57 protein-coding genes (1 of these 57 running past the window's edge) are annotated in these 57,671 nt (G+C 50.6%); 3 read left to right on the top strand and 54 right to left on the bottom strand.

Annotated elements, in window-relative coordinates; genetic code table 11:
- The 17 genes from hisC to surE all read right to left on the bottom strand — a co-directional run.
- Positions 1-819: the 5' portion of a histidinol-phosphate transaminase gene (gene hisC / locus G598_RS0109170; protein WP_026766720.1), read on the bottom strand. It extends 252 nt beyond the left edge of the window; the window shows 819 of its 1,071 coding nt (coding positions 1-819); the start codon lies at positions 817-819; its stop codon lies beyond the left edge, outside the window.
- The gene (gene hisD / locus G598_RS0109165; protein WP_026766719.1) at positions 819-2,159 is read right to left on the bottom strand and encodes a histidinol dehydrogenase; all 1,341 of its coding nucleotides are present in this window, start codon (positions 2,157-2,159) and stop codon (positions 819-821) included. Before hisD ends, hisC begins: the two co-directional genes overlap by 1 nt.
- On the bottom strand, positions 2,156-2,818 hold the full coding sequence (gene hisG / locus G598_RS0109160; RefSeq protein WP_026766718.1) for an ATP phosphoribosyltransferase: 663 nt from the start codon (positions 2,816-2,818) through the stop codon (positions 2,156-2,158). Before hisG ends, hisD begins: the two co-directional genes overlap by 4 nt.
- Before the next feature lie 76 nt (positions 2,819-2,894).
- Positions 2,895-3,407 (bottom strand): HD domain-containing protein, encoded by a 513-nt coding sequence (locus G598_RS0109155; RefSeq protein WP_026766717.1) that lies wholly within the window; start codon positions 3,405-3,407, stop codon positions 2,895-2,897.
- Complete coding sequence (hisZ, locus tag G598_RS0109150) at positions 3,404-4,588, bottom strand: ATP phosphoribosyltransferase regulatory subunit (RefSeq protein ID WP_026766716.1); 1,185 nt, start codon at positions 4,586-4,588, stop codon at positions 3,404-3,406. Before hisZ ends, G598_RS0109155 begins: the two co-directional genes overlap by 4 nt.
- Before the next feature lie 28 nt (positions 4,589-4,616).
- Positions 4,617-4,919 (bottom strand): YerC/YecD family TrpR-related protein, encoded by a 303-nt coding sequence (locus G598_RS0109145; protein ID WP_026766715.1) that lies wholly within the window; start codon positions 4,917-4,919, stop codon positions 4,617-4,619.
- Positions 4,920-5,062: 143 nt separating this feature from the next.
- On the bottom strand, positions 5,063-6,052 hold the full coding sequence (locus G598_RS17550; RefSeq protein ID WP_051180133.1) for a phosphatase domain-containing putative toxin: 990 nt from the start codon (positions 6,050-6,052) through the stop codon (positions 5,063-5,065).
- 99 nt (positions 6,053-6,151) lie between these two features.
- Complete coding sequence (locus tag G598_RS0109135) at positions 6,152-7,153, bottom strand: HlyD family secretion protein (RefSeq protein ID WP_026766714.1); 1,002 nt, start codon at positions 7,151-7,153, stop codon at positions 6,152-6,154.
- Positions 7,154-7,256: 103 nt separating this feature from the next.
- Positions 7,257-9,875 carry an alanine--tRNA ligase gene (alaS, locus tag G598_RS0109130; protein ID WP_211221542.1) on the bottom strand — a complete coding sequence of 873 codons (2,619 nt, stop codon included), beginning with the start codon at positions 9,873-9,875 and terminating at the stop codon, positions 7,257-7,259.
- Between the two features lie 154 nt (positions 9,876-10,029).
- A complete protein-coding gene (locus G598_RS17545) occupies positions 10,030-11,331 on the bottom strand; it encodes a sensor domain-containing diguanylate cyclase (RefSeq protein WP_037363759.1) in 1,302 nt (433 codons plus the stop codon).
- Between the two features lie 151 nt (positions 11,332-11,482).
- On the bottom strand, positions 11,483-13,096 hold the full coding sequence (locus G598_RS0109120) for an MBL fold metallo-hydrolase RNA specificity domain-containing protein (protein WP_026766712.1): 1,614 nt from the start codon (positions 13,094-13,096) through the stop codon (positions 11,483-11,485).
- Positions 13,097-13,162: 66 nt separating this feature from the next.
- Entirely contained in the window at positions 13,163-14,077 is a 915-nt protein-coding gene (murB, locus tag G598_RS0109115) for a UDP-N-acetylmuramate dehydrogenase (RefSeq protein ID WP_026766711.1), read from the bottom strand.
- A gap of 24 nt (positions 14,078-14,101) precedes the next feature.
- Positions 14,102-14,593, bottom strand: a complete 492-nt coding sequence (trmL, locus tag G598_RS0109110) for a tRNA (uridine(34)/cytosine(34)/5-carboxymethylaminomethyluridine(34)-2'-O)-methyltransferase TrmL (RefSeq protein ID WP_026766710.1) — start codon at positions 14,591-14,593, stop codon at positions 14,102-14,104.
- Between the two features lie 14 nt (positions 14,594-14,607).
- A complete protein-coding gene (locus G598_RS0109105; RefSeq protein ID WP_026766709.1) occupies positions 14,608-17,163 on the bottom strand; it encodes an FtsK/SpoIIIE family DNA translocase in 2,556 nt (851 codons plus the stop codon).
- 18 nt (positions 17,164-17,181) lie between these two features.
- Positions 17,182-18,462: an amidohydrolase gene (locus tag G598_RS0109100; RefSeq protein WP_026766708.1), complete on the bottom strand. Its 1,281-nt coding sequence runs from the start codon at positions 18,460-18,462 to the stop codon at positions 17,182-17,184.
- Between the two features lie 20 nt (positions 18,463-18,482).
- Positions 18,483-19,724 carry an adenosylhomocysteinase gene (locus G598_RS0109095; RefSeq protein ID WP_026766707.1) on the bottom strand — a complete coding sequence of 414 codons (1,242 nt, stop codon included), beginning with the start codon at positions 19,722-19,724 and terminating at the stop codon, positions 18,483-18,485.
- An 83-nt stretch (positions 19,725-19,807) separates the two neighbouring features.
- Positions 19,808-20,563 carry a 5'/3'-nucleotidase SurE gene (surE, locus tag G598_RS0109090; RefSeq protein WP_026766706.1) on the bottom strand — a complete coding sequence of 252 codons (756 nt, stop codon included), beginning with the start codon at positions 20,561-20,563 and terminating at the stop codon, positions 19,808-19,810.
- A 152-nt stretch (positions 20,564-20,715) separates the two neighbouring features.
- Between surE and G598_RS0109085 the strand changes: the two genes are divergently transcribed.
- Complete coding sequence (locus tag G598_RS0109085; protein WP_026766705.1) at positions 20,716-21,267, top strand: phosphoribosyltransferase family protein; 552 nt, start codon at positions 20,716-20,718, stop codon at positions 21,265-21,267.
- Between the two features lie 126 nt (positions 21,268-21,393).
- On the opposite strand, the gene G598_RS0109080 is transcribed toward G598_RS0109085, so the two are convergent.
- The 6 genes from G598_RS0109080 to G598_RS0109055 are packed head-to-tail and all read right to left on the bottom strand — an operon-like array spanning position 21,394 to position 28,666.
- Positions 21,394-22,119 (bottom strand): NADH-quinone oxidoreductase subunit NuoB, encoded by a 726-nt coding sequence (locus G598_RS0109080; protein ID WP_026766704.1) that lies wholly within the window; start codon positions 22,117-22,119, stop codon positions 21,394-21,396.
- Positions 22,120-22,134: 15 nt separating this feature from the next.
- The gene (locus tag G598_RS0109075; RefSeq protein ID WP_026766703.1) at positions 22,135-23,667 is read right to left on the bottom strand and encodes a hydrogenase large subunit; all 1,533 of its coding nucleotides are present in this window, start codon (positions 23,665-23,667) and stop codon (positions 22,135-22,137) included.
- A complete protein-coding gene (locus G598_RS0109070) occupies positions 23,667-25,157 on the bottom strand; it encodes a proton-conducting transporter transmembrane domain-containing protein (protein WP_026766702.1) in 1,491 nt (496 codons plus the stop codon). The genes G598_RS0109075 and G598_RS0109070 overlap by 1 nt, the downstream gene beginning before the upstream one ends.
- A gap of 8 nt (positions 25,158-25,165) precedes the next feature.
- On the bottom strand, positions 25,166-25,792 hold the full coding sequence (locus G598_RS0109065; RefSeq protein ID WP_026766701.1) for a hydrogenase: 627 nt from the start codon (positions 25,790-25,792) through the stop codon (positions 25,166-25,168).
- A 14-nt stretch (positions 25,793-25,806) separates the two neighbouring features.
- A complete protein-coding gene (locus G598_RS0109060; protein WP_026766700.1) occupies positions 25,807-26,682 on the bottom strand; it encodes a respiratory chain complex I subunit 1 family protein in 876 nt (291 codons plus the stop codon).
- A gap of 1 nt (position 26,683) precedes the next feature.
- Positions 26,684-28,666 (bottom strand): proton-conducting transporter transmembrane domain-containing protein, encoded by a 1,983-nt coding sequence (locus tag G598_RS0109055; RefSeq protein WP_026766699.1) that lies wholly within the window; start codon positions 28,664-28,666, stop codon positions 26,684-26,686.
- 191 nt (positions 28,667-28,857) lie between these two features.
- On the opposite strand from G598_RS0109055, the gene G598_RS0109050 reads away from it, so the two are divergent.
- Positions 28,858-30,618 carry an Rqc2 family fibronectin-binding protein gene (locus tag G598_RS0109050; RefSeq protein ID WP_026766698.1) on the top strand — a complete coding sequence of 587 codons (1,761 nt, stop codon included), beginning with the start codon at positions 28,858-28,860 and terminating at the stop codon, positions 30,616-30,618.
- Between the two features lie 159 nt (positions 30,619-30,777).
- On the opposite strand, the gene G598_RS0109045 is transcribed toward G598_RS0109050, so the two are convergent.
- From G598_RS0109045 to mnmA, 23 genes are all read right to left on the bottom strand, one after another.
- Complete coding sequence (locus tag G598_RS0109045; RefSeq protein ID WP_026766697.1) at positions 30,778-31,071, bottom strand: DUF2442 domain-containing protein; 294 nt, start codon at positions 31,069-31,071, stop codon at positions 30,778-30,780.
- A gap of 9 nt (positions 31,072-31,080) precedes the next feature.
- Entirely contained in the window at positions 31,081-31,347 is a 267-nt protein-coding gene (locus G598_RS0109040) for a DUF4160 domain-containing protein (protein WP_026766696.1), read from the bottom strand.
- 221 nt (positions 31,348-31,568) lie between these two features.
- The gene (gene recN / locus G598_RS0109035) at positions 31,569-33,284 is read right to left on the bottom strand and encodes a DNA repair protein RecN (protein ID WP_026766695.1); all 1,716 of its coding nucleotides are present in this window, start codon (positions 33,282-33,284) and stop codon (positions 31,569-31,571) included.
- Between the two features lie 15 nt (positions 33,285-33,299).
- Positions 33,300-33,752: an arginine repressor gene (gene argR / locus G598_RS0109030; RefSeq protein ID WP_026766694.1), complete on the bottom strand. Its 453-nt coding sequence runs from the start codon at positions 33,750-33,752 to the stop codon at positions 33,300-33,302.
- 35 nt (positions 33,753-33,787) lie between these two features.
- A complete protein-coding gene (locus tag G598_RS0109025) occupies positions 33,788-34,657 on the bottom strand; it encodes an NAD(+)/NADH kinase (protein WP_245582785.1) in 870 nt (289 codons plus the stop codon).
- A 30-nt stretch (positions 34,658-34,687) separates the two neighbouring features.
- Entirely contained in the window at positions 34,688-35,497 is an 810-nt protein-coding gene (locus G598_RS0109020) for a TlyA family RNA methyltransferase (RefSeq protein WP_026766692.1), read from the bottom strand.
- Positions 35,497-37,374 carry a 1-deoxy-D-xylulose-5-phosphate synthase gene (dxs, locus tag G598_RS0109015; RefSeq protein ID WP_419185355.1) on the bottom strand — a complete coding sequence of 626 codons (1,878 nt, stop codon included), beginning with the start codon at positions 37,372-37,374 and terminating at the stop codon, positions 35,497-35,499. The genes G598_RS0109020 and dxs overlap by 1 nt, the downstream gene beginning before the upstream one ends.
- A 13-nt stretch (positions 37,375-37,387) precedes the next feature.
- Entirely contained in the window at positions 37,388-38,275 is an 888-nt protein-coding gene (locus G598_RS0109010; protein ID WP_026766690.1) for a polyprenyl synthetase family protein, read from the bottom strand.
- Positions 38,272-38,514 (bottom strand): exodeoxyribonuclease VII small subunit, encoded by a 243-nt coding sequence (gene xseB / locus G598_RS0109005; protein WP_026766689.1) that lies wholly within the window; start codon positions 38,512-38,514, stop codon positions 38,272-38,274. Before xseB ends, G598_RS0109010 begins: the two co-directional genes overlap by 4 nt.
- Positions 38,514-39,719, bottom strand: coding sequence for an exodeoxyribonuclease VII large subunit (xseA, locus tag G598_RS0109000; protein ID WP_026766688.1), 1,206 nt, complete (start codon positions 39,717-39,719; stop codon positions 38,514-38,516). The genes xseB and xseA overlap by 1 nt, the downstream gene beginning before the upstream one ends.
- A gap of 60 nt (positions 39,720-39,779) precedes the next feature.
- On the bottom strand, positions 39,780-40,205 hold the full coding sequence (gene nusB / locus G598_RS0108995; protein ID WP_026766687.1) for a transcription antitermination factor NusB: 426 nt from the start codon (positions 40,203-40,205) through the stop codon (positions 39,780-39,782).
- A 32-nt stretch (positions 40,206-40,237) separates the two neighbouring features.
- Positions 40,238-40,483, bottom strand: a complete 246-nt coding sequence (locus G598_RS0108990; protein ID WP_037363753.1) for a DUF2273 domain-containing protein — start codon at positions 40,481-40,483, stop codon at positions 40,238-40,240.
- A gap of 15 nt (positions 40,484-40,498) precedes the next feature.
- Positions 40,499-41,074 (bottom strand): alkaline shock response membrane anchor protein AmaP, encoded by a 576-nt coding sequence (amaP, locus tag G598_RS0108985; RefSeq protein ID WP_026766685.1) that lies wholly within the window; start codon positions 41,072-41,074, stop codon positions 40,499-40,501.
- Positions 41,075-41,103: 29 nt separating this feature from the next.
- A complete protein-coding gene (locus tag G598_RS0108980; protein ID WP_419185354.1) occupies positions 41,104-41,505 on the bottom strand; it encodes an Asp23/Gls24 family envelope stress response protein in 402 nt (133 codons plus the stop codon).
- A gap of 234 nt (positions 41,506-41,739) precedes the next feature.
- Positions 41,740-42,297 (bottom strand): elongation factor P, encoded by a 558-nt coding sequence (efp, locus tag G598_RS0108975; protein ID WP_026766683.1) that lies wholly within the window; start codon positions 42,295-42,297, stop codon positions 41,740-41,742.
- Between the two features lie 136 nt (positions 42,298-42,433).
- On the bottom strand, positions 42,434-44,053 hold the full coding sequence (locus tag G598_RS0108970; RefSeq protein WP_026766682.1) for a hypothetical protein: 1,620 nt from the start codon (positions 44,051-44,053) through the stop codon (positions 42,434-42,436).
- Positions 44,054-44,060: 7 nt separating this feature from the next.
- Positions 44,061-44,813 (bottom strand): ABC transporter permease, encoded by a 753-nt coding sequence (locus G598_RS0108965; RefSeq protein WP_026766681.1) that lies wholly within the window; start codon positions 44,811-44,813, stop codon positions 44,061-44,063.
- On the bottom strand, positions 44,810-45,574 hold the full coding sequence (locus G598_RS0108960) for an ABC transporter ATP-binding protein (RefSeq protein WP_026766680.1): 765 nt from the start codon (positions 45,572-45,574) through the stop codon (positions 44,810-44,812). The genes G598_RS0108965 and G598_RS0108960 overlap by 4 nt, the downstream gene beginning before the upstream one ends.
- A 1-nt stretch (position 45,575) precedes the next feature.
- Positions 45,576-46,529, bottom strand: coding sequence for an ABC transporter substrate-binding protein (locus G598_RS0108955; RefSeq protein ID WP_051180131.1), 954 nt, complete (start codon positions 46,527-46,529; stop codon positions 45,576-45,578).
- A gap of 6 nt (positions 46,530-46,535) precedes the next feature.
- Positions 46,536-47,360, bottom strand: coding sequence for an HlyD family secretion protein (locus G598_RS0108950; protein ID WP_026766678.1), 825 nt, complete (start codon positions 47,358-47,360; stop codon positions 46,536-46,538).
- A gap of 440 nt (positions 47,361-47,800) precedes the next feature.
- Positions 47,801-48,193, bottom strand: coding sequence for a DUF3783 domain-containing protein (locus G598_RS0108945; RefSeq protein ID WP_026766677.1), 393 nt, complete (start codon positions 48,191-48,193; stop codon positions 47,801-47,803).
- 4 nt (positions 48,194-48,197) lie between these two features.
- Positions 48,198-48,989, bottom strand: coding sequence for an NYN domain-containing protein (locus G598_RS0108940; protein WP_026766676.1), 792 nt, complete (start codon positions 48,987-48,989; stop codon positions 48,198-48,200).
- 79 nt (positions 48,990-49,068) lie between these two features.
- Positions 49,069-50,157, bottom strand: coding sequence for a tRNA 2-thiouridine(34) synthase MnmA (gene mnmA / locus G598_RS0108935; RefSeq protein ID WP_026766675.1), 1,089 nt, complete (start codon positions 50,155-50,157; stop codon positions 49,069-49,071).
- A 141-nt stretch (positions 50,158-50,298) separates the two neighbouring features.
- Between mnmA and G598_RS0108930 the strand changes: the two genes are divergently transcribed.
- Entirely contained in the window at positions 50,299-51,525 is a 1,227-nt protein-coding gene (locus G598_RS0108930; RefSeq protein WP_026766674.1) for a nucleotidyltransferase, read from the top strand.
- Positions 51,526-51,543: 18 nt separating this feature from the next.
- Here G598_RS0108930 and G598_RS0108925 read toward each other — a convergent pair whose 3' ends face one another.
- From G598_RS0108925 to G598_RS0108890, 8 genes are all read right to left on the bottom strand, one after another.
- Complete coding sequence (locus G598_RS0108925) at positions 51,544-52,116, bottom strand: hypothetical protein (protein WP_026766673.1); 573 nt, start codon at positions 52,114-52,116, stop codon at positions 51,544-51,546.
- Positions 52,113-52,331 (bottom strand): 4Fe-4S binding protein, encoded by a 219-nt coding sequence (locus G598_RS0108920; protein WP_245582784.1) that lies wholly within the window; start codon positions 52,329-52,331, stop codon positions 52,113-52,115. The genes G598_RS0108925 and G598_RS0108920 overlap by 4 nt, the downstream gene beginning before the upstream one ends.
- A 98-nt stretch (positions 52,332-52,429) precedes the next feature.
- The gene (locus G598_RS19745; protein ID WP_169534981.1) at positions 52,430-52,645 is read right to left on the bottom strand and encodes a hypothetical protein; all 216 of its coding nucleotides are present in this window, start codon (positions 52,643-52,645) and stop codon (positions 52,430-52,432) included.
- Positions 52,646-53,002: 357 nt separating this feature from the next.
- Positions 53,003-53,161 carry a FeoB-associated Cys-rich membrane protein gene (locus tag G598_RS19505; RefSeq protein WP_102012091.1) on the bottom strand — a complete coding sequence of 53 codons (159 nt, stop codon included), beginning with the start codon at positions 53,159-53,161 and terminating at the stop codon, positions 53,003-53,005.
- A 14-nt stretch (positions 53,162-53,175) separates the two neighbouring features.
- Positions 53,176-55,071, bottom strand: coding sequence for a ferrous iron transport protein B (feoB, locus tag G598_RS0108905; RefSeq protein WP_026766671.1), 1,896 nt, complete (start codon positions 55,069-55,071; stop codon positions 53,176-53,178).
- 46 nt (positions 55,072-55,117) lie between these two features.
- On the bottom strand, positions 55,118-55,342 hold the full coding sequence (locus tag G598_RS0108900) for a FeoA family protein (protein WP_026761104.1): 225 nt from the start codon (positions 55,340-55,342) through the stop codon (positions 55,118-55,120).
- Positions 55,343-55,643: 301 nt separating this feature from the next.
- Complete coding sequence (locus G598_RS0108895) at positions 55,644-56,195, bottom strand: hypothetical protein (RefSeq protein ID WP_026766670.1); 552 nt, start codon at positions 56,193-56,195, stop codon at positions 55,644-55,646.
- Positions 56,196-56,314: 119 nt separating this feature from the next.
- A complete protein-coding gene (locus tag G598_RS0108890; RefSeq protein WP_245582783.1) occupies positions 56,315-57,196 on the bottom strand; it encodes an ROK family protein in 882 nt (293 codons plus the stop codon).
- Positions 57,197-57,671: the final 475 nt, after the last annotated feature.

The raw sequence follows: 57,671 nt of genomic DNA, 5'->3' as shown, positions 1-57,671 counted from the left end.
TTCGGCAATCATCATCTGAATGCGGGGCACATATTCATGGCGCATCTGATAGACAATATCGGCCGTAACCAAGGACAATACATTCATATGATAAGGCATATAGGACTTACCAATCATTTCCACAATTTCCTTGGCAGCCAACATATACCCCACGCGGGCAGATGCCAGGCCATATGCTTTGGAGAATGTCCTTGCCACAATCAGATTCGGGTATTTTGCCAGCAGCCCCACTGCCGTCTGACCGTAAAATTCTATATAGGCTTCATCAATCAGCAGGGCGCAATTGCTATGGATGTTGGCCGCAATATATTCGATATCTGCCAAAGCATAAGCTGTCCCCGTGGGGTTATTCGGATTGCAGATAACCGCTAATCCGGCCTTTTCTTCGTTGACCGTCTGAACAAACTTTTCCTTATCCAGCGTATAATCTTCATTTAACTCTACCGCAATTCCCTGTGCCTGTGCAGCCTTGGCGTAAATGCCATACATAGAAAAAGACGGTACAGGATAAATGATTTTCTTTGCTTTGGTACCGCCAAAGCAGAAAAAGAGTTTTTCAATGATTTCGCTGGAACCATTGCCGAGCAAAACATTTTTCTTCTGTAAATTGTGATTATCGGCAATCTGTTCACAGAGATAATCGTATTCCTCGTTGGGATAACGATTAAAGGCCACACGGGAAAGACGGCCCATCACGCGGTCTTCAACCATGGGCGGCAGATTCATATTGCATTCATTGGCATTTACTTTTATCTGCCAATCCCGTTCCACCACATCATAGGACGGCATATCTTTCAAACCAGTACGGTATTTTAACATCAAGAGTTCCTCCTCAAACGAATGGCATTAGCATGAGCCTGCAGGCCTTCTGTTTCTGCCAGACGGATAATATCCTCACTGACTGCTTCCAAAGCAGGCTGCGTATAGGAAATCAGGCTCGTGCGCTTCATAAACGTTTCCACGTTCAGCACGCTGTAGTAACGAGCAGTGCCACCGGTAGGCAGTACATGGTTCGGCCCCGCAAAATAATCACCCAACGGTTCCGGCGAGTATGCGCCCAAGAACACGGCGCCTGCATGGTGCACATAGGGCAGCAGCTGGAAGGGCTCACGGGTCAAAAGTTCCAGATGCTCCGGCGCTGAAGTGTTGGCAAATCTTAGCGCTTGCATCATATCGTCTGCAATGACAATCAGGCCATTGCGCTCGATGGATGCGCGGGCAATTTCCTGACGCGGCAGTTTTTGCAGCTGATTTTCCGCTTCAATAGCCACCTGCCGAGCCAGCTTTTCACTATCGGTAATCACGATACTTGAAGCCAAGGGGTCATGTTCAGCCTGACTCAGCATATCGGCTGCCGTATAAACAGGGTCAGCGCTGTCGTCCGCCACAATCAGGATTTCGCTGGGGCCGGCCAGCATATCAATGTCCACATGACCATAGACTTCTTTTTTCGCCAGGGTCACAAAGATATTGCCTGGGCCGGTAATCTTATCCACGCGCGGAATGGTTTCCGTGCCAAAGGCCAACGCAGCTATCGCCTGCGCACCGCCGATTTTATAGATTTTCTTTACGCCTGCGAGTCTTGCCGCAATCAGCACATAGGGATTGATGGCGCCATTTTTCGGCGGCACCATCATGACGATTTCGCCCACGCCAGCGACAACTGCCGGCATAGCGTTCATAATAACGGAGGACGGATAAGCTGCCGTGCCACCGGGCACATAAATACCTACTCTATCTAACGGAATCAATGATTGGCCCAAAAGAGAACCATGTTCCCGATAAGTCATCCAGGAATTGGGCTTCTGTTCCTCATGGTAACGACGCACATTTTCCGCCGCTTTCTTCAAGGATGCAACCACCTGCGGGTCAGCCTGTTTTTCGGCTGCGGCAAATTCTTCCTCCGTCACCAGCAAATCCTCGATAGCACAGTCCACTTTATCAATGAGTTTCGTATAGCGCAGAACAGCCTTATCGCCTTCAAAGCGCACATCGCGCACAATCTGTGCCACGAGTTCTGCCGCCGTCATATCCTTGCCAAAGGTTGCCTTGTTGGCTTCCCGGATTTTCGGGCTCAGTTCCACCTCATCAAAAGCAGGTTTCTGTAACAATTTATTGATGGCTGCTTCGCCTAATTCACTTGCCTTGACTATCTTCATTGTGCCGCCTCCGCTTCTAAGACCTTCCGCAAATCTTCCACCAGACTATGAATCCGGTCAAACTTCAACTTAAAGCTCACCCGATTGGCAATTAACCGTGCCGTGGCTTCCTGAATCGAGACGATTTCCTCCAAATCATTTTCCCGCAAGGTCGTGCCGGTTTCGACAATATCCACAATGCTCTCGGAAAGCCCCACAATCGGCCCCAATTCAATAGAACCATTGAGCTTGATGTACTCCATCTGCATGCCCTGCTGGCGGAAGAATTTCTCGGCAATATGCGGGAATTTCGTCGCCACCCGGGTATGGTTGTAATCCATAAGTTTAGCCCGTTTCTCGGCCTTGGGCACGGCCATCATCAAGTGGCATTTGCCAAAGCCCATGTCGAGAAGTTCATAGACGTCTTTTTCGGTTTCGAGCAGTACATCCTTGCCAATCACGCCGATATCTGCCGCCCCATATTCCACATAGGTGGGCACATCAGCGGTCTTAGATACGATAAAGCGAATTTTCTTTTCTTCATTGCTGATAATCAGCTTGCGGGATTTATCCGATAAGCCTTCGGCGGTATAACCGATTTTTTCCAGCAACCTGGCCGACAGGCCAAAGAGCTTGCCCTTGGGCAGCGCTATGGTAAGATATTCCATTTCAGACTTCATGCACAGGCCTCCAATTCGATTCATATAATTGACATATCAGCTTGACCGGTCAATTTGACATGTCAAAAGTCAATTGTCAGTTCAGTTCATCCGCCACCTGCAAAAGAGCCAGTTCCGGCGGGTCATTCTCCATTTTTTTTCGATGATGACAGCGAATAATCGCCGCTTCAGCAGTCATGCCGATTTTTTCCAGTTTTGCCGCACCGATTACAGGATGCTGATAACTTATATACATAATATGACTCAGCCAGCCATTATCCACTTTGCCCAGCTCTTGTGCCTTGACAGGGAAAAAATGTTTCAGAAGAACGGCCCAAACCTTCCCCATGATGTCCATATCTCCCCGCTTCTTGCCAATATCATGCAGAAGCGCCGCCCGCAATAGTAAGTCTCTATCGCCTGTCTGCTGTTTTTCCCACAGTTCCATAGCCGTCCTGGCTACATTTAACGCATGGTACTGGTCAGCCGGATGCATAGCATAAAAAAGTTCTTGCGCGGCAGGCGGCAGGCTTTCTGCCACCCACTGTCTGTCCGCGGGCGTAATTTGGGCGGTCACCGCTAGGCAAAATTGTTTAACACGCTGAATCATGATATATACACGAAAGCCGCATAATTTTTCTGCTGCTGACTTTCCTTAGCGGCGGTTTCCGTCTGGCTATTGACTGCCAGTTCCACGGACTTACCCTGCTCACGCAGCTGCGCCGCCTTCTCAATCGCTTCTGTTTCTTTACCGGCAGCATAGCCCACATACACATCTCTGGGCAGGCTGTGCATGGGCAGTTTCTGCCGCTCAATGGCGAGCAAGATACGCTCAATGCCTAACGCAAAGCCCGTTGCTGGGCAGGCTGTACCAAAGTCCGCGAGCAGATGGTCATAACGGCCGCCGCCGCAAAGCGGATACCCCAACCCTGGCGCATAAACCTCAAAGACCATGCCGGTATAATAGCTGAAATCACGGATGATGCCCAAATCAAAGCGCACATACTGTTCTACCTTATAGGCTTTCAGCAAACGATAAATTTCCGCCAGATTATCCAGCGCCCGGCGGCTCTGTTCATTAAGGGCGATATCATATGCGCTCTTTAGAAGTTCTTCTCCGCCATTCAAGAGCGGCAGTTTCTTTAATACCTGCTTGGCATTTTCCGGCAAGCTCAGCTGTTCCACCAGCTGATTTAATTCCACCAGATTGCGGCGTTCCATAGCCGCTTTCAAATCGGCCTGTTCCTGCTCACTCAGGCGGTACTGATTGAGAATGCCGTTTAAGAATTCCACCTGTCCCAAGCAAACCGTAAATTCCGTCAGCCCGGAACGCAAAAGCCCTGATACAGCCAAGGCTACTACCTCAGCATCCGTAGCCGGACTGCCGGGTCCCATGAGTTCCACACCAGCCTGGTAGAATTCACACTGCCGGCCAGCCTGTGCCTGTTCATAGCGAAAAACACTGCTGATATAGGAAAGTTTCAACGGCAGGGGACTATCCTGCAGTCTGGTGCTTACCAGACGGGCAATGGGAGTCGTCATTTCATGACGCAGCGCCACGGTTTTATTTTCCTTGTCAAAGAGCTTAAACAGATGGTTGCCAATGCCGCGATTACCGCCCAAACTCAATGTGTCCAGATATTCAAGCGAAGGCGTGACCACTTCCTCATACCCCCATTGGGCAAATAGCTCAGCCAGGCGTGTTTCTACCACCCGCTTGCCAGCTGCTTCTGCCGGCAGAAAATCCCGGGTTCCATAGGGAATCTTTAACAAGCTTCTATCTTTTTCCATGAACACTGCTCCCCTCATTATTCATCAATCAGTCTGCCTTGTCAGCAGGTATCCTGTCCAGAACAATCTTATAACCATCCGCACCATAGTTCAAACAACGTTTTACCCGGCTGATGGTAGCCGTGCTGGCACCGGTGCGGGCCACAATATCATCGTAGATATGCCCCCCCTGCAGCATACGGGCTACCGCCAAGCGCTGGGATAATGCCTTGAGTTCACTGATGGTACAGATATCCTCGAAGAACTGATAGCACTCCTCCACCGACTTCAGCGACAGGATGGCTTGAAACAACATATCATTCTGCTCATCCCGCAGTTTTGGATTAACCAATTCCCTCTCCTCCTCTTATGCTTTTTATCTTTAATCCTTTAGTTTGTGAAATTATGTCATTCATTATAACATAAGCGTAAACAAAAAAAAAGCCTTGGAATGATTTTTTTACTTTCCAAAGCTTTTTGTTTCACAATATCATCTTATTGAATACATTTATCCTCAACAGGTGCATTTTTCTTTACCCATTGGGAAAACGTTTGCACGTATTGCGTTTTGCGATTGGCCTGTACATAGGCATAAAATCTGCGTATTTGCTGAGCGCGTTTCCGCATTTCCCTGCCCTTCCAATTGTCCTTTTTGGCCGGAGCAAAGAGATTCGCTCCTCCCAGAGCATATTGCCGTGCCACAATATCTTCCAAGGCCACATCCGGATTGCTTAAAATATCATAGAACACCGCAAAGGTTGTCGTGCGGCCATGTCCGGCATGGCAATGAAAATGCAGCCAGGCATTTGACGGCAGACTCTTATAAAATGCCACAAAATCATCAATATTTTCATCGGCAGGTGCAGACCGGTCGGTAAGGGGTATGCGTTTATAGCGCATGCCGAGCCGGGCAGCAAGTTCTCCTTCGGTTTCCACCTGTTCTACTTTAGACTTACAAGCAGGAAACAGCTTTGTATCTGTTTTGCCCAACGGAACAAACATCATTTCCTTTCCTACGAGAGACTGTAACTTCTTTTTCTCAGCTTTGATTACAGCAGCAGAATTAAGCCGGTAGTTGTCTAAATTCTTTTTCGTGTAACGGCTTACGGGAATATCTCCGTTAACAAAGCCATGCGATTCCTTGCGTAAATCCACCACATAGATAACCGCATTGCTGCCTGCCACTGTACGAATTTTATCCTGCATCAAGGAAAGACCTGAACCGGAAAACGCAGCACTGGCAGAACAGCGCAAATGATCAAGCCCCTGACGGCTAGGTGCCGAAGGCAAAGACTGCGTAAATTCATCGGTCATAAAGCGCAAACTGCGGGGAAATACTGACCCAGGCCTAGCATCGAGCCGCCAAACGACTTCATCCTGCTTTTCGGCAGCCTGTGCTGCTGTCATCAGCATAACCAGCAAACAGCAAATTACAGCTAATATTCTGCAGCTTGATTTTTCCCATAGATGACTTTTTTTCATCATATTGATACAACCTCCTATAAAAATTGACGTCTGAACGGACAAAACCGCAACGAAAAACTGCCCTTCCCGCAATGGAAAAAGAGCAGTTTTGACAGCTTTTTATTCTTTGAATTCGATTCTTCCGCTCATCCCCGATTTAATGGTAAAGGACGGATCAGCGGGCAGGGATATTTTGACAATGGTCAAGGATTTTGACTGGTCAGATTCTGACTCGTCATTTTCCGGAGCTGCGATATCCTTCACTGTACCCTGAAGCTTATGACCATCAATCTCGTAATTGACAAACTCACCCAAACGTACTTTTGCTGCCTGATTTTCCGTGAGCTTAGCTTCCAGCCAGGCATCATTGCTGGCCTGAATGCGGGCCACTTCCTGTTCATTCTTGAGTTCACTATCAGCAGCCAGGCCCTCGGCTAAACTGATAACACCGCTCGCCGTTGCCACAATTTCTGTGGCCTGCTGGTCGTTTTTAGCATTGGCCAGCGCAATCTCTGCCTGTTTCACCTGTAATTCTGCCTGCTTCAGCACCTCAGGACTCGTTGGAATCACTGTGGTCTGCGGCGCAGCAGCTGGGGCAGGAGCAGCATTAGCTGCTGCCTGTGCAGCCGCATACGCAGCAGCTGCTTCATCGCGCTTAGCCGCGCTGATGGCGCCCATGCTAAAAAGTTCATTCATGCGCTGCATGCGGGCATAAGCATTAGCCGCCCGTTGCTGGGCACCGCTGTCCACTACTGGCGCTGCCGGTGCCTGCGTAACTGCCGTTGTTCCCTTTTGCAGCTGGGCATAGCTTTGCTGAGCCATCTGCACATTCTGCTCTAACTGGGCGATATCTTCCGGCGTAATCTTAGACTCTACCCGCGCAATCACAGTGCCTTCTTCCACATAGTCACCGTCCTGCACCAGTACTTCCGTAATCTTGCCGTCACCTTTAGCGGTAATCACAGACTCAGTGCCTACCACCATCGCATCGCTTACTACAAAACCGCGATTGCTGTGCTGATAGAGGTATAAACCGCCGCCCGCCAAAGCTGCGAGCACAATCAAGCCAATTAAGCCAAAACGGATAAAATTCTTCGCTTTCTCTGTAACATCTACTTCCATTTATATCCCCCCTTGGGATGATAAACATTAGACTACCCAAAGGCCCGGCGTAACTTTTTTACAAAGGTTATGCCGGGCCTTATCGAGCCTAACTTACTTTATTTTAGCCCAGCTGAGCCTTAATCACTTCTACAGCCTTATCAAATGCCTGCGGCAGTGCTTCCGCATTCTTACCGCCAGCCTGAGCCATGTCCGGACGACCGCCGCCGCCACCACCGACAACAGCAGCTGCTTCCTTGATGATCTTGCCGGCATGGATGCCCTTGGCATTGGCTTCTTTCGTTGCCTTAACCACGAGATTTACCTTGCCGCCACTCACGCAGGCCAGAACCACAACGCTCGGCGTATCGAGCTTGGAGCTCGTCATATCGGCCACTTCACGGAGTTCGTCCATGCTGCCGGCATTGGTCTTGCCGCAGACAACGTTCACACCGTTAATATCCTGCAGACCTGCAATGAGTTTAGCCGCATCGGCCTTGTCACGCATAGCAGCCACTTCGTCGAGCTGCTTCTGCATAGCCTTCATTTCGCCCTGCAGCTTTTCAATCTGCGCCGGAACTTCTTCTTCCTTGGTCTTGAGCTTGCCAGCAGCGTCAGCAAGAACTGACATCTTAGCGTTGGCATAGTCAAGCGCAGCCTTACCCGTGATGGCTTCGATACGACGTACGCCGGAAGCTACACCAGATTCGCTGACAATCTTGAACATGCCAATCTGGCCAACATTGGCTACATGGGAGCCGCCGCAAAGTTCCATGGAGAATTCGGGAACCTTGACCACGCGTACCACATCACCGTATTTTTCGGAGAACAAAGCCATAGCGCCAGCGGCTTTAGCTTCGTCGAGGCTCATATGGGAAATTTCCACATCCTGCCCCTTGAGGATTTCGTTATTGACGAGCTCTTCCACATCAGCGAGCTGCTGAGCCGTCACCGGTTCAAAGTTCGTGAAGTCGAAACGCAGGCGTTCCGGCGTAACGGAGGAACCAGCCTGACTGATCTGGTCACCAACAACCTTCTTGAGGGCAGCCTGCAAGAGATGCGTAGCCGTATGGTTGCGAGCAGAAGCCAGTTTCTGTGCCTTATTGACCGCAATCTGCACTTCGTCGCCAACTTTAAGCTGACCTTCTTCGACATAAGCCACATGGTAAACCGTACCGTCCGGCAGCTTCTTGGCGTTGCTGACGCTGATATGACCGAATTCAGAGGTCAGGATACCTTCGTCACCAACCTGTCCGCCACCTTCTGCGTAGAACGGCGTCGTCGTGAGAATTACACCAGCTTCCTGGCCGTCGGTGATTTCGTCCACCAGCTTGCCATCCTGCCAGATAGCGACAACCTTGCCTGCCGTAGCCTGTTCATCGACCGTCAGCTTGCTGACATCGATGGAGGACAGGTCGGGTACAGCCACGCGGGTGTTTTCGGCACGGGCGTTGCGGGCGCGGGTGCGCTGCTCGTCCATAGCCTTGTCAAAGCCTTCCTTATCGAGTTCCAAACCATTTTCATGGAGAATTTCTTCCGTCAGTTCCCAGGGGAAACCAAAGGTATCGTAAAGGCGGAAAGTAACTTCGCCGTCGAGCGCCGTCTTGCCGGCAGCCTTAACCTTTTCGATTTCGGCGCCGAGAAGTTCCATACCCTGATTAAGGGTAGCAGCGAAACGGTCTTCTTCGAGGCTGATAACCTTCTTGATGTAGTCTGCTTTGTTGACGAGTTCTTCAAAGTCCTTAGCACCGCGGTAGATTTCCACAGCAGCGTTAACAGCACCTTCGAGGAACTTGTCCTTGATGCCGAGCATGCGGCCATGACGGATAGCACGGCGCAGAATGCGGCGCAGGACATAGCCACGACCTTCGTTGGAGGGCAGAATGCCGTCCATAATCATGATGGCCATGGAGCGGGCATGGTCAGCGATAACCTTGAGGGAAATATCCTTTTCGGCATCTTCACCGTATTTTACACCGGCAACGCCAGCAGCGTATTCGATAATCGGGTACAGGAGATCTGTTTCAAAGTTGGTTTTCTTTTCCTGTACAACGGAAGCCAGACGCTCCAGACCACAACCCGTATCGATGTTCTTATGGGCGAGGTTCTTGTAGGAACCATCTTCCTGCTTGTCGTACTGCGTGAACACGAGGTTCCAGATTTCGAGGTATCTATCGCAGTCACAGCCAACAGCGCAGTCCGGCGAGCCGCAGCCGCGTTCTTCGCCCAGGTCGATGTAGATTTCAGAGTCCGGACCACAGGGGCCAGGGCCGATTTCCCAGAAGTTATCTTCCATCTTGACGATATGGTCCTGCGGGAAGCCCGGCTGGGATTTCCAGATTTCGATGGCTTCATCATCATCCGGATAAACCGTAACCCAGAGTTTGTCCTTCGGCAGTTCGACGACTTCCGTCAGGAATTCCCATGCCCAGGGAATAGCTTCGCCCTTGAAGTAATCGCCAAAGGAGAAGTTGCCCAGCATTTCAAAGAATGTCTGATGACGGGCGGTACGGCCGACATTTTCGATATCGCCGGTACGCACGCAGCGCTGACTGGTCGTCACACGCGTGCGGGGCGGTTTCATCTTGCCCGTGAAGAACGGCTTCAACGGCGCCATACCTGCACCAATCAGGAGCAGGGTCGGGTCATCCTGCGGAATCAGCGAGAAACTCGGCAGGCGAAGATGCCCTTTCTTTTCTGCAAAGAACTGCAAATAAGCTTCGCGCAGTTCGTTACCACTCATATACTTCAAATCAAATCTACCCCCATATAGGTATTTTGCAGCAGAGAGAATCTGCTGTAATTTACAAACTTAACGTTCCTATTTTAGCACAAAATTAGCTATAAATAAAAGGGCTTGCAGTAATTTTTGCAAATTATCCCGCAAAGCCCTGTTCTTATTGATGAAATTCCCGCTGAAAAGTCATTTTATCTTTAATATCTTCATAAAAAGTATACTTTCCGCGATTATTCTTCTTGGTGTAATACAAAGCATTATCACTGCGCTGCAACAGCGTATCTAAGCTTACCGCATGCGATTCCGTGGAGGCCACACCGATACTCATGTCCAAATGCTGGAAGCATATATCATGGTGGAAGAATTCTCTGGCGGACTGATATAATTTTTCCAGTTTATCCACCAATACTTCCCGTTCCGGCACCGCAAAAATCGCCACAATGAATTCATCACCGCCCAAACGGGCAATAAAATCCTTAGGAAAAGCCCTGGTCAATAGTTCACCAATCGCCATCAAAGCCGCATCGCCATACTGATGACCGAAGGTATCATTGAGCTGCTTGAAGTAATCCAAATCCACATAGCATAAGGTAAGCTCACCACTGCCCTTACGGCGATGCATATCCACAAACTGATAAAAATAACGGCGGTTAGCCAGTTTGGTCAATTCATCGGTACGGGATAAAAGCAAAATCCGCTCTTTATAGGCATACTCCTCGGTTACATCCTTAGCCACACCGATATTGCCAATCATCTTGCCATCTTCATCAAAAATCGGTGCTTTATAGGTTTCCAGCTGCCTAAGCCCCAATTTGGAATGCAATACCTGCTCCTGAAACAGCGTTGGTTTAGGATTGTCCGCAATGGCTTTATCCGTTTCGAGGCAAACATATTCGCCTTCCTCATACTGTTCAGGCGTTACGCCCCAAATCTCATAGTGCTCCTTGCCTTCAACCTCCTGCATGGACTTGCCCACCATTTCGCAAAAAGCATGATTGACCTTTAAGTGGCGACCTTCCATGTCCTTGAACCAGACAAAACCGGGCATGGTATCCACCATCGTCTGCAGGCAGTTACGGGTATGCCACAATTCCTTCTGCTTATAAAGGTCTTCCAATAAATGCTCGCAAAAAAAAGGCCAATAATTATCTATCTTCGTAAGCGGCCATACACGACAGGCACGAGCAATTTTGTCTGGCGATAGTTCATCCAATCTGTCCGTACAAATGACTAATCGCGTATCCCGTCCAAACTGTGCATCTATCTGCGCAGGTTCCCAATCAGCCACCGTATTTAAGAGCAAAGCGGCACATTTTCGCCCGGCCATCGGCGGCAAATCAGCCAGCGAAGCTGCCACTTCAAACTCAACCTGACAATTTTCAGGTATATTGGCATCCTGCATCGCCCTGACTGCAATCTCCGGCATACCAACCATAACAACCAAAAGATGACAACGGAACATATGTTTACACCTCAAACAAGTTGTAAAAACTCACAAAGAGCCCCACGAGTAACTCATGGGGCTCCATAAAATTTTGCATTGTAATATACTATCCGTATAGTAGCAAAGACAGCGCATATTGTCAATCTTTTTTTCATAGTCCTGTACAAAGCTAAATATTAAACGGCGCAAAGAGTTTCCGCAAATAATTGAATCCTTTGGTAATCGCTTTTAAAAGCGGCTCCATCGTCTTGGGCTGACGAACGGCCAACTGCAGAACCTTATGCCGCAGATTGCGGTATTCCGCATCGAAAATCGCCAGCTGCTCCTCCATTTCCATCTCCACCGACACCGCAGGAATATTGGACGGCTGCAAATCGCAGGCACGGCCATGAATAACTACGGCATCTCCGCGGAAGGGAATATAGGCTTCGCCCTGATATTCCTTCTGAATCCGGCTCTTCAAGAATTCCTGCCCCTGCGCTTCACCATGCACGATAAAGATTTTCGCCGGTTTGGGATTCTGGAAATTGCTAATCCAATCCATAAGCTGGTCGGTATCGGCATGGGCAGAAAAACCATTCATGACCTGAATCTGTGCCTTAACTGCCACTTCCTCGCCCATGACCCGCACGCGCTTGATGCCTTCGACCAAACGACGGCCCAGGCTCCCTTCTGCCTGATAGCCCACAAAGAGAATCGTCGATTCCGGCCGCCAGAGATTGTGTTTCAGATGATGCAGGATGCGCCCGGCATCCGCCATGCCCGATGCCGAAATGATAATTGCCGAACCTTCGGAACTATTAAGTGCCCGCGATTCTTCCGGCGTCTTGCAGATACGCAACTGCGGAAATTCCGTCAGTTTTTCGCTGTCACCAAACATCTCAATGGCTTCCTCGTCAAAGTCCTGATAATTCTTCATAAAGATGCGGGTGGCGTTGATGGCCAATGGACTGTCCAGAATAATGGGGATATCCCCGTCGAGCCTTCCCTGTTTCCAAAGGTTATAGAAATAGTACAGCAACGTTTGTGTACGCCCAACAGCAAAGGAAGGAATAATCACATTACCGCCTCTGTCCATCGTATCATTGACGATTTCCAGCAGCTTCGTTTCCTTGTCATAAAGCTTATGCTGCCGGTCTCCATAAGTGGATTCCACCACGAGGAAATCGGCCCCGGTAATCACGGTCGGGTCTTTGATAATGGGCTGTTTGGGCTGACCCAGGTCACCGGAAAATACCAGTTTCGTAGTCTTTTCTCCTTCAGTCACCTGCAAATCCACAATCGCCGAACCGATGATATGACCGGCATCGAAAAACTTGACCTTTACATTGTCCCCCAAAGTAAATTCCTGTTCATAGGGCATGGGGACAAAATGCTTCAGTGCCTCTGCTGCATCGTCTAGAGAATAGATGGGCTCCACCGGTTCCTCACCGCGCCGCTGATTTTTGCGGTTGAAGGATTCCGCATCAGACTGCTGAATGAAGGCCGAATCCGGCAGCATAATCTGCGCCAAATCACAGGTAGCCTGCGTGGCGTACACCGTGCCCTTGAAGCCATCCTTGACGAGTTTCGGAATCAGACCGCAATGGTCCACATGAGCATGGGTGAGAATTACCGCCTCAATCCCCACAGGATTAAAGGGAAAATTCTCATAATTCAGCTCGCGGATTCTCCGCGCTCCCTGAAACATACCACAGTCAATGAGATACTGATGTTCCTGCGTTTCCAACAGATAGCAAGAACCGGTAACCGTATGCGCTGCGCCTAAAAAATCTAACCGCATAAAAATCCGCCCCTTTCAAGAATATATTGATATAATTCCCTAAAGGAGCGGAAAAATCCTGCTTATTTATTTTTCACCAATCAGACGAACTTCCGGCTGCAGCTCTACGCCATGCGCTTCTTTCACACGCTTCTGCACTTCATGAATGAGATTGATTACATCCGCAGCAGTTGCACCGCCCTTGTTCACCACAAAGCCAGCATGCTTGGTGGAAACCTGCGCACCGCCAACCGACAGGCCCTTAAGCCCCGTCTGGTCGATCAGCGTACCGGCAAAATACCCTTCCGGCCGCTTGAACGTACTGCCGGCACTAGGCATCTCCAAGGGCTGCTTGCTCTCACGGCGCTGCGTGAAATCAGCAATGCTCGCGCGGATTTCTTCTTCACTTCCCAACGTGAGCTCGAGTTCCACTTCCACAATAGCCTCGCCATTGGTCTGGAAAATGCTGTGACGATAGCCCAGCTCCAACTCATCCAAACCATAGGTTTTGACTTCGCCATCACGGGTTACCGCCCGCACAGCCTTGACCACGTTTTTCGTCTCCCCGCCGTAGGCACCGGCGTTCATAAAGACGGCACCGCCAATGCTGCCGGGAATGCCGCAGGCAAATTCCAGGCCAGCGAGACTGTGCTGAGCAGCAGCTTCAGCAATATCTTTCAAGAGTGCACCTGCGCCCACGGTCATTTTCGTACCTTCCACCTGAATGGTATTAAAGGTATCGGCAAAATTAACCACGACACCGCGAATGCCCTTGTCGCTGACCAGCATATTGGAGCCATTGCCCACAAAGGTAAGCGGCAGTTCATATTCCTTCACGAGACGCAGGATTTGCTGCGTTTCCTCCATGCTGGCCGGCTTAAGCAGACAGTCTGCGGGACCGCCAATTTCAAAGGTGGTATGTTCCCGCATCGGGGCATCTAAGAGCAGCTGTTCCGGCTTCAGAAACTTACGGCAAGCTTCAATAAAATTTTCATTTATCATCTTTCCAGTTCATTCCTCTTTAACTTACTTTTTCCACATACGCAACCCGGGGCCCACTTCTGCCAGCTGGCCAAAGTCAAGCTGACGCAAAGCCTCATAGGCCACCACTGCCACGGCATTGGAGAGATTTAGCGACCGGGCATCGGCAATCATCGGAATGCGTACGCAGGATTCCCAATGTGCATTTAAGATTTCCTCGGGAATCCCCGCCGACTCCTTGCCAAACACCAGCATATCCTCGGAAGTATACTGCACTTCCGTATGGGCATGCGGTGCCTTGGTGGAACAATAATAAAAATTATGGTCAGGATATTTTTCCAGCACTTCATTGAAGTTCTCATGATAATGCACCTTCACCAAGTGCCAGTAGTCAAGTCCCGCCCGCTTCAAATGCTTGTCGTCCGTAGAAAAGCCCAAGGGCTTTACCAAGTGAAGCTCAATCCCCGTAGCCGCACAGAGACGCGCTATGTTGCCTGTGTTACCGGGAATTTCCGGTTCGATTAAAACAATATGCAAAAAACTTACACCTCTTACAAATTGGCCAGGACTTCCAATGCTTCATCACTGGTCATCAATATTTCGCGTGGTTTGCTGCCGACATTCGGCCCCACGATATTTAACTCTTCCATGGTATCAATCAGCCGCCCGGCCCGGGTAAAGCCGATATGGAAGCGCCGCTGAATGCTCGATGCCGAAGCCTGCCCCGTACTCATGACGAGATTGACCGCATCAGCCAGCAGGGCATCGGTCTTAGGCGCACTGCGCGCGCCCTTGCTGCCGCTTTCTTCCTCTACCGCTTCGGCCATTTCCTTTTGGGTAAAGGCTTCGATTTCCTCGTTGGGCTCCATTTCCTGACCTTGGGCGCGGATGAAGTCCAACAGTTTTTCTACTTCATCATCACTGATGAACGCCCCCTGCACGCGGCGGGGCTTGGACTCACCAATCGGGAAGAACAGCATATCGCCGCGCCCCAGCAGTTTTTCGGCACCGCTGCGGTCGAGGATGGTACGCGAGTCAATCTGGCTGGATACCGCAAAGGAAATGCGTGAAGGCACATTGGCCTTGATGATACCCGTGATAACGTCAACGGAAGGACGCTGCGTAGCCAGCACCATATGGATGCCTGCCGCACGCGCCTTCTGTGCCAGACGGCAGATGGCATCTTCTACATCATGCGGCGCAACCATCATCAAATCCGCAAGCTCGTCAATGATGATGACGATGGCGGGCATCTTATCCTCAGGGAAATTGTCGTTATAGCCCTGCATATTGCGGACACCTTTCTCCGCAAACTTGCTGTAACGCTTCTCCATCTCCTGCACCGACCAGTTGAGCACCGAAGCCGCTTTCTTGGCATCAGTAACAACAGGCACCATTAGATGCGGTATGCCGTTATAATTGGACAGTTCGACCATCTTGGGGTCAACGAGGATGAATTTTACTTCATCCGGCTTGGCCTTAAAGAGAATACTGGTAATCAATGTGTTAATGCACACCGACTTACCGGAACCCGTGGCACCAGCCACCAACAGGTGCGGCATCTTGCCCAAGTCGGCAAAAATGCCCTGTCCGCCGATATCCATGCCCAGGCCCACCGTGAGTTTAGATTTTGCTTTGTCAAACTTGGCATTTTCCAAAACTTCGCGGAGCTGTACACCTTCGAGCTCCTTGTTCGGCACTTCGATACCGATGGCGCTCTTGCCAGGAATCTGCTCGATACGCACGGACGCAGCCGCCAGACGCAGGGCAATATCGTCGGCAAGATTGGTAATCTTGCTGACCTTCACCCCCGGTGCAGGCTCCAGCTCATAGCGGGTAACCGCTGGGCCGTGGCAGGCATTCAAGATTGTCGCCTTGACCTTAAAATCCGCCAAGGTCTGCTGCAAGGTCATAGCATTTTCGGCAATCTCTTTTTCAAGTGCCGAATTTTGCGTTTTTACATGCTTGCTGAGAATTTCCGTAACCTTAGGCAGTTCATAGGGCTTAACAGGCGACGGTGCCGCTTCAACTGTCTGTTCTGAACCATCCAAAATAGCCGCCGCAGGCCTTATTGGTGCAATCTCTCCATAACTGGGCATTGCTGTCCGCTTGGCCGCATCCTTCATCGGCTTGGCCGAAGGTGCTACCGGTTTAGGCTGGTCCACATTTATCGCCGGCTGACTATTCACGGCTGACACGTCATTTGAACGGTCAACCGTTGACGTAAACCCACTCTTCTCCGTACCAGCAGGCTCAACCATATCATCTTCCTGCCTGCCATACTCAATCGTAAATTTCGGCACTTCCTCTGCCGGAACCTCCGGTTCTGCTGCTACTGTCACTTCTTCTGCCACGGGCTCTGCAGTAAGCTTTTCTGCCGCTTCCGTCAGCGGCAATTCGGCAAAATGGTCATCTTCCTCCTGATTATAAAAGGAAGCTTTGACTTTTTCTACGACTTTTTCCTCTACACGCTCACTGACATCGGCCACTTTTTCGTAAGCTACAGCCATTGCCTTGCCTGTAACCACCGCGCTTTTGGCCGCCGTTCGCTGCGTGCGCCGCACGCCATTGGCCAGTGACCAGGTGGTTGACAACAATATGGAACCAATAACTCCTGCCCCCAGCAGGATAATCGAGCCATCGACGCCGAAGAACTTCCGCAAAATCAGCAAAAAAGCCCCCGCCAAAAGGCCGCCGCCCTGTGGCAGGCTTTCCGGAAGAATCTCCGCTCCCGGCTCCACCACCAGGTGATGCCAAATTGCCAATACCGATACAAATAGTAGCCCCAAACCGAAAAAGCGGGGAGAATACACCAGTCCATGATGCTTGACGATATACTGATAGCCAATCAGCAGAATCAGCAGGGAAATAAGTACTGCCCCCACGCCGAACATATAGTTCAGGCACTTGGCAAAGTAAACTCCCACAAAACCAACATTCAGCCCGCAAAGGCCGCAGACGGAAATCAGGCTTACAGCCACCAATAGCAGACCTAAAAGTTCATATTTGCGTTCCGGGCTGCCGACAGAATTTACCGTTGTTTTTTTCCTGCCGGAAGCCTTACGTCGCCGCGGAGCCGTCTTGCGCTCCGCTGTCTTCTTATTCAAGGGATCACCTCAACCAAATTACTTTTTGAGGCGTTCAGCACAACGCTGTGCCTCATAGCAAATCCGCTCTTCATCGAGGGTTTTCAGTTCGTTCTTTTCCATAATAACCTGACCGCCGCAGATAACCGTATCCACAGAGCTGGCATTCGCCGCATAGACCAGCAGGGAAATAAGATTATGCCGCGGGAACCATGCGGGGCTGTTCATATTCCAGAGCGTGATATCGGCCTTGCAGCCAGCTTCCAAACGTCCCAAACCTTCAATCCCCACAGCCTTGGCACCGTATTCCGTCCCCATCTTCAACGCTTCAAAAGCCGGAATTGCCAGCGGGTCATATTCATTGACCTTATGCAGCATAGCGGCAAGGTTCACTTCTTCGAGCATATCCATATTGTTGTTGGAGGACACACCATCCGTCCCCAAAGCTGTCACAACACCTTCTTTGAGCAGGCGGGGCACAGGAGCCACACCGCTGGCCAGTTTCATATTACTGCCCGGATTGTGGGCAACAGCAATCTTATGCTTTTTGATGATGTCAATATCATTGTCGTCCAAGTGCACGCAATGCGCAGCCAGTACATGGTCATTATCAAAGATGCCCGTTTCCTCCACCCAGGCAAAAGGACGCTTGCCATACTGCTTGAGAGAATCTTCCACTTCCGTCTTCGTCTCATGCATATGGATATGGATGCCAGCTCCCAAATCCTGCGCAGCCTTGGCCACCTTCTTGAGGAACTCCGGAGGGCAGGTATAGGGCGCATGCGGACCAAACATTACAGAAATCTTACCATTATTGGCACCATGATAATCATGGTAGAGTTCCACATTTTCCGCTAATTTCTTCTCGCTGTCCGGAGCTACGCCGATAATACCACGAGAAAGCACGCCACGAATACCTGCATCGATGGTTGCTTCTGCCACACGGTTCATGTATGGACCATACATATCCGCAAAGGTCGTGGTACCACTGCGTACCATTTCGACCAAAGCCAGCATAGCCCCCCAGTAAATATCATCATCATTCATCTTGGCTTCAATGGGCCAGATTTTATTTTCCAGCCAATCCATCAGCGCCATATCATCGGCATAGCTGCGCAGAAGCGTCATCGATGTATGCGTATGGGCATTGACAAAGCCCGGCACAGCCAGATGATTCTTGCCGTCAATAATCTTGCCCGGACGAAAATCCTCCGGCACTTCACCAATGCCCGCGATTTTATCCCCATCCAGCATGATATTCGTAAGCGGCGTAGTACCATCCGGCTTAACCACATATACATCTTTAATTAACGTTTTCAAAAATACTTCCTCCTAATGATTTATTCCAAATTGAGATATGCCCGTTGTTCCGGCGTCAGCGTGTCAATCGCCATCCCCAAAGACTTTAATTTCAGCTCGGCCAGTTTCACATTGACTTCATTGGGCATCAGATGAACTTCTTTCTTGAGTTCCTTGCCATGTTCCAAAAGATGCATCATCGAGAAGAACTGCACACCAAAGGACAAATCCATGATTTCTGCAGGATGACCATCACCAGCGGCCAGATTTACGAGGCGGCCTTCTGCCAACAGATAAATCTTGCGACCATCTTTCTGCAGGAACTCTTCGATATTATTGCGCACCTTGCGGCGGGACTGGGACAGGCTCTCCAGTTCCGGGATATTGATTTCGCAGTCAAAATGACCGGAGTTAGCAAGCATTGCGCCATCCTTCATGGATTCAAAATGACGCTTCACGATAACATCCTTATCGCCCGTAAGCGTCAGGAAGATATCCCCGATTTTCGCGGCTTCATCCATCGGCATTACGCGGAAACCATCAAAGACCGCTTCAATGGCCTTAATCGGGTCAACCTCCGTAATCACGACATTTGCACCGAGGCCACGTGCACGCATAGCGCCGCCCTTGCCGCACCAGCCATAACCGGCGATGACCACAGTCTTGCCCGCAATCACGAGATTCGTCGTGCGCATAATGCCATCCCAGGTAGACTGGCCTGTGCCATAACGGTTGTCAAACAAGAACTTCATATAGGCATCATTTGCCGCAATCATCGGAAATTCCAGCTTGCCTTCCTGTGCCAGACCACGCAAACGGTGTACACCCGTAGTCGTTTCCTCGGAACCGCCAACGATTTTCGGCAGTAAATCGCGATGCGTCGTATGCAGCGCATGCACCAAATCACCACCATCATCAATGATGAAATCCGGCTCAATCTTCAATGCTTCATCAATGAACTTAAAGTATTCTGCTTCCGTGCAGTCATGCCAGGCAAAGACATTTACGCCATCCTCCACAAGAGCAGCCGCCACATCATCCTGCGTGGACAAAGGATTGCTGCCCGTAATGGCCACTTCAGCACCAGCATGCATAAAGACCTCTGCCATATAAGCCGTCTTGGCTTCTAAGTGCAGGGTAATGACCATCTTCTTGCCAGCAAAGGGCTTTGTCTTGGAAAACTCCTCATCCACAGCACGCATAACCGGCATAAAATTCTTTACCCATTCGATTTTATCATGACCGCTTGATGCAAGTTTAATATCTCTAATCATTGATTCCATGTAAAAAGCCTCCCCATAAAAGCCAAACATACACTGAAAAATCTCAACCTCAATTGTAGCACGAAAAGCCTGCGTCCGTCACCTTATTTTTCAAGCTGCTGGTCAAGCGCCACATAATCCGTCATATCCGCCACGAGCGGCGTAATCGAAATATAGCCCTGCTCCGTCGCATAAATATCCGTGGCACTGCCTTTATCCGAATCGTAAACTTCCCCGGCCATTGTGTAGTAAACCTTTCCGTCTCGTTCTTCTCTGGTAAACGCATTGAGATAATCACGCTTTCCCTGACGTCCATACACATATTGTGGCAACCCATCTTTGAGAAATAGCGGAAAATTGACATTATACAGAAACACTTTTCCAGCGTCTGGCATCAGCTTAGCCAGGTCACGGGCAAATATCTCTGCAGCCTCATCATAAGTCAGTTTACTGGCTGTATCCAAAGACAAGGCAAAAGAAGGAATATCATGGAAATAACCTTCCATCGCCGCGCCCACTGTCCCCGAATAAATAATATCCGTGGCCAGATTCGCGCCATGATTGATACCAGAAACCACCAGATCCACAGGTCTGTCTTTCGTCATAAACGCTTCAATATATAGTTTAGCACTGTCAGCAGGCGTGCCCCCTACCGCCCAAGCCTCAATGCCGTACTTTTCCTCCAGCATCTTATCCCGAGCCACTTCAATAGGAGTCCCGATGGTCAGAGCGTTGCTCATGCCGCTCTGCTGCTTCATCGGAGCCGAAACAATAATCTCATGCTCTTTATGCAAAGCCCGCACCAGCGCCTCAATCCCAGCCGCCTTAATGCCATCATCATTGGATAATAAAATTCGCAAGAAAAAGCCTCCTTAACTGCTACGAATAAACATTTTATCCCTATTCTACCAATTTTTTGATTTTCTTACAATAATATTTGCACTTCTCTCCCAAAGAGCGTATAATAGTTCTGCAATATGCGAAATTTCTCAGACGAGGAGATTAATGAATTATGGCTAATAGATTTTATGAACTGACCGTAGCTGGCTGCAAACGTTCCCTGCCGATTTTGAACGTCACGGACAAACTAGCAATCGCCGGCTTCATCATGCTCGGTGACCCGGACCTCACGCTGGCCTGCGCTAAGGAACTGGCAAAAAAGATTCCCGCAGACACGGACGTAATTCTCACCGCTGAAACCAAAGGTATCCCTTTGGCTGCTGACCTTGCCCGCGAGCTGGGTATGGAACGCTATGTGGTAGCCCGCAAATCCGTCAAGGCTTACATGGAAAACGCTGTTTGGGTCGAAGATATTTCTATCACCACCAAGGGGGTACAGAAACTCTGCCTGGACGGCGTAGATGTTGACCGCCTCAAAGGCAAAAACGTCCTGCTCCTGGACGATGTAATCAGCACCGGCGGCTCCATGAAAGCCCTGACTGAACTCACAGAAAAAGCAGGCGGCAAGGTAATCGGCGAAGCCTGCGTACTCGCTGAAGGCGATGCTGCCAAGCGCAAGGATATCATCTTCCTCGAAGCACTGCCGCTGTTTGATGCAGAATAATATTACAAAAGAAAGCAATGACGAAAACAATTATTCGCCATTGCTTTTTTATTACCCTCAACAAGCCAAAAAACCTGCGTACCAATGCAGGACATTGATACACAGGCTTCTTTTGTTGCCTAAATTTTACATTCGCTCAGCCAACATATCTGCCGCTGCCAGTAACCCGGCAATCATGGCACTGGGTCTTGGTGGGCAGCCGGGGATGTAGATATCCACCGGCACCACCTTATCGGCTGCACCTACAATAGCGTAGCTGGCGCCGTAGGTTTCACCGCCGGCTGCGCAGGCACCACATGCCATAACCAGTCTTGGCTCCGGCATGGCTTCATAGGACATTTTAAGTGCCTGCTCCAAGTTTCTCGTCACCACGCCCGTGACCATCAGGAGGTCAGCATGACGGGGCGATGCATCCACATGCACACCATAGCGGTGCAAATCATAGATGGGATTGGACATCGCGCCCATCTCGAAGTCACAGGCATTGCAGGAACCAGCGTCTAGATGGCGCACATGCAGACTGCGGCCTAATTTCTGCTTGATGACCTCCGCCGTAATCTCGGCAGCATCTTCGGTGATTACCGGCAGGGCCTCATCACGACTGTGCTGCAGGCTGCCCATAGCCTTTTCGACGCATTTGCCACAGAACAGGCATTTTTTATAGTCAATGGCATAGCCCTGTCCCTCACTGGTGACCTTAAAGGCTCCCACGGGGCATGCCTTGGCACAATCCGTGCGCAGATTTTCCGGGCAATCGCCCGTGATTTTTCCCCGAAAGCGGGCACTGCCGGTGAGGGAAATATTTTCGGTGGCGATTTTATCGCCTAATAAGCGTTCTATTACCTTAAACATAAACTCTCCTCAAAATTAGCGGTCAATGCACGCATAACACAGTTCAAAACTCTTGTTAATCAACGGAAAGTCCGGAATGATATCTCCCTGCACGGCAATGGTCACAGCCGGCCAGTTCGGATAGGAGGCACTGCGGACGAAGATGCGGTCAATTTTGCCATCCTGCAGGGCCACAAACTGGAAGTTGCTGCCCCGTGCCGATTCGCTAAGGCCCCAATCCTCACCACTTACAGTTGACCAGTCAATTTGAACGGTCAGATTTGACGGGTCATTTGACTTGTCCGCCTTCAGCAGATTGCAAAGCTGCTGCACAAGAGCAAAGGATTCTTTTAATTCCGCAATGCGCAGAGCCAGTCTTGCGGCCACATCGCCGGTCTTTTCCGTCACGAGCTTAAAGTCGAGTTCCGGATAAAGGCCATAAGCAAAATCCTTGCGGCTGTCATGGGCAAAACCCGAGGCTCTTGCGCCGACACCGACCATCGCCAAATCCACGGCGGTATTTTTGCGCACAACGCCCGTGGTGCGCACGCGGTTCTGGAAGTTGGCCTGTTGGGCAAACATTTCGCTTAAATCGCTGACATTGGCCTTGGTTTTATCCATAATATCGGCGATATCGTTGAGCAAGGCGCTGTCAATATCCTGACGCACGCCGCCGGGAACGATTACACCGCGCAGGAAGCGGTTGCCCGCAATGCGTTCCTGCAGGCGCATAAGCATTTCCTTCGTACGGCCGCCAAGGCTGATGGCCGGATTAAAGCCCACACCGGCGGGAATATTGCCCAGGTCGCCCACATGGTTGGTGATGCGCTCAATTTCCATCAGCAGCGTGCGAATGATTTCCGCCCGCCGCGGAACCTTTACGCCAGCGATTTTTTCCACCGCCTGACAGAAGCTCCAGGTATTAGCAATGGTGCAGGCACCGCAGATACGCTCGACAATGGGCAGAGCTTCTTCGGGCGTCTTGCCTTCCATGATTTTTTCCAAACCACGATGGGTATAGAACAGACGGGCGTCCAGCTGCAGCATGGATTCACCGGCCTGACTGAAGCGGAAGTGCCCCGGTTCGATAATGCCCGCATGAATCGGACCAACCGGCACTTCATAAACGCCTTCGCCCTTGGCCACACTCATATCCATACGGCGGCTGCCATGCACGTCAGCATCTTTAGCCACAGTCTTACGCAGAGGATAAAAGCCCTCTGGGAAGGTATCGTGCAGGACAAGCGGGCGCGGGTCGGGATGATTCTGCGGCACAATGCCGAACATATCCTGAATCTCACGTTCGTACCAAACGGCGGCAGGAATCACACTGGTCAGGGATTCATAGCACAGGGACTCCCCTTCACCGAAGACAGCCTTAACTGCCTCCATTTTATGCTCGCTCAGATTTTCAAAAACAGCGTAAATCGCATACCCCTTTACTTCGGGATTTTCCGTTTCATCCCGGCCAAACATCGCCGTCAACGGATTTTTACCACCGTTGGACAGGATATTGGCCGTGCCGCGGAAGTTTTCCGGTTTTACGACTTTCAAAGACCAATCCGCCATTACTGTACACCTCCCATGACCACTTTTGCCGCCTCAGTCAAAAGCGTTCCCACATAGGGAAGCTCATAAGCAAAGGCACTTACTACGCCGCTGATGGCCAACATCAGCAGCAATACACAGCTGTCCAGTTTGCCCATCAGTTCACCAGCCGCCTTGCGGGTCGGTTTGCCGCCCAGCATGCGCATGGCATGGTAAAGAATACCAATCAGCATACCGGCCAGCAGCACGAGCGCCAAAATCCCTAAATACGGATGATGTGCCTGGAAGAAGCTGGCAATGATGTAGAACTTACTGAAAAATACCCCCATCGGTGGCATCCCCAAGATGCCCACAATGCCGAGCAGCCAGAACATCGCCGTTTTGGGTGCCTGCTGCATCATGCCATGAATGCGCATCATATTTTTCGTCGCATAGGTTTCCATAATGGTACCGGCCGTATAGAACAGCATGTATTTAACCAAGGCATGGTTGAACATATGCAAAAGGGACGCCTCTGCCGCCAACGGCATAAAGAGGCCGAAACCTGCGGCCAGCAGGCCGAAGTTTTCCATCGAGGAATAGGCGAGCATACGCTTGACATCACGCTGCACCACCACGAATGGCACAGCCAATGCAATGGTCAGCAGGCCAAAGCCCACATACATGGAGCTGATGAAATCAAGCCCCACCACGGGCATCACAATCGCCGTAGCGCGCAGAAGCACATAGAGCGCACAGATACAGAGCGCACCGGAAAGCAGACCGCTCGTGAGGGCCGGTGCTTCCGAATGAGCATCCGGCAGCCAGGCATGCATAGGTGCCAGGCCGATTTTCGTGCCATAGCCCACAAAGAGGAAGCAAAACGCGAGTTTTGCCACATCATGGTCGAGCATATCGGCATGAACTTTCATAAATTCCCAGTTCAGCGGCAGCACATCGCCCATAGCTTGCAGCTGACCGTAGTAGAGAATAATCGTACCCAAAAGAGCCAGACAGATGCCCACGGTGCAGACCATAACGTATTTCCAGGCCGCTTCCAGCGAAGTACGGGTGAATTTAAATGCTACGAGCAGTGCCGATACCAGGGTGGTCGCCTCAATGGTTACCCACATCAGGCCTAAGCTGTCCACCGTCACCACCAGCATCATCGTCCAGACGAAAAGATGCGACAACGCATAGAAACGTCCTTCCAAATGGGTAAAGCGGCGCAAGTATCCATAACGGATATTGGTATCGCGTTCCAGGTACGCTTTGCTGGTCCAGGCAAAAGCCAGGTACAGCGCACCGACAATGACGAGCATCCAAATGCTCAGCGAATCCACATAGAAAAATCCCTGCCGGATTGGCTCATGGGGATGCATGGCAAATTCTGCCGCCATGTGCAGAATCAGACCAAAGACCACCGTGGCCGTCAGCCTGTCGGCAACGTGCAGGAGCTTTAGCCCCAGCAGCCCTGTGACCGCCACCACTGCAAAGAGCAGCGGCAGCCCAAGTATATAATAAAGTTCCATAAACTACCTCAGCCCTTCAACTTTCTCATTACCGTGGTATCCGTGGTCATAAAGGACAGGCTCATGCGGTTGGTGAGAATGACCAGCACGACCACAGCGATCAACACGTCCAAAAATACGCCCAGTTCCACCACCAACGGCAACCCCTCGGTGATAATCAGGCCCAGCAGATAAATGCCGTTTTCCAAGGTAATCAGGCCGCACATCTGCAAAATGGCCCGCTTGCGCATGACCATGAGGGCCAGCCCCGTCATAATCATCATGATGGTCGCAGCAAAGAAATCCCGTGCCAAGGGGTCAAGCATAAAACGGCTGCCCAGCACATAGCCGAACACCAAAAAGGCTGCCGCCGCCATGGTCGAATAATTCACATTGATATCGGAAAAGATTTCCCGTTCGTCGGTAATCCGTTTGATTAATTTCAGCATGGCCATCGGGATAAAGAGCACCTTAACGCCCAAGGTCAGGGCAAAGGGAATAAGGGCATGCATAAGGCCATGATTGAGCCCGGCCAGCAGGCAGGCGCAGGCAATGATGGCGGACTGTGCCATCAGGCAGACAACTGAACGTTTAAGCTCCATCACCCGGGTCTGGAAATAGACCACCGCCAGGAGCAGAACGACTAAATATTCCATTTTTCCTCCTTAGCTTACTGGGCAATAATCGCAACAGCCAGCATGATAACCGCTGCCGCCAAATAAACACGAACCTTGAACAGACGCATCTTATTGTTCAGGATTTCCACTAAACCAACCAGCAGCGCCGTCATAAGTACCTTGACCACCATCGGCAGCGGCAAAGGCAGGTAAAGCGCACCGAACAGCACGAAGAAGGACAGCATTTTGAGCATACTTCCCAAATGGATGTAGCTCAACAGGCGTCCGGAATATTCCAGCGTCATGCACTCGTGAATCATGGTAAGTTCCAAATGTGTATCCGGATTGTCCACCGGCAGCCGGCTGTTTTCCGCCAGCATCACGAGGAAGAACGCCACGCTGCCCAGCACCGCCGGAACGGTGAAGTAAAAGGCATTGTAGTCAATGACCATCTGCGAGAGCATGGTCGAGCCGTAGCGGGAGGCATTTAAGAGCACCGCGAGCATTACAGCCGGTTCCACCAATACGGAAATATAGATTTCGCGGGAACCGCCCATGCCGCCAAAGGCCGTAGCTGAATCCAGCGAACCCAAGGTCATAAAGAAACGCCCCAAAGCCAGCACATAGACAAAGACAAAGGCATCACCAAAACGGATATTGCCCTGCAAAAGCCCCGGCAGCATCATGGCCGCCATAATGCTCGTCACAAGATAGACGATAGGTGCCGCCAAAAACACCCAGCTGGTGTATTTGGTCACAATAACCGGCTTGCGCCACCACTTCCAGAGGTCAAAATACTCCTGAAAGATGCTGGCTCCCTGCCGTTTCTGCAAAAACGCCTTGGTCTTGTTGACGATTCCGGCAATCAGGGGAGCACAGATGAGCAGACAGAGCGCCTGCACAGCGGCATGATAAAAACTAAGTGCCATCTTATAACCCTCCCCAAATCAAGACAATAACCATCGCAATCATGGTATAACCGATATAGAGCCGCACACTGCCCTGCTGCACAATGCGCAGGGTATCGGCCAATTTGACCATAATGTGTTCGACCGGACGATAAAGCCTGTCCGTAAACTGGTCAGGAATCAGCAGATTATAATGAAGCTTGCGGCCAAAATACGCATGGTCCCGCTGCAGGAAAACGCGCTCACGGCGTGGCTTCAAGATAAAGTCAAAGGCACGGCGCAAGGGCTTGGAAAAACCTGTCGCCGTATACTGCTGGCGGCGGGTCGGTTCCGTACCGCAGTTCCAGGTCACATCCTGGTGGACGATAATCTTGTCGCTGCTGATGGTCATGAGCAACAGTGCTGTGAGCACCAAGGCCGCCAGCAGAATCAGCAGCGGATTAAACACCGACTCCGACTGACCGCCGTTCCACCACAGACCGATAACATCACCGGCAGGAATCGCCAACGGACTCGTCACGAGCACATGACGCATAAGATTGACAACCGGTGCCGGCATAATGCCCATGGCGAGAATCGCCAATGCTTCCAGCCCCATGCCAACCAGCATGGTAAAGGGCATTTCGTGTGCTTTGAGCACGAGATTGGAGCGGCGGCGTCCCAAAAAGGTCACGCCATAGAGCCGCACAAAACAGCCCAGGGCCAAAGCGCCCGTAAGCCCCAGCAGGATAAAGGCAAAGATGACGAGCAGGCGCAGTTCCGGCGTGCCGGATTCATAGGCCAGCGTCATCATGCCCTGCAAGGTCAGCCATTCACCGACCAGCCCGCCCGTAAACGGCAGAGATGCCAGCGACATGGAACCCACCAGCGTAAATGCCGCCGTCCAGGGCATCTTCTTTAAGAGTCCACCCAACAGTTCCACATTACGCGTGCCCGTAGCATGCATAACCGCACCAGCACTCATAAAGAGCAGGCATTTCATCAGGCTGTGGGCAAAGGAATGTACGAGCACCGCCGTAAACGCGACCACCGACAGATAAGGTCTGTCCAATGCCACCAGAATCATACCGCAGCCAAAGGCGGCAAAGATGATGCCCATGTTTTCCACGGAGGAATAGGCCAGAATGCGTTTCATATCCTTTTCCATGGACGCATAGAGCACCCCCAGGAACGCCGATACCAACCCCACCACCATGACGATAAGGCCATAGGCAAACACATCGGCACCGATAAATTCAAAGACGAAACGGCCAAAACCATAAACCGCCACCTTGAGCATGACACCGCTCATGAGCGCCGACACATGGGAAGGTGCCGCCGGATGTGCATTGGGCAGCCATACATGCAAAGGCATCAGGCCGGATTTCAAGGCAAAGCCGGCAAAAGCACAGCCAAAGGCAATATGTTTCAGCATCGGCGGCAATTCGCTATGCGCCAAATCGGCAAAAGCAAAGCTCTCTGCTCCGCTGCCCAAAAGGTAAAACGCCATCAAAATGGCCGCTGTACCCAAATGAGTCATGACCATATACTGGTAAGCGGCACTGACCACCTGTTTCTTCTCGCTCTCGTGATTCACGAGCAGGAAAGAAACCAGCGCCATAACTTCCCAGGCCAGAATAAAGGTAAAGGCATCGCCTGCGAGCACCACCAGGACCATCGAGCCTAAAAAGAGGTTCCAAAGCCCCGTCAGCTGACGGATGCGGGCACCCAAATAGCCCCGGCCGTAGCCCATGCCATACAGGCTGACCGCCGTTCCCGACAGGCCGATAATCACGAGGAAAGCCGCTGCCCAGCCGTCAATCACCAGCGAGTAACGGCCAAACTGCAGCATGCCGCTTCCTGCCAGCCCCAAAAGTTCCTGTGAGGCCAGTCCCAACACCATAAGGCTGGCTATAACCGCCAGCCCCATGGACACATAATGGGCAGCTAATTCCAGCCGCTTAGGCCAAATCAGCGCCAGCGTTCCGAGGCCATACAGCCCTAACGCCCCCATAAAAGATTCCATACGTTCCTCCCATAAAAAATAATTGCTTGAATGATATAGTAACTTTCACATTATACCGCAAACCACCGCAGCTGAAAAGGTTTCTAGCAAAAAAATCTGCCGCATTCGCTTAGCAAAATTTGACCCTGCATGAGGGGAAATGCTATAATGAAATTTATGCTATTTAATTGTAACTTTAAGGAGAAGAAATCATGAGTCTTGACGGCTTTTCCATGCGTCCGCTGGTGCGCGAGTTAAACAACACCTTGGCTGGCGGCCGCATTGATAAAATAACCCAGCCCAATAAACAATCCATTGTCCTGTCCATTCGTCAGCCAGGACAAAACCAGCAGCTGCATATCTGCATCAATTCCCAGAATCCCGCGGCGCATCTGATGACCAAGAATCTGGAAAATCCCCCGGAACCACCGGTCTTTTGTATGGTGCTCCGCAAGCAGCTCGAAACCGGCCGCATTGCCGCTATCCGACAGCATGGCCTGGACCGCATTCTGCTGATGGATGTAGATTCCATTGCGGCGGGCGGCAAAATCGTAACCAAAACCCTGATTATGGAACTGATGGGCAAATACAGCAATATGATTCTCGTGCAGGATGGCATAATCATTGACGCCCTGCGCAAAATCGGCACCAACAGCAGCCGCGTGCGCACCGTCCTGCCCGGTGACACCTACGAACTCCCCCCGGGACAGGATAAGCTGGATATCTTTACCACGCCCATGACAGACGTTATCGTAAAACTGCGCCAGCTCTCCCCCGAAGAACGTATCGACAAGGCACTTTTGGCGACCTGCATGGGCTTTGGCCCCATTTCAGCCAAAGAAGTCTGCTTTAGTGCCGGACTTGCTCCTAGCACACGCTTAAACACCTTGGACGATGCCGACTATCAGTCCCTCGAAAATGCCCTCATTGAAGTGCGCGATGCCGCAAGCCAGGAACAGGCTGCACCGGTAATTCTTCTCGACGAACACCAAAAAGTGCTGGCCATGGCCTCCTTCCCCCTGCACTATTTGCCACAAGCCATTACACTTAATTTTGAATCCATTAGCGCCATGCTCGAAAAGGCTAGTGCTTTAGCGGGAAGTTATGTCCTGCCAGACAAGGACCGGTTCAAGAAACTCGTCAAAAATGAACTGCACCGCGCAGAAAACAAATTGGTCAAGCTCGATGAAGAAATTGCCGCCGCTGAAAATGCTGAAGAATACAAAATCCGTGGTGATAATCTGATGACCTATCAGTATCAGTACAACGACCACGAGGATGCTGCTATAACGGTCGCCAATATTTACAGCGAAACCGGCGAGAAAATCACCATTCCTCTCGACCAGCGCTATACCATCATTCAGAATATGCAGCTTTGCTACAAAAAATACGATAAACTCAAGCGCGCACAGGAACTCCTGCAGGTTCAGCGGCAGGAATGCGAAGCTTCCATCACCTACTTAGAAAGCATTGAAGCCTCGCTAATGGCGTCCTCCAGCCTTGGCGAAATCGCCGAAATCCACAATGAACTCGTGGAAGGCGGTTACCTGCGCGAAAAGCTCAAACGCAAGAACAACGACAAACCTTCCCACCCGTTCCGCTTCACCGCTCCCGATGGCACGCAAATTCTCGTGGGCAAGAACAACTACCAGAACGACAAACTGACCTGCAAAACCGCCAGCTTCAACGACACCTGGTTCCATACGCAGAACATCCCCGGTTCCCACGTCATCCTGCGCAACGGCGGCATCGAGCCCAGTGAAGACACGATTCTATTATGTGCCCAGCTGGCTGCCCACTTCAGCAAGGCACAGGGTTCATCCAAGGTACCTGTGGATTATACCGAAATCCGTTACGTCAAAAAGCCCTCCGGCAGCAAGCCCGGTTTCGTCATCTTCACCAATCAGAAAACCCTCTACATCACGCCGGATGAAGCAGAACTTGCCCCCCTCCTAGCTCAAGACCCGCAATAGAACTTTCTAAGAACGTTTACTATATAATACACTAAGCCCGTGGGGCTGGCAGTATTTTTCCGCAGCTTTTGACAAGCCTGTCTATGGCGAAGGAAAAATATTGCCAGCCCCACGGGCATCTATTTAAGCAGGTGAATGTACTAACAGTAAAAAAGTATTTTATACTGCCACATCATCATAAACATAACTATCCATATAAACTTTTTCTGGTGCAATATCTATCTCGCCATTATTCCACGTAATTGCCCCATGAAATATCACCGGCTTGTTAAACACGCTTTCATCCGCCAATGGCTTAAAGGCAGCACCTTTAAGTAATGTCGTATCGAATAGTCTTCGTTCTCCGGTGGAAAAAGTGACCAACAACATGCCACCACGCAGTGGCTTTGCCTCAGTTACCTTTATGTTCTCTGCCAAACTTCCAGCATAGCATACTTCATCTTTCACATACATATCATCACCTCATTCCATCGGTGGAATTTTATCAAAGTGCTCACCACGAACAGCCTGATTCCATGCCTTGTATGCTTTTTCTTCATTATAGGCTAACCAACCCGTCACGATTTTCAATTGTTTTCGCGGCAAAGCCCCTGCTAATAATTCCCCATCTATAGCTACCACCGCTTCATATTCCCCGTAATAAACATGTACATGAGGTTTATTGTGTTGGCCTACATCATAAAACAACATATAAATGACCATGCCACCAAACCGACTCAACTCCGGCATCCAACCCCTCCCATCTTCCTATGATTGTCGCTTCTCTTGTTTTCATTTTAACACAACAGTATGACTAAGTACATAGATGTTATTACTATACGCAATAAAGCCCGGTGGCTGATGATACTTTACCATCGCGTTTGGCAAGCCTGCCTAAGCAAAGGAAAAGTATTATCAGCCACCGGGCGTCAATTTAAACGGAGGAATATACGAACAACAGCCAATGGTATTCATTCGGGCGTGTTCATTGCAAATTTCTGCTTCGTAAGCTTTGCATGACTCACCATTTCCTTAGCATTATCCAAGGAAGCAGTAGTCACATCCACACCGGAAGCCATACGGGCAATCTCACTGATGCGCTCGCGCTCAGTAAGCGGGCGTACCTGCGTAACCGTAGACTCTCCGGCGCTGGTCTTGGCAATGTAGAGATGAATATCCGCCATGCAGGCAATTTGCGGCAAATGCGTAATGCAGAGCACCTGCTTATACTGTGCCACAAGGGCAATGCGCTCGGCCACCATCTGCGCTGTGCGGCCGCCAATCCCCGTGTCGATTTCGTCAAAGACCATGCTGGGCACAGAGGAATCCCTTGAAGCGGCCACTGTCTTGATGGCCAAGGCAATACGGGAAAGCTCACCACCGGAGGCCACTTTCGACAGCAGTTTTTCTTCCTCGCCAGGGTTGGCCGAAAAGTACATCGCTACGTTATCGGCACCATTAGACAGGAATTTTTCTGCCGGTTCCACGCGTATATGGAAAGCTGCCTGTGGCATGCCCAGGGCGGCAAGCTGGCTGCCAATAGCCGCAGCCAGTTCTGCCCCCGCCCGCTGTCGCAGGCCGGTAAGCTGAGCGGCCTTTTTGCCCAGCTTTTCTTCGAGCAGCGCAATTTCTTTTTCGAGCTTTGCCATATCGTCATCATAATTTTCGATATCCATGAGCTCCTGCTGTACCTTGCTCTGATGTTCCAGCACATCGGCAATGGTAGCCCCGTATTTCCGGCACAGACGGTCGATAACATCCATACGGCTTTGTAATTTGTCAAGTTTCGCGGGCTGGAATTCCAAAGACTCACCGTAATCCCGCAGCTCGCCAGCGGCCTCCTGCAAGGAGATATAGGCCTCCTCCACCATCGTATAGGTATTGTCGAGGCTGTCATCATAGCGGCTCATATCCTCAAGGTTCTTCTTGACCTTGGCCACGGCTGTAAGTACGGCACTGCCACCGACCCCCACATCCAAAATATTATAGGATTCTTCCACAAATCCCGCTATTTTTTCAGCATGGGAGAGTTTGCGTATTTCCGCATCGAGTTCCTCGTCCTCATTTTCCTTGAGTTCCGCTTCGCTGATTTCCTTGTCCTGCCAGCGCAGCATATCCAGCCGTTGTGCGTATTCCCTGGCAGCCTGCGCTTTTTGCGCCTGCTCCTGCTTCTTTTCCCGCCAGGTGCCAAAAAGCTGCTTATAACCGGCCAACGCCTCCGTTACATCCGGGTCATATTGGTCAAGCAGGGCAAACTGGCTTTCTTCCTTCAGCAGGGCCAGATTTTCATTTTGGCCGTGAATATCTACCAAAAAGGCACCAATCTGCTTCAAAATCGTCAGCGTAACATGACAGCCATTGACCAACACCATACTGCGGCCGCCTTTGGTCACCTGCCGCGTGATGATTAATAAGCCCTCCGAGTCATCAATGGCCTGACCAGAAAGCAACTCATGCAGCCCTAAGGATTCATCATCCAGCGTAAAGACAGCCTCTACCCGCAGCCATTCGCAACCGGTACGGATAGCATCCGAGGAAACTCTCTGTCCTAAAATGGCACCTAAAGCATCTATCAGGATTGACTTGCCTGCACCGGTTTCACCAGTCAGTATATTCAGCCCTTCGCCAAATTCCACCTGAACATGTTCCAGCAAGGCAAAATTCCAAACCGTTAATGTTTTCAGCATTCCCATGCGTCTCCTTTAGTTCAAGAAAGCCAGCAGCCGCTGTGTAACGTCCGGAGCTGCATCCTTGGGCTTTACAATGATGAAGATATTATCGTCGCCGGCGACGGTGCCCAGCACCTCCGGCCAGTTGGCATGGTCAAGCGCCGAAGCCACCGTATTCGCCCCGCCGGGCAGGGTTTTCAGCACAACGATATTTTCACTGTAGTCACAGCCAAGCACGGTATCCTGAAACAAGCGCTGCATGCGTTCTTCCGTAAAAATAACCGTATTATTCATCGGATAGGCATAACGATAGCGTCCATCTCCAGTGGGGACTTTAATGAGCATCATTTCCTTGATATCCCGGGAAACGGTGGCCTGCGTCACCTTAATCCGCTCCTGCCGCAAGGCTTCAGCCAAATCCTCCTGCGTTTCAATGATCTGCCGATCGATGATGTTTTTTATCACGGCCTGGCGAACACTTTTCACCTTTTCACCTTCACGCTTATTTCCTTTCATCGAGCTCATGATTCCACCCCATTGTTTTTCCAAAGTTTTGTTCTTAAAATCTGATAATAATCCTTGTCTTCAAATTTGATAATGCCGGCCTGTACCGTGGACTTCATCACGGTTACCTCATCGCCTGGCAACAGACGGAAGCTTTCCTGGCCATCAAAGGTCACGAGAATATCCTGATGGATTGCCGCAATCTTAATGTGCACCACATCATCTTCCCCGACCACCAACGGCCGTATGTTAAAGGTATGGGCACAGATGGGCGTGACGAGCAGCGCCTGTATGGATGGGCTCATAATCGGCCCGCCGGCTGACAGGGAATAAGCGGTAGAACCAGTCGGCGAGGATACGATTACGCCATCGGCCTTGTAATCCATCAGATGGGAATCGTTGATGGATAACCCCAAATGCAGCATACGCGCCACACCGCCCTTGGTGATAACCACATCATTGATGGCATGACCTAAGAAGCGTTCTTCGCCGTCCGATTTGGCAAAGCCCGCGAGCAGCAGCCGATGTTCAATGCGGTAATCGCCATCAAGCAGCTTTTGCAGCTTCGTTTCCAGTTCGCTGAGCTCAATATCGGCCATAAAACCTAAAGTACCGATATTGATGCCGCAGACCGGCACGGCCATGGCACCATAACGGCGGCAGACGCCCAAAAGGGTACCATCACCGCCAATGGACAAGGCAATATCCGCCGTCTTTTTTTCGATATCCGGCACGCCTAAGTATTCCAAATCAAAATAGCGGGACTCATCCACAGGAAGCATCAGCTGCACATCTTTATCCTGATAAAATTGTAAAATCCGCCGCAATACCTCCGGGGCTTGAGGTTTGCTGACATTGGGAAATATGGCAATCGTCTTAATCGGCATAAAGATTCAGCTCCTTATCTGCCTGTTTGTTTACTTATCCAGTTCTCCATGAGCTTCCGCCACCACCGTGACAATCCGCTCCTCCGTCACCGTATCTTCCTGCGCCTTATCCTTGGACAGGCGGATAAGATACTCGATATTACCCTCCGGCCCTTTTACCGGCGAATAGGTCAGGGCCATGGTGACAAAGCCCAATTCCCGCGCAAAGGCCGTTACCTTGCGAATGACGTCTTCATGCACTTTGGGGTCACGAACAACGCCCTTCTTGCCCACATTTTCCCGGCCAGCTTCAAACTGCGGCTTAATCAGCGCCACCACTTCCCCGCTGTCCGTGAGCAGGCTGTACGTCACCGGCAATACCTTGGTCAGCGAAATAAACGCCACATCAATGGAGGCAAAATCCAGTGCCGTGCCAATGTCTTCGAGCGTCACATTGCGGATATTGGTGCGCTCCATATTGACCACGCGTTCATCGGTACGCAATTTCCAGGCCAGCTGGCCATAGCCAACATCAATGGCAAAGACCTGTACCGCACCATTTTGCAGCATGCAATCTGTAAAACCACCGGTCGAAGCACCGATATCGGCACAGCGTTTGCCGGTAATCTCCACACCAAATTCCTTCATGGCCTTGGCCAGTTTCAACCCGCCGCGGCTGACATAGGGAATATCGCTGCCGAGCAGGCGGATTTCCGCTTCGGCCTTCACCGTAGCGCCGGCCTTATCTATCTTCTGATTGTCTACGAGGACTTCCCCGGCCATAATCATGCGTTTGGCGCGTTCCCGGCTGCCTGCCAGACCACGCTCCACCAAAAGCATATCCAATCTCTGTTTTGCCATCAGTTCAATCTTTCCTTTATCTTCGTTGCCATCTGCTCCGGCTGCAAGCCGCAAAGGGTCAAGAGTTCTTCCTGCGTGCCCTGCTCGATAAACTTATCCGGCAAGCCCAGCCTCAGTAAATCCAAATTGCGGCTTAAACCGCTGTCCATCAGGTATTCCGCTACAGCGGAGCCAAAACCACCGGCCAGACTGTTTTCTTCCAGTGTAACCATTAATTTCACATGGCTGAGCCGCTTAATCATATCCGTATCCAAAGGCTTAACAAAGCGCATATTGACCACAGCAACGGAAATGCCCTGCTGTTGCAGCATATCGGCAGTTTCTTCAGCCTTGTAGAGCAGCGGGCCTACACCCAAAATAGCCACATCGCTGCCCTCGCGCAGAAGCTGCGCTTTGCCCACAGGAATATCGGCAAACTCTGCCGCAAGCGCTGCGCCCTTGCCCGCACCGCGAGGATAGCGAACCGCCGTGGGGCTGTCCATGCTGACTGCCTTGGCCAGCATATTCCGCAGCTCGGCTTCATCCTTGGGCACAAAAATCGTCATATTGGGCATATGCCGCAGATAGGATAAGTCAAACGCACCATGATGCGTCGGGCCATCGGCACCGACCAGCCCGGCTCTATCGAGGCACAAGGTCACAGGCAGATTCTGCAGACAAACATCATGCATCAGCTGGTCATAGGCACGCTGCGCAAAGGTGGAATAAAGCGCCACCACTGGGTGCCTGCCATCAGCAGCCATACCAGCCGCCAGTGTCACCGCATGTTCTTCGGCAATGCCCACATCAAAGAACCGGCCAGGATATTCCTCGCCAAAGGCCTTGAGGCCCGTGCCGCTGGGCATAGCCGCCGTGATTGCGGTGATATTGCTGTCCTTTGCGGCCAGCTCAATCAAGGCCTTGCTGAATACAGACGTATAGGAAGGCGCCCCCGTCTTTTGCGGGCACTTGCCCGTCTCCCGGTCAAATTTGCCAATGCCGTGGAACTTGTCCGGTTCCATTTCGGCCGGCGCATAGCCCTTGCCCTTAGTTGTATGGATATGGATAAGAATTGGCCCATCCATCTCGCGTACCCGCTCGAAAAGCTCCTGCAACAGGCTGATATTGTGTCCATCCACCGGGCCGATATAATGAAAGCCGATTTCCTCAAAGACACTGCCCGGCACCAAAGCCGCCCGGACGCTGTCTTTTACAATCTGCGCGGTTTTAAAGGCTTTGTCGCCGATATGGGGAATGCTCATCAAGAGATTGCCCATATCCTTTTTGGCGCGGTTGTACTGCGGCGTAATGCGAATGCGGGACAGGTAATCACTAAGCCCGCCGACATTTTTATCAATCGACATTTCATTGTCGTTGAGAATGACAATGAGTTTTTTACCCAAATCGCCGGCCTGATTCAGTGCTTCAAAGGCTTCCCCGCCGGTCAGGGCACCATCACCGATAACGGCGATAACCTCGTTGTTGCGCCCGGTTAAATCCCGGGAAATCGCCATGCCCAAAGCCGCTGAAATCGAAGTACTGGCATGGCCTACGCCAAAGGCATCATAATCCGACTCAAAGCGGTTGGGAAACCCCGTAATGCCCCCCTTTTGGCGCAGGGTATGGAATCTTTCCCGGCGTCCCGTGAGAATCTTGTGGGTGTAGGCCTGATGGCCTACATCCCAAATCAGTTTGTCCTTGGGAAAATTAAATACACTGTAGAGCGCCAGCGTCAGTTCTACGGTTCCCAGGCTCGGTGCCAAGTGTCCCCCGTTTTCAGACACCGTCTCTACGATAAAGGCCCGCAATTCCATAGCCAGCCTTTCCAATTCTGTTACACTGTATCGCTTGATATCTGCTGCTTCCTTGATTTTTTCCAGTAACGGATACATTGTCATGCGCACATCCCCATTATTTATTGCGTTTCACCAGAAAAGCCACCAATTCCCGCAGGAAATCTGCTTCCTCACCGAAAATCTTCAAGGCATCGATGGCCGTATCCACTGCCTCCTGCGCAAGTTTCTGCGCCTCTTCCAGCGAAGTCAGCGTTACATAGGTGGATTTATGGTTCTTTTCATCACTGCCTACCGGTTTGCCAATGACCTGTTCGTCCCCAATGACATCCAGAATATCATCTGTAATCTGGAAGGCCAGGCCAAAATTATCGGCATAGACCGTAAGCGCCTGCAACTCATCTTCACTGGCACCGCCCAAGATAGCGCCGCTGCGGATAGCCGCGCGGAACAGGGCACCAGTCTTGCCCAAATGGATGTTTTTCATGGTTTCCATGGAAATCTGCTTATCTTCCGATTCCATATCGAGCGCCTGACCGCCCACCATGCCGTCCGGACCAGCAGCGGTACTGATTTCCCGTACCACCTGCACGAGTTTTTCCGCACTGACTCCCTGCTGACGCAACATGACCTCAAAGGCCAGGGTCAGCAGCGCATCACCAGCGAGCGTTGCCATGCCGGCACCATAGACCTTGTGATTGGTCAGCTTACCACGGCGGTAATCGTCATCATCCATAGCCGGCAAATCATCGTGAATCAGGGAATAGGTATGAATCATTTCCATGGCACAGCCCGTGGTAAGGTAATCCGTTCCTTTTGCGCCTACGGCATCAGCGGCTGCCATCAACAGCACCGGACGCAGGCGTTTGCCGCCCGCCATCAGGCTGTACTTCATGGATTCACAAAGCGTCTTATCCAACGGATTTGCTTCGTTCAGTTCTTTTACCAACTGTTCCTCAACCAGTGCACTGCGTTCCTGCCAGATTTTCTTTAACTCCATGGTCATTCTCCCTCTATTACCAATTTGCTTTCCGCAATTTTGCCCTTGTCATCCACCTGAACCACCAAATCCATGGCCGCTTCGGCTTTACTGAGCTCTTTAAGACAAGCCTCGCCCAGTTTCATGCCCTCGGTGTAATTATCCATCAACTCCTTGAGGCTGCTGTCGCCATTTTCCATCTGCTGAACAATGCTTTCCAGCTTGTCCAGCGATTCCTCAAAAGAGAGTTCTTTCTTGCGCGGCATTATCCGTCACCCTTCCCTATCTTTGCCAGCACCTTTGCCTGAACACGGCCGTCCGTAAAGGTCAGCTGCAATTCATCATCAATCTCCACAGTCTGGATACTGCTCACGAGCTTATCCTGCTTGGTGACCATCCCATAACCACGGCCCAAAACCGCAGCAGGATTAATGGCCGCCAAACGGTTTAAGATGAGGCCCAGCTTGTGCTGTTTACCCTGTAATTCCGCCTTGGCCGTACGCTGCAAACCTGCCAGCAGGAAATCCAGCCGTTGGCGCCGCTCAACAAGCATGCTCTGCGGGTCCCGCATTACACGGCTGTTCAACAGCCCTTCCAACCGCTGACGGCGCAGGGCAAGCTCACGCTGCACTTGACGAGTCATTTGACCGGTCAGATTTTCTACCTGACGCATAACTTCTGACCGGTCAGGTACAGCCAGTTCAGCCGCCTGCGAAGGCGTTGCCGCCCGCACATCTGCTGCAAAATCCGCCAACGTAAAGTCCGTTTCATGCCCGACCGCCGAAATCAGCGGCACAGGACAGGCCGCAATGGCCCGCACCACAGGCTCCTCATTGAAGGCCCATAAATCTTCCATCGAGCCGCCGCCCCGGCCAGCAATGATGACATCTACAGCATATTCCTCAGCAAAGAAATCTATGCCGCGGGCAATCTGCTCAGCGGCCCCTTCCCCCTGTACCTGCACGGGATAGAGAACCAGCTGAATTCCCGGCCAGCGCCGCTTGGAAACACGATAAATATCGCGCAGTACGGCACCGGCAGAGCTCGTCACCACGCCAATCTTTTTTGGAAACGCTGGCAAGGGCTGTTTCCTTGCGGGGTCAAAAAGCCCTTCAGCCGCCAGTTTTTCCTTGAGCTGTTCAAAAGCCAGCGCCAAATCGCCGGTGCCTTCCGGTAGCAGACTATCCACATAAAGCTGATAGACGCCATCGCGCTCATAGACCGCAATGCTGCCACCAGCCACCACCTGCATGCCATTCTGCGGCAAAAAACGCAGATACTGCGCCCGACTGCGGAACATCACGCATTTGAGTGCCGAATTTGTATCCTTCAAGGTAAAATAGCAATGCCCGGAAGGGTATTGTTTGAAGTTGGAAATTTCTCCACGTACCGAAATTCCCTGCAGCAAAGGTTCCCCTGCCAGCAGGTCCTTCAAATAGCGGTTGACATCACTTACCGAATGGACAGCCATCGTTTTCCCCCATACACACGAAACTGCCAGCCCCGATATGGGTCTGGCAGTCTTTGCACCTTACTGGGCTTTCATCATTGCTCCCAGAATGCCGTTGACATAACGGCTGGAATCATCAGTACCATACTTTTTCGCCAGTTCCACAGCTTCATTGATAGCAATATTCGGCGTAAGCGTTTCTTCTGCGAAACGAATCTCAAAAGTTGCCAACCGTGTAATATTGCGGTCCACTGTTGCCATACGCTCAAGTCTCCAATCCTTGGAGCTGGCGGCAATCAGGCTGTCAATCTCCGCTAAATGCGCGCGGGTGCCATGTACCAAGGTACTTACAAATTCCCGGTCCCGGACACTCATCTTCTCCGCTTCGCCCAGCACCGTATCAATCGCGAGAGTTTCATACTGCTCCTGCTGCCCTTCCTCACCCGGATTCAAATCTAACTGAAAAAGCGCCTGCAGGGCTGCTTCTCTTGCTTGTCTACGACTCATTACTAACCTTCCTTAAAATCTTTTTTCTATTCCTAGCGTTGAAAACGCTCCAATAAAGTCCATACCTTTTCGCGGATATTTGCCCAAGCATCCTCACCGTTATCAAGCTGCAAACCGATAAATAAACCGATAAGCCCGCAACAGATGACAAAGAACGTATGCCAAAAGCCAAAGCACAGAATCGCTGTTCCGAACAGCATGCCAATCACAAGGCCGCTGGTCTTGCCACGATGATTCTGCCATAGCTGGGCCAGCATCTGTCCAAAATCTTCCTTCACTATGCCTTCACCGCCTTAGACCACACGATGTTTCTTCTCCGGCTGGACATCGGAAACCTCCGAAACCACTACATTAACCGGTACATCTTCCAGTGCCATTGTACGCCGGAAATGTTCCTGTACTCTGTCCGTCAGCGTCTTGGCCACCAGGGAAACATCGGCCTCACGGCCCACCGTCAAATCAACATCGAGCGACAGACTGGCCTCGCCTTCCTTGGGGTTCTTCGCCTTGATGCGCACATTGGCATCGCGCACACCATGAACCTCTCGCGCCATCCGATCTGCCAGACTGCGCAGGGCCTCCAGCGCTACCCGCACTTCTCCTTTTGGACCGGCATCAATCACATACTCGCCCTTGCTGGTAGACGGCTCACCCGGCTTGCGGGAAAACACCGCCAACAGCAGTTTTAGACAAATGAGCAAGGCTGCCACACAAATGACCAGTGTTTCCTTCTGTGCCAAGGCAAAATGCAACTGTTTGAGCCAAACATTTTCTGGCAACACCTGCATAGCCGCCGCCAGCACGGCTCCGGACAAGGCGATTCCCGTCAGGGACAACAGCAATAACAAAAAACGATTGATTATACTCATAGAATACGCCTCTTTCCGCTATCTTCGTCTTAGCGAACGCGTACCTCATCCGTCTTTTCTTCTTCGTCCGGGAAGCCTACGCCCTGTACATGAATATTGACTTCCACTACGGAAAGTCCCGTCATGTTCTCAATGGCCTGCTTGACATTTTCCTGTGCTGCCAGAGCAACATCCGGAATGCGCACGCCATATTTCACAATGATATAGAGGTCGACGGCAGCTTCTTTTTCGCCGACTTCAACCTTTACGCCCTTGGCAAAGTTCTTGCGGCCCAACATCTCGGCAATGCCGCCAGCGATGCCGCCACTCATGCCGGCAATGCCCTCAACTTCCGTTGCGGCAAGGCCTGCAATAATGCTGACCACTTCATCAGCGATGCGAATTGAACCCAGAGAATTGTCTTTCTTTACCATTTCTTTTGCCTGATCCATTACAAATCCCTCCATATCATATGACGCACACTAACTCTTATATTATTATAACGCCTTTGTTCATGTTTTGCCATAGGCAAAACAACCGATTCATTATAACATATTTTCGCGAATAAACAGGCATATTCCTGCAAAATTATGCAAGTTTATACCGTTTCTCGCAAAATATCCGCAAAGATAAAAACTGCCGCACCATATAAATGATGCGGCAGTCACCGTACATCGTGAACTTAATTATGCGCGTTCGATGTAGTTACCCGTACGGGTATCGATGCGCAGCACATCGCCTTCGTTGATGAACAGCGGTACGCGGACTTCATAGCCCGTTTCCAGCTTAGCCATCTTCGTTGCGCCCGTAGCCGTGTTGCCCTTAACGCTGGGTTCGCATTCCGTAACAGCGAGGTTAACAGAGTTCGGCAGGCTGATGCCGATGATGCGGCCCTTGAACGTCTGGAGGTTAACTTCCATGTTCTCTTTCAGGTAGTTCAGTGCATCGCCGAGCGTTTCCGTGTTGAGTTCGCTCTGTTCATAAGTTTCCGTGTCCATGAACGTGTACATGCCATCAGCTTCATAGAGATACTGCATAGTGCGCGTCTCGAGGTGTGCTGCCGGCATCTTTTCGTTCGGGTTGAACGTACGTTCAACTACTGCACCGGTTTCAACATTCTTGATTTTCGTGCGCACGAAAGCAGCGCCTTTACCCGGCTTTACATGCTGGAAATCCACAATCTGCCAAACATTGCCGTCGATTTCGATGGTTAAACCCGTGCGAAAATCAGTACTATTAATCATTAACTTACGCCCTCCAATAATGTCTGAATGCTTTTTCAAAGCGTTTCAATTTCAAAATAACGTAACTAGTATAACACAAGTCACCGCCACTATTCAAGAGTAATTTCACTCCTGACTGCGGTCAATAAGTCATCCGTCAATAAATCATCATATGCACCTGCGCACCAAAGTCTGCGGCCGTTATGCCAAACACCTGCAAAAAGGCCTGTTTGCCATCGCCACTTCTGCGGGCGGCCAACTGCCAATTATAGAGTGCAGTCCAGCCATAACGGCGCACCAGTTCAGCTGCGGCATATTCACAGAGGTGACTGACCGGCTCATTGCCATACTGTTCCATAGCCTTTTGCATATCCGCATTGCTCATGATTTTATCCACCGTAAGCAGCGGCGCATTTTTCCGCAGCTCCTGCCGCCAGGCACGCTGATAATCCGGCAGTTTGCCTTCACCGACATCGACCAGCCGCGCCACACCGGACACATAACTCATGCCCCTGAGCAGCCAGGTCATGCCCACATCTTCACTGCCCAGCTGCTGCAGGATAAACAAACGGCTGACCATGGCTGAGCTCACAAAAATTGACTGGCGGGAATCATCGATTTTAGCGGCATTGACAAACAACGTACTGTTGTTTTCTGCCCAGACGCTGTCGGCAGCAGTCCTTTGGGCTTCAGCCGCATCGACACCGCAATATTCCTGCATAGCCGCAGCATAATCCTCGGCTCCGCTGACAAAGACCAGCTTATAGCGCCCCTTCAAATCATGCCCCCAATGATTTTGCAGCCACTTACGGGATTGGGCGATATGCTGCCGATACTGCCGGGCCACGGACTCATTTACCTGCGGCCGCACCACCACAGCCAGCTGCGCCGGTGCGTTAAGTTCGCCCTGCCACCAGGCAGAAAACTCCTGCAAAAATGCGCTTAGTTCCACACCAAAAACCTGGGCAAAGACCTGCTCCGCCTCGCCCTTGGCCAGCCCCTTGTAGTAGGCAATGATTTTCTGCTCCGGGCTGCTGCCGCCATAATGATGCAGCAGATAGTAAACCATCACATCCGAGAGCGTATAATACTTTGCCTTGCCGCTCAAGAGCTGCACGCGTTCTTCTTCCGTAGTGCGCTGTAGTTTTTCTACTTTGGCTGTTTCTTTGGCATTTTGCAGGGTAAACAAATCGTCCATATACCACTTTTCTACCGAGCGGCCGCCCATCTTCTCTGCCAGCAATGCGCCGGCATAATCGGCCGTGCCTTCCTCCAGCCAAAAGAGGGAGTTTTCATAACCGCTGCGGCCATCACTCAATTCATACTGCAGCTGATGAAAAAGCTCGTGACCAGTAGTGCTGTACCGCTCGCTTTTATCCGTCATTTTCTGCTTGTCGCCGTCCAGCGCAATGATATTCTTCCTGCCCATGGACTCACCACTGGTGTATTGCGCTTTGGGCTTAACCTTCTCCTCTTCTACACCCAGCTTTTTAACCAGCAGTTCCTCATATTTCCCCGTGTCCGCACCGACCCAGATATCGACATTATGCTGCAGGTTCACCTGATAACGTTCTTCCAGCAGCTCTGGAAAGGCTGCTGCCGCCTGCTCGATATCCCGCATCGTTTCCGGTGCAGGCTGGCCAAGGCTATGAACAGCAACCGCCGCCGGCCCTGTGGCTCCGACTGTCCCATTTAGAAAATCCCAAGCCATTTTGCCACCCAGGCAAAGACCCAAAGCCAATATGCAGACCCACAGAAAGATTCCTAATTTTCTCATCCCGACCTCACTTCATCTGCCAGCGGCAAAGGCGCGCTTCAAGGATATCCAGCAAGCCAAAGAGTAATAACCCCATCAGGCTCAGAATCACAATACCCGTATACATCTCCAGATAATTCACCCGCAGCCAGGCATCCATGATAAAATAGCCCATGCCGTACTGCGTGCCGAAGGTTTCCGTAAAAAACAGCACCGATACCGCCGTAGCCATAGCCACGCGGATAGCCGTGATAAAGTTCGGCAAAGTTGCCGGCACGAGGATATAGCGGAACACCTGCCGGAACCTCGCCCCCAAAGAATACAGCGGATAATAGGTTTCAGCAGGAATAGCACGGATACCATCTCTGAGCGCCACGACAATCTGAAATACCACAATGAGGAAAATCATGATGATTTTCGACAGCTCCCCAATCCCTGCCAAAAGCATCAAAATGGGCAGCAGAGCAATCTTCGGTATCGGATAGGTCAGGTATACAAGCGGTGCCAAATACCGGTCTGCCTTGCCAAAATAGCCCATGATAATGCCTAAAGGGTAACCCACCAATACCGCCAGCAGAATGCCAGCAAAAATCCGCCACAGGCTATACGCGGCGTGCACAGCGATTTTGTCCGCAAAAATTTCGCCCAGTCGTTCAAAGACCAACAAGGGCTCCGGTATGATGGGCAGCTGTACCAAAGCCGCCGTCAGCTGCCACAGGAGCAGCAAAAAGAGCACGCCGAAAAGATAGGCACGCAAAACTACTTTGCTTTTGTTTCTCATGACTGCCGCGCCCCCATAGCCTTGATTTTCTCCTTCAGTTCCTGACTCTTGGTGAAAAATTCTGTTGTCGTCTTCCACGCACGGCTGCCCTGCCATTTATTCTCCATGACCTCGGCCACCGTGCCGCCATTTTGGCCGCCCGCCATCAGTACAATCTGCTGGCCTAAGTACAAGGCTTCTTCCACATAATGGGTCACAAGGATTGTGGTTATGCCAGCCTCCTCCCAAAGGTCACGGAATACATCCTGCATTTCCTCGCGGGTAATGGCATCTAATGCCGAAAAAGGTTCATCCATCAGCAAAATATCCGGCTCGAGCAAAAACACGCGGGCAAGGCTCACCCGCTGCTGCTGACCGCCGCTGAGTTCCTGCGGATAGCGGCTGAGCAAATCCTCAATGCCCAGTTTTTGGCACAGAGCCTCCATTTTAGCCGTCTTTGCCTCCGTCCAGCCATCCTTAATCCGGCAGGCCAGCCGAATATTATCCGCCACGGTCTGCCAGGGCAACAGGCCGTAGTTCTGCGGCATAAAGCCAATCCGCAGTTTCTTGGGGCTGACTTCACCGCCGTTAATGCGCACCTGCCCCGTAAAATCAGTAATCAGCCCTGCAACCACCTTTAGCAGCGTGGACTTTCCACAGCCGGAAGGGCCTATAACAGCACAAACCGTTCCTTGCGGAACGGTCAGGCTGACATTTTGCAATGCCGTATTCTTTTGTTTTAACCCGGAATAGCTAACAGCTAAATTCTTTACTTCAATCATATCACTTGCTCAATACATCGACCACAAAATCGGCGTAGGTATAATTCTTCTGAATAAGCCCCTTGCCCTGCAGCCACTTCACGCAGTCCACCACATCGCTTTCCTTGGGCAGAGTTGCATGATGATATTCCGGCAGCTTCAAGGCTTCTTTGGCAGCCGGCGGGAAACCGCCTTTTTCCACAATCAGGTCAATGTATTCTTCCCGCGGCGTGTTGTTGAGGTAATCCACAGCCTTGTTATAAGCGCGATACATAGCGGCAATTTCTGCCCGTCTGTCGTTCGTAGTCTTGGCCGTAAACATGATGACGCCGGGATTGATGCCCAGTTCGTCAGACCCCGTTACGAACTGACAGCCATTGTGTACGGCAATGCTGGCCATCGGCTCCGGCAGTGTTGCTGCAGCCAATTTGCCATTCTGCAGCATTTCCAAACGGGTGGGAATCTGCGGAATAATCACCTTGCTTACGCTGTCTTCCGGCAGATTTTCCTTCGCCAAAATCTGGTCGGTCACATACTCAATGATGGTGTTGCGGGAAACCGCTACATCCTGACCTTTAAGGTCAGCTACGGATTTCGCCCCGGACTGCTTACTTGCAATCAGCTTGTAACTGCCATCGGTGAAGGACGTTACCTTCACGTTGAAGCCGCCGTCTTTAGCAAAAGCCACGGCCAACATATCCGAGATTGCCCCGTCCAGATTGCCGCTCTGCAGCGCTGAATCTCGGTCCATGGCACTCTTATACTGCTGAATGTTGACCTCCAGACCTTCTTCCTTAAAATATCCCTTTTCCTGCGCGATGATAAACGGCAGGGAATCCGTATCCGGCATCAGGCCGATATTCAAGGGCTGTAAATCCTTCTTGGCCTCCTGCTGACCACAGCCAGCCACCAATCCCATCAATAAAATTGCCATGATTAATAATGCATACTTCTTCAACGTTTTTACTCCCTTCATGATTGTTTATTCAGACAGCCACTTGGACAGGAAATCTGCTCCCGTCCGAGCATAATAAACCGCTTTGTCGATAACGTCCTTGTTTTCTGCATAGGCGCTCTCAGCCTTGGCTTTAATCCTGCCGGTCTCCTGCTGCATTTCTGCCACCGTGTCCAGCTTGGCATCCACATTATCGAGCATGCTCTGGGCCTCGGCAATGGACTGCTTCAGCTTCGCTACATCGCTGTCTGCCTGCGCGGAAACCTTCTCGTTTTCCTGCAGCTTCTCCTGCCGCTTGGCTTCTTTACCGGTAACTTTATCTACCAGCTTGCCTAATGCAGAACCAGGCGCTTCCTTGCTGATTTCCTCATTGCGCCCCTTGGCTCGGCTGGACATATCCTCCAACTCGCGCTCACGCTCCTGCAACGCCTGTTTCTGCCGCTCCAATTCCTGACGGCGTGCCTTGAGGTCTGCCTCCTGGTCAGCCAGCTTCTGTTCCCTTGCCTGCATCTGCTGACGTTCCATCTGCTGCTGATTCTGCTTGGCCTCAGACTGGTCCTGACTGTAACCAGCCAGCATAAAACCGCCAAAAAGCGCTGCCACAAAGCAAATGGCCAAAAGTATGCCTCGCTTCTTACCTGCGGTGAAAAACGGTTTCCCCTTCGTCTTTTCCACACAGGGCGGTATCTCCTCCGGCGGCAGTTCCCGCACGCCGCGATAGCCGCTGTCCAGCCGCTCCGTATTATCTTCAATCCGTGGCAACGGCTGGGTATCGAACTTTCGCTCGTCATCTGACCTCTGCCCGTCAACAGGACGCATTAACTGCGTCTTATCCAAATCATCTTGTTTCATCTAACTATATCTCCGTTTGCTATCCACTAAAAACTACTAATTGATAGTATACGTTTTTTTCTCAGACGTGTCAAAAACAGCGGTTTCTTTTTAACCTTTTCCCCGCTGTATTCCTGTGCTATAATATTTTACGGTTGGTGAGTCGGTCTTCCCGCTGGGGAGGTGGTAACCATGACGCTATATGAAAAGCTGTCCTTGTTGATAGCTGGCCTGACGCTGATTGTTGCCGTCTTAGGATTATTCAGGTAAGAAATTACTTTGTAATATGAAAAAGACCGCTTGTTAAGCGGTGCGGCCTTCCTCACATTCTAGATAACGGGAAGTGACCGGCGCTGCTACACACCAGCCATTTCTTTATGCATATTATACAACCTATAGATACATATTTCAAGCCAAGAGAGCGTTCAACTTGAACAGCCTAAAGCCTGCAATACCTGTCTTTAATTCGCCTGTTCCGCCAACGCGCCGTGTTCCTTCTGCATCGTTTCACACAATCTTCTGAGGGTCCACAGTGTATTGAACGGCGTCACCACCGCCTTAAAGCGGATATGAGGCACACCGGCATCTTTAAGCGCCAATAGAACTTCATCCAAGCGTTTGTTGCGGATATTCTGGAGCACCATGACCTCATGGGGAAAGACAAAGTTATCCTCGTCTTTAGCCTTGGAGGGCTGAAATCCTTTGGCGCCCAATAAATAGCCCACCTTTTCCCGCCAATCCTCCGGCTGCAGGATTTTGGTCACGATGCCCATTTTATGGAGGGTCTTGCAGGCCAACGCCAATTTTTCGTCATCCTGAAATTGATAAAAAAGTACCTGTTCCTGCCGTTTCATCTACTCAGTCCTCCACCCAGCGGGCCATACCCCGCATCAGTAAATACGTCACCAATTCATCTATCGACACACCTTCAGCCGCCTGCCGTTCCTGCAAAGTCTCACGCAAAGTACGAGGCAGCTTGACGGTCAAGTTGCCCTCCGACAAAGCAGCATTATCCTCTGACTTGGCCGCTTTAGCGTTTTTCGCCGTCTTTACGGCTTTTTCCATTTTCGCTGTTTTGGCCGCTTTCGTCTCTTTTACCGTCTTTGCCGTTTTCGTTGCCGTTGTTTCCTTTGCCGCTTTAGTCGTCTTCTTCTCCTGTTTTGCCTCGTCCTTAACGGCCTTTGGCTTACGGGCAGGCTTTTTCTCTTTTTCCTCCGGCGGGTAAACCATAAACTCATCATAAGCATTGCGCAGCGTTTCGCTGGCCTGCTTCGTGCCCACGCCGATGATATAAGACGGCGTATCCGAATTCAGATATTCCGCTATCCGCACGAAATCCGAATCCGTGGTGATGATAAAGAACCGCCGCACACCTTCATCATAAAGGAGCTTGGCCGAATCGTAAATAGCTGAATCAAGAGAATTCTTCCCGTGATAAGTACGGCTAATTTGCCGGAAGGTAAAGCCGGGACGGCGCATGAGTTTTTCCCAGCGCTTCTGCTCCGGACGCGCCTCCCAGTCGGAGACCACAATGGTTCGGCAGGGCTGATAGCGCCGCGCTTTGCCCAAGGTGTAATTCAGCATTTCAAACGGCGCATTTTCAATATCGTATAAAATCGCTACAACTTCGTTACTGGAATCTAAGGTCATAAAATCCTTCCTTTAATTTTGATCCTATATATTTGTATCATTCGCCATCAAAGGAAAAAATCCTGCTAAACAGTCAAATTCAGTCATTAATAGCCTGCTCAATCATGGCGCCGCCCACGAGTACATCATCATCATAGAATACCACAAACTGTCCTGGCGTAACCGCCCGCTGTGGTTCAGCAAATTCCACTTTAAGCAGACCATCTGCCTGCATAGAGAGCCTTGCCTGCGCCTCACGCTTGCCATAGCGGATTTTGGCGCCAAATTCCATACCGTCCTCCAATTTATCAATGGCAATCCAGTTGGCATCACTCGCCAAAAGCCCTTTGGCAAAGACGGAAGTGTTGCCGCCCACGACCACTTCATTGTGCTGCATATCGAGCTTATGCACATAGAGTGGTTCCGGTGCCGCAATGCCCAGCCCCTTGCGCTGGCCAATGGTATAAAGTGGCACGCCGTTATGCCTGCCCAGCACTTTTCCTTCATCGTTGACGATATTGCCCTTGCGCAAGCACTTGGGCCGGTGCTTTTGTAAAAATGCCTTGTAATCATCATGGGGCACAAAGCAGATTTCCTGACTTTCGGCTTTATGCGCCACTGGCAAATCCATCTTCTCCGCCAATTCCCGCACATGCTCCTTAGTCATATCCCCCAATGGCAACAGAATATGCTGCAAGGACGTTTGCGGCAAACGATGCAAAGCATAGGACTGGTCTTTATGCTCGTCCAGACCTTTTTTCACCACATAACGGCCGTTTTCCAGCTGACCAATGCGGGCATAATGACCCGTGGCTAAAAAGTCTGCACCTAATTCTCTGGCCTTATCCAGCAACAGGCCGAATTTCATGGACGGATTGCACATCACGCAGGGATTCGGCGTACGCCCCTTGGCATATTCGCTCAGGAAATAGTCAATAACATTTGCTTGAAATTCTTTGCGAAAATCCACCGTATGATGTTCAATGCCCAAAGCTGCTGCCACTTTCTTGGCATCCCGCACACAGTCCGGTTCTTCACCTGCCGCCACATTGACCGTTTCACTGCGGCCTTCCTCCGTCAGCAGCATGGTAATGCCGATTACCTTATATCCCTGCTCGGCCAGCAAGGCCGCTGTCAGAGAACTGTCCACACCGCCGCTCATCGCCACGGCTACTGTCTTTTTATCCAAAATAGCATCCACCTCTTAATGCCTATAGCTGTACTCTGTTTATATTTAACTACCATAACATATTTACGGCTATGGCTCAATACTTTTCTACGATTGCAAACCATGTTAAACTGGAATCAATACGATTACGGAGGCAGGAATATGAACGTCACGGGCATTATTGCCGAATATAATCCCTTTCACAATGGGCATCTTTACCAAATCAAAAAAATAAAAGCACAGGACGAGTCCCTGATTATCGCCGTCATGAGCGGCAGTTTTACCCAACGCGGGGAGGCTGCAATCTTTGACAAATGGCAACGGGCGGAAACTGCGGTAAAAAGCGGTTGTGATATCGTACTCGAACTGCCCTTTGCCTTTGCCTGCCGCAGTGCTCAGGACTTTGCCCGCGGCGGAGTGACCTTATTAAACCGGCTGGGCATTGTCAATCAGCTGGCCTTTGGTGCAGAATGCGCTGACCTGTCCATATTGCAAAACATTGCCCTGCAGCTGGACGATAAAGCCTTCCAGGAAAAACTCCATGCCCATATTGCCAGCGGCCTTTCCTATGCACAGGCCATCAGTGCAGCACTGGATTTAGACACGGAAATCACTGCGCTGATTAAACAGCCCAATAATATTTTGGCCATCGAATACCTGCGCAGTCTGCGCCTGCTAAGCTCCGATATCCGCCCGTTGCTTATTCCCCGTCAGGGCGCAGGCTATCATGAAGAAAAAATCAACGGAAACCTTGCGAGCGCCACCGCCATCCGGCATGCCTTATACCGCAGGGAAAACCTATCTGACTTGAAAGCCGTTATGCCACCAGCCAGCCAGGAATTGACCAGTCAAAATTTGACCAGTCAGCTCCCCAAAATGAACCGGCTCTATCTGCCCCTGCAGGCCAAACTTTTGACCAGTAACCTTCCCCGCCTGCAGAACATCTACGGCATCAATGAAGGGCTGGAAAACCGTATCCTTGACTGCGCAAAAACAGCTGACAACTGGCAGGAGCTAATTCAGGCTGTCACGACTAAACGCTATCCCGCCAGCCGCATTGCCCGCACTCTGCTTTATCTCTTAATGAACATAGATAAGGACAGCATTGCCTTATTTGACCAGACAGGCCCCCTCTACGCCCGTCTGCTGGCCGTAAGCCCTCAGGGCAAAACGATTCTGCGGGAGATAAAGGCCCAAAGTTCCCTCCCCTTGATTACCAAAACCAGCCAATACCTGACCACCACAAAAAGGCGCGAAGTACAAACAGACCTCACGCCTTTGGAACAAATGTTACGGCTGGACACGCTGGCTACGGAACTGCGCCAGCTGACCTGCGAAAAAAAATCGCCCCGCAACGATTTTCAGCAATCACCGATATTTATCCGCTAAAAAATGGTTAGCTATGGATTATTGCGTTTTTCCCGCCTTTGCCTGACATATCAACTGTGTAAGCGTCCCCATAGGACAGTACACACACCAGGAACGCGGGCGGAACAACAGCATGGTAATCAGCGCAATGACCTCCGAGGTCAGCATCAGACTGTAGAGCCCAAAGGCAAACTGCGCCGTCCACGGCGAAACCGCACCACTGTAAGCCCATTCCCAAGGAAAATGGAACGTCCAGAGAAGCGACACGACCTGCTGCAAGGACTCTGCCCCACTGTACACCAACCATGTGGTATAGAGAACACTGCCAAACATGCCGAAGAAGAACAGCATAAAACCATAGCGAAACGCCTTGCTTTTCATCCACGCCGGCATATCCCGCCGCCGGGAAAAGCCAAGCTGCCCCAATGCTCTAAGCGTCTGCCCTCTGTCACAATAGCGGTTGCAGAAGAGTTTATTGCCAAAGCCAATCGCCATAATCAAGGGCAGGGCAAAGCTGATTAACCCCATCCAGGCAAAGAGAATATTGAAAAAGCCCATACCAAAGTAGATAAGTGACCAAATCCATAAATAATGATACCAATGCTTATTCATGCCCGCACCTCCACTTGGATAAGCGAAGCCGGACATTCCTGGGCACATTTGCCGCAGCCTACACAGCGTTCTTCCTGTACTTTGGCATACTGCCCCTGATAAATATGGATAGCACCGCGGGGACAAACATCCTCACAGGTACCACAGGCCACACAAGCCGCTATGTCCACCACCGCATGACGGGGGGATAATTTTTTCCCTACCATTTCACTCATCAAAACAGCCCTTTCTGACTATAATACACAATGGTTATTATAGTGCAGAAAGGGCTGTTGGTCTGTGCCTTTGTCACAGAAAATCTATTGGCTATCACCTATGCTTCTTTCAGCTTATGCCGAATTTTCTCCTGATTCAACTTGGAAAGCGTACCTGCCGTCCCCAGCACATACATTCCATTTTTCAGTTTGAGCAGAATTCCTGTCCGCCCATTGTCGGTTTCGATAACCCCCTTCATCTCAGAGTCCTCCGGTAAAGGTCTGTCACCCCAGAATAGCGACTTTGACATGTTTCGCAACTTGCTGATCCTCATACACTCTGCCTCCTACTATAAAATTTTACACTTCGATGGACTTTTCCATCCAAATTATCATTTCAACAGAAAGCTATTTTCTCCTGCTGAAATCATGTGTTTATTTTACCCCCAGCAACTGAAATCTATCTGAATATTTTCTTAAAATCCGCTTAAAAATCCATCCCCATATTGATTGAAAAATCCCCCCCACAAACCAACCTCGCCCTGTGTCCTACTGGCTGATAACCATTTGCTACGCAATAAAGCCCGTGGGCTGGTAATGACTTTCCGTCGCGTTTGACAAGCTTGTCTAAGCAGAGGAAAGCCATTACCAGCCCACGGGCGTCTTACTTTATCGATGTAAACCGTAACGGTTTAATGTTTTGCACTATGGCACTCAGCACAGCCACAACCGCAGCCGCCGCTTTCACTGCCACAGCAATCGTTATGCCCGGAAACAAAGTTATGATATACATGTTTCAAGGCAAAGAACAGGGCAACAGCCAATACTAAACCTACAATATAGGTTGCCATAGTCATTCCTCCCATCAGAAACCTAAGAGGCTGCCAATCTGGTAAACCAGCAGGGAAACCACCCAGGCAATAGCAAACATATATACAGCGGAGAAGCCCATCCACTTCCAGCCGCCGGCTTCTTTCTTAATCGTCCCCAAAGCCGTTACGCACGGAGTGTACAGCTGCGAGAAAATCATGAAGGCAAAAGCGGACAGAGCCGTAAAGCTCGTTGCCATGCCCGTTTCCAACAGGGTATCTGCCGTTTCCACAGCATCTTCTGCTTCCGTGGAAACTTCATCAGCACCATAAAGGATACCGATAGTAGCTACCACGGTTTCCTTGGCCATGATACCGGAGAGCAGGGCTGCACCGGCTTCCCAGGTGGCAAAACCATGGAACACAAAGAGCGTGCTCATCCAGTTACCCAGCGTTGCCAAGATGGATTCGTTGATTTCGCAGGGACCATCGAAGTTGTAGTTGGACATTACCCACAGCAGAACAGAAGCGGCAAAGATAATGGTACCGGCTTTGACGAGGTAGCCCTTACCCTTATCCCAGGTTTCCAAAAGAACCGTCTTCATATCCGGCATACGATACGGCGGAAGTTCGAGCAGGAACGTGGACCCGCCATCCTTAAATACGGAACTGCCGAGGATTTTTGCGGCAACAATCGCCATGATTACACCGATGATGTACATCGCAAAGACCACATTAGCGGCATTATCCGGGAAGAACATGGCCGCAAACAGCGCCATAATCGGTAGTTTTGCACCACAGGTCAAAAACGGCGTAACCATAATGGAAACCATACGGTCTTTTTCCGAATCCAAAGCACGCGCACCCATAACAGCAGGCACAGCGCAGCCAAAGCCCATCATCAACGGCATAACGCCTTTACCTGTGAGACCGCAGCGACGCATAATCGGGTCCATGATGAAGGCAATGCGAGCCATATAACCCGTGCCATCGAGGAAGGACAGGCAGAAGAACAGCACGAAAATCAGCGGTACAAAGGTGAGCACGGCACCCACGCCGGCGATAACGCCATCGCAGACGAGAGATACCATCCAGTCAGCCACACCTGCTGCTTCCAAGGATTCCTTGGCAAAATCGAGGAAATCCTCATTGATGGCTGCATCCAAAGCATCGGCAATCGGCTGGCCAATCCATTCAAATGTGATATTAAATACCGCATACATGATAGCCAAGAAAATCGGCAGTGCCAAAATGCCATTAGCCAGGAATTTATCCATCTTTTCCGAAGTGCTCGCACCTACATTGCTGGCGGTTACAGCATCTGCCACCACCGTATCAATCAACGCATAGCGGGCCTCGATGATTTCTTCGTTCTTCTGCTCCTTGCTCTTGCTGCTGGCCTTGATTTCTTCCACCTTGGCGATATGCGCCTTTACGCGGTCACTGGGCTGGTAGTTAGCCATCACCGTAGTGGTAAAGACATCCAGAAGTTTCTTGGTGCTCTTGCTGCTGCGGCCCACGGTTTCTACCACCGGCATGCCCAGCGCATCTTCCATCTTGCGGCAGTCCACCTTGATGCCGCGGCGCTCTGCATCGTCCTGCATGTTGAGGTCAATGAGAAGGGGAATGCCCTGTTCGAGCAGCTGAATGGTCAAGAACAAGTTACGCTCGAGATTGGAGCTATCCACCACATCCACCACGAGGTCAAGCTTCGTGTTCATGAGATAATCAATAACGATTTTTTCTTCCGGGGAGCGGGCATTGATGCTGTACGTACCCGGCAAGTCCACGATGGAAATGGCACGGTCCTTATGGCGGGTGTAACCGACTTTTTTATCTACCGTAACCCCCGGCCAGTTGCCGATTTTCTGACGAGCACCGGTGAGCTCGTTGAAAATTGTGGATTTACCCACATTGGGATTACCGGTAAGTGCTACTGCTAAAGTTGACATTGTTATTTACACATCTCCTCTGTTCATTCGTATTTACTGTTGCGATTTAGTTTACCTGCTGCACCTGAACCTTGGCTGCATCATCGCGACGCAGAGCCAGATTGTAAGAACGAACACCGATAGCAATAGGGTCACCCAACGGAGCACTGCGCAGAACCTTAACCTTCGTGCCCGGGGTAAGTCCCATGGTCATCAATCTTTCCTTGAGGTCGGAATCGCCAATCTGCTGAATTTTCAGCGTCATGCCGGTTTTACCGTCTTTCAGTGTCAAAATCAACGCCTCCTAATAAGATTACTTGATAAATTATGAGATTATTTCTACTTAAGTTATGATAACGCATATCAATCACACTTGTCAAGGATTCTCATTTACAAATGGAAAAGATTTTCATTAAGTAATTTTCGTTTTATTCTGTATATTTCGTAAAAATAGCTAGCAGAAAATACGCCATTCCCAATAAAAAAAGGCAGGACTGTTGCATAAGTGTGAAATCACACTTATACACAGCCCTTCTTTTAGCTCTCATAGCCGATATCTGCTACTATTGTAGGTAATTTCTCCCGCTATCCATTTAAACCGCAGGTTTCCCCGCAGCATTTACTTCCTTCAACCCATAGACAGCACCAGCAAAAGCAGCCCCCATAATGCGTGTTTCATTGTCCGGCTGCTTACTGAGTTCCTGCATATGCGCCCGAAATGTATCTTCCATTTTAATCAGATTAAGATATATCGCCAAACTTAATTTATCCTGCAACTTTTGGGAAGATAAAAAACCTGCTACCAATTTCCCGCGAACCCTCGGTTTTTCCGCAGCCATTAAAGCATTGGAAACAGCTTGAATAATGGGATCATTAAATTTATCTGCAATTTTCCATGCAGACATACAGGCTTTCTTGACCGTCGCACCATCCCGAACCAAAAAGAAAATAATCAGTGAGGTCATGGCCAGCACACTCTTATCTGCAGTAGTCCGCTTAGTACAAGATTCATAAATAGCTATAGGTTCTTCCTCTGTGCGCAGGCCTAATTCGATTACCTGCGAAATATCCTCTGCCCCGGGCTTAAAGAAAAGCCCTGCTGCCGTCATGCAGCCACGGGCACGTTCCAATGCATATTTATCCATGGTTATCACCTCAAGGAATAATTCGCCATGAATAGGGCTTTTTTCCTGCCTATACTACTTATACGTAAAAATATTTCACACATTCCTATCTATATAATTTTTCAATCATTTCTATTCTATTATCTATGCAGATTAGCCACCGCTCCGAGCAGGTTGGCATCATTACCATGCTGGCAGGGCAACAGCTTTGGCTTTACATGAGCCACGCCTACAATCATGAGGATTTTCTGCAAGTGCTCATTTATGGTTGGGATGAAGTCTGGACGAGAGCTGATGGCACCGCCAAAGAGAATAGCCTCTGGATCAAAGGTATACTGGATGATATAGGCAGCACGGGCCAGATATTCATACATATTATCAATCAAACGGGCTGCATCGGCATCTCCCTGCTCTTTGAGCTCAAAAACCTTGCGGCCATCATAGGTATCCACCGGCACGTTGCGGATTTTGGCCAGCTGACGGCAAAGGCCGCCTGTAGACCCCACTTCACTCAAAATATCGTAGTCATCATTCATGACCATATAACCAAATTCGCCACCATGCTGATGCGGGCCATGGATGATTTTCCCATTATGAACCAAAGCGCCACCAACCCCCGTACCAATCACGAAATAAGCCAGGTTCTGATACTCACGTCCAGCGCCTGTCCATGCTTCGCCCAAAGCCGCACAGTTGGCATCATTTTCAATCGTGACCATCATGCCCAGCCGCTCCGACAACGTCTGCCGAATGGGGAAATCATGGATGTAGTCCAAGGCACTGCTGCCGCCGATAATCCCTGTCATATTATTGACTGCCCCCGGCATGCTGAAACCAGCCCCGTAGATTTCCCTGCCCTTGCTCAATTTCTGCCGTACCTGCACAACTGCCTGATAGAACTGTTCCAAAGTTGCCGGTGTCGCAAAGCTTCCCTTTTCCTGCAAATTTCCACTCGCATCAACCAAAGCATACTTCACACTACTGCCGCCCACATCATAAGCCAGATAATTCAATTCTGTCACACTCCTTCTTGATTCTTATTGTATCACCCCCTATCCAGACAGACAGTAGATTGCCAGAACTCTGATACATTGTTACAAAGTTTGGCATGAATTCCAACTCAATTTGAAACAATGCCACAGAAAAAAATGTAAAAAACGCTTTTTTATCGCCCCCGCCAGAAGACGCCTTCCTCTTAGGTGGGAGATGAATGGCGGTAGATTGAGCGGGTTCGATGCCCGCTCAATCTACAAAACAACGTAGATAGTCTTGCCAACTGTTTTTTTGCCATATAATATGTATATAGTAAGAAAGGAGGTGTAACAAGATGTATCTAACTCAATCGAATGTAATCCGAAAACTCTCCAAGGAAGAGTATGCTATGCTCAGGGAGATGTGCCAGTACAGCAATAACCTGTACAATGTGGCTCTCTACAACATCAGGCAATACTATTTCAAGGAAAAGAAGTTCCTCAATTACGAGGAGAATTACCATGC

This window comes from Selenomonas ruminantium subsp. ruminantium ATCC 12561, from assembly GCF_000424065.1.
GTDB lineage: Bacteria > Bacillota > Negativicutes > Selenomonadales > Selenomonadaceae > Selenomonas_A > Selenomonas_A ruminantium.
Note: the sequence above shows the minus strand (reverse complement) of the source record. Positions and strands in the feature narration are given on the sequence as shown.

What these genes read in the sequence shown, in the direction of transcription:
- G598_RS0109040 (WP_026766696.1), bottom strand. Translation starts at nt 31,347, where the DNA reads ATGCCGGAGTTGAGTCGGTTTGGTGGCATGGTCATTTATATGTTGTTT.
- G598_RS0109060 (WP_026766700.1), bottom strand. Translation starts at nt 26,682, where the DNA reads ATGGCACTTAGTTTTTATCATGCCGCTGTGCAGGCGCTCTGTCTGCTC.
- G598_RS0109075 (WP_026766703.1), bottom strand. Translation starts at nt 23,667, where the DNA reads ATGGCGGATTGGTCTTTGAAAGTCGTAAAACCGGAAAACTTCCGCGGC.
- G598_RS0108965 (WP_026766681.1), bottom strand. Translation starts at nt 44,813, where the DNA reads ATGAGAAACAAAAGCAAAGTAGTTTTGCGTGCCTATCTTTTCGGCGTG.
- amaP (WP_026766685.1), bottom strand. Translation starts at nt 41,074, where the DNA reads ATGAGTATAATCAATCGTTTTTTGTTATTGCTGTTGTCCCTGACGGGA.
- G598_RS0109050 (WP_026766698.1), top strand. Translation starts at nt 28,858, where the DNA reads ATGAGTCTTGACGGCTTTTCCATGCGTCCGCTGGTGCGCGAGTTAAAC.
- G598_RS0108920 (WP_245582784.1), bottom strand. Translation starts at nt 52,331, where the DNA reads ATGAGTGAAATGGTAGGGAAAAAATTATCCCCCCGTCATGCGGTGGTG.
- G598_RS19505 (WP_102012091.1), bottom strand. Translation starts at nt 53,161, where the DNA reads ATGGCAACCTATATTGTAGGTTTAGTATTGGCTGTTGCCCTGTTCTTT.
- G598_RS0108945 (WP_026766677.1), bottom strand. Translation starts at nt 48,193, where the DNA reads ATGAAACGGCAGGAACAGGTACTTTTTTATCAATTTCAGGATGACGAA.
- recN (WP_026766695.1), bottom strand. Translation starts at nt 33,284, where the DNA reads ATGCTGAAAACATTAACGGTTTGGAATTTTGCCTTGCTGGAACATGTT.
- G598_RS0108950 (WP_026766678.1), bottom strand. Translation starts at nt 47,360, where the DNA reads ATGAAACAAGATGATTTGGATAAGACGCAGTTAATGCGTCCTGTTGAC.
- feoB (WP_026766671.1), bottom strand. Translation starts at nt 55,071, where the DNA reads ATGTCAACTTTAGCAGTAGCACTTACCGGTAATCCCAATGTGGGTAAA.
- hisD (WP_026766719.1), bottom strand. Translation starts at nt 2,159, where the DNA reads ATGAAGATAGTCAAGGCAAGTGAATTAGGCGAAGCAGCCATCAATAAA.
- G598_RS17550 (WP_051180133.1), bottom strand. Translation starts at nt 6,052, where the DNA reads ATGATGAAAAAAAGTCATCTATGGGAAAAATCAAGCTGCAGAATATTA.
- G598_RS0109065 (WP_026766701.1), bottom strand. Translation starts at nt 25,792, where the DNA reads ATGGAATATTTAGTCGTTCTGCTCCTGGCGGTGGTCTATTTCCAGACC.
- alaS (WP_211221542.1), bottom strand. Translation starts at nt 9,875, where the DNA reads ATGAGTGGTAACGAACTGCGCGAAGCTTATTTGCAGTTCTTTGCAGAA.
- G598_RS0108960 (WP_026766680.1), bottom strand. Translation starts at nt 45,574, where the DNA reads ATGATTGAAGTAAAGAATTTAGCTGTTAGCTATTCCGGGTTAAAACAA.
- G598_RS19745 (WP_169534981.1), bottom strand. Translation starts at nt 52,645, where the DNA reads ATGAGGATCAGCAAGTTGCGAAACATGTCAAAGTCGCTATTCTGGGGT.
- G598_RS0108955 (WP_051180131.1), bottom strand. Translation starts at nt 46,529, where the DNA reads ATGAAGGGAGTAAAAACGTTGAAGAAGTATGCATTATTAATCATGGCA.
- dxs (WP_419185355.1), bottom strand. Translation starts at nt 37,374, where the DNA reads ATGACAATGTATCCGTTACTGGAAAAAATCAAGGAAGCAGCAGATATC.
- efp (WP_026766683.1), bottom strand. Translation starts at nt 42,297, where the DNA reads ATGATTAATAGTACTGATTTTCGCACGGGTTTAACCATCGAAATCGAC.
- G598_RS0109020 (WP_026766692.1), bottom strand. Translation starts at nt 35,497, where the DNA reads ATGGCAAAACAGAGATTGGATATGCTTTTGGTGGAGCGTGGTCTGGCA.
- G598_RS0109155 (WP_026766717.1), bottom strand. Translation starts at nt 3,407, where the DNA reads ATGATTCAGCGTGTTAAACAATTTTGCCTAGCGGTGACCGCCCAAATT.
- G598_RS0108940 (WP_026766676.1), bottom strand. Translation starts at nt 48,989, where the DNA reads ATGACCTTAGATTCCAGTAACGAAGTTGTAGCGATTTTATACGATATT.
- G598_RS0109085 (WP_026766705.1), top strand. Translation starts at nt 20,716, where the DNA reads ATGGCTAATAGATTTTATGAACTGACCGTAGCTGGCTGCAAACGTTCC.
- G598_RS0109095 (WP_026766707.1), bottom strand. Translation starts at nt 19,724, where the DNA reads ATGGAATCAATGATTAGAGATATTAAACTTGCATCAAGCGGTCATGAT.
- hisG (WP_026766718.1), bottom strand. Translation starts at nt 2,818, where the DNA reads ATGAAGTCTGAAATGGAATATCTTACCATAGCGCTGCCCAAGGGCAAG.
- G598_RS0109080 (WP_026766704.1), bottom strand. Translation starts at nt 22,119, where the DNA reads ATGTTTAAGGTAATAGAACGCTTATTAGGCGATAAAATCGCCACCGAA.
- G598_RS0108980 (WP_419185354.1), bottom strand. Translation starts at nt 41,505, where the DNA reads ATGGATCAGGCAAAAGAAATGGTAAAGAAAGACAATTCTCTGGGTTCA.
- G598_RS0109120 (WP_026766712.1), bottom strand. Translation starts at nt 13,096, where the DNA reads ATGCGGTTAGATTTTTTAGGCGCAGCGCATACGGTTACCGGTTCTTGC.
- nusB (WP_026766687.1), bottom strand. Translation starts at nt 40,205, where the DNA reads ATGAGTCGTAGACAAGCAAGAGAAGCAGCCCTGCAGGCGCTTTTTCAG.
- murB (WP_026766711.1), bottom strand. Translation starts at nt 14,077, where the DNA reads ATGATAAATGAAAATTTTATTGAAGCTTGCCGTAAGTTTCTGAAGCCG.
- hisZ (WP_026766716.1), bottom strand. Translation starts at nt 4,588, where the DNA reads ATGGAAAAAGATAGAAGCTTGTTAAAGATTCCCTATGGAACCCGGGAT.
- G598_RS0108895 (WP_026766670.1), bottom strand. Translation starts at nt 56,195, where the DNA reads ATGGATAAATATGCATTGGAACGTGCCCGTGGCTGCATGACGGCAGCA.
- G598_RS0108930 (WP_026766674.1), top strand. Translation starts at nt 50,299, where the DNA reads ATGAACGTCACGGGCATTATTGCCGAATATAATCCCTTTCACAATGGG.
- G598_RS0109045 (WP_026766697.1), bottom strand. Translation starts at nt 31,071, where the DNA reads ATGTATGTGAAAGATGAAGTATGCTATGCTGGAAGTTTGGCAGAGAAC.
- G598_RS0109025 (WP_245582785.1), bottom strand. Translation starts at nt 34,657, where the DNA reads ATGCCGATTAAGACGATTGCCATATTTCCCAATGTCAGCAAACCTCAA.
- G598_RS17545 (WP_037363759.1), bottom strand. Translation starts at nt 11,331, where the DNA reads ATGTTCCGTTGTCATCTTTTGGTTGTTATGGTTGGTATGCCGGAGATT.
- G598_RS0109070 (WP_026766702.1), bottom strand. Translation starts at nt 25,157, where the DNA reads ATGGAACTTTATTATATACTTGGGCTGCCGCTGCTCTTTGCAGTGGTG.
- G598_RS0109135 (WP_026766714.1), bottom strand. Translation starts at nt 7,153, where the DNA reads ATGGAAGTAGATGTTACAGAGAAAGCGAAGAATTTTATCCGTTTTGGC.
- xseB (WP_026766689.1), bottom strand. Translation starts at nt 38,514, where the DNA reads ATGCCGCGCAAGAAAGAACTCTCTTTTGAGGAATCGCTGGACAAGCTG.
- G598_RS0109055 (WP_026766699.1), bottom strand. Translation starts at nt 28,666, where the DNA reads ATGGAATCTTTTATGGGGGCGTTAGGGCTGTATGGCCTCGGAACGCTG.
- G598_RS0108970 (WP_026766682.1), bottom strand. Translation starts at nt 44,053, where the DNA reads ATGAGAAAATTAGGAATCTTTCTGTGGGTCTGCATATTGGCTTTGGGT.
- xseA (WP_026766688.1), bottom strand. Translation starts at nt 39,719, where the DNA reads ATGGCTGTCCATTCGGTAAGTGATGTCAACCGCTATTTGAAGGACCTG.
- G598_RS0109010 (WP_026766690.1), bottom strand. Translation starts at nt 38,275, where the DNA reads ATGACCATGGAGTTAAAGAAAATCTGGCAGGAACGCAGTGCACTGGTT.
- G598_RS0108925 (WP_026766673.1), bottom strand. Translation starts at nt 52,116, where the DNA reads ATGAATAAGCATTGGTATCATTATTTATGGATTTGGTCACTTATCTAC.